The following is a 57,671-nucleotide window of genomic DNA, read 5'->3' as shown; positions in this document are numbered from 1 at the left end:
ACCATTGTCTGCCCAGGCTACCGATGCGCTCGGTAAGCTTTTAAGCGGGGCAAGGTCGACTTGCAAGGCTTTGGCCTTGTTTTCCAGGTAGTCGACTTGGGCCTGCAGGTAGGCCTGCTGGATTGGGGAAGCAAGCGGAACTAGCACTTTCTTGGCCGTGGCCCAGTCACCATCGGCGAGTGCGCTCTCAATGCGTTCCTGGGGCGTTGAACTCGGAGAGATGCTACTTGGAACCGTGATGGAGACAAGGATGAATGCAGATCCCGCTAGAAATCCGGCGGTGACCCCAAGTCGACCAAGAACCTTCAATAACCCATCTTCGGAAAATAGCATTGCAAGCCCACTCACCATAAGCATTGGAAAAACCCCGAAAACCAAGAAGGCCTTGCTGTTAAAAACGCCTGCAAGCTTAACGATCGATGGCTCAAACGGTAGCGATCCGATTCCAGCATCTTCCATAGTATGTGTAGTCTCACCGGTCTCGGCGGGCAGCTTGCTCAATGCCTGCATGATCGGCTCTGGGATGTGGACAGTCTTGAAACTGGCCAGCACATCCGTATTGCCGGACTTTGAAATAACCAGCCAGGCAATCGCACCACCGATAAGACCCATAGCCAGAGAGCCATACCCCGCATAGCTGCTGAAGTAGCTGCGTTGAGCCAGTCGCTTGATTTCTTCGTTCAGCTCGTAGATTTTTTCACTTTCGTTCATGCGTTCACCTATGCGCTTTTGTTGGTCAGTTTGTGCTGCAGGTCAGTTCGCATTGCTAGAATCTTATTCTCGGCGTCCTTGCGGTTCTTGATGCCCTCCTGCTGGATCCGGATCACATCCTCAACCGTGCTGATGAGGGTGGATTGAACCTGTTCCAACGTCGAAATATCGATTACCAGACGCTGGTTGGAACGGGCCGTCTCCACCGAATTCTTACGGAGCAGAGTGGCGTTGCTACGGAGGAATTCGTTAGTGGCGTCGTCAATGCTCTCGGCCAGCTGCACGGCGTTCTGCTGCTCATTCAAACTCAGCGCCAACATGAACTGCCGTTTCCAGGAGGGTACGGTCAGCTCGCGGATGGTATGAAATTTCTCGACCAACATATTGTTGTTGGCCTGAATCATCCGGATCATCGGTAGCGACTGAAGTGCGGAATGCTGTAAGGCCTGCAGATCGCCAATGCGCTTATCCAGATTGGCCAGCGTAGTTTCCATGTCCTGGATTTCTTGCAATTTCGCTGGGGTGATCTCGCCCGCCTGCAGTTCATTGCTGCGTGCTCGCTGACTCTCCAGGTGAACCTTTCCGGCGACGATATGCAGCCCCAACAAGCGATGCTCCTCTTTCACAGATACAAACATCTGTTCCAGCCCGACGACGCGCTCGGCCAGCCCTTTCTGGGAGTCCTCAACCTCATGCAGCAAGGTATCGATTTGATCTTTGGTCGTGCGAAACTGACTGACAAATTTTTCCTTCGTGATTTTCATCCGATCAATGAATCGACCGATGACCGGGATCCGCGAGCGGCGATCGGACAGCGCATTGAGGTTGAGAGACTTCGCCGCGACAACGACCTGGTTAAGCTTGGATCCGGCCCCCTCCAGATCGTCGCTCTGCACTTGGTCTAGCAGACTATCGGCGTAGCGCGCGGTGTGTTCGGCAACGTCGCGGCCAAACTCGGAGACGGCGAGGGGGTTGGCCATATCAAGTTGGCGGGCCAGGGTTTGCACTTCAGGCAGATCGGTCTCGGCCAAGCCGGCCTGTTGAAGCAACTGGATGGTCAGAGCGCCGTTGCCGTGCATGAACATCACTTCGGTCTGTTGCGGTTGCATGCTATTTCTCCAGGTTTTTCAGATTGGTTAGGCTGGCCATCAGTGCTTCGTGAGCCTTGTTGGCGGCCGCAATGATTTCGGGACTGCTCTTGGTGCTGCTGATCAACGCAAGGGTATGCTGTCGCCAGACTGGTACCAGGACGCGAGTGACCTCATGGAAACGATCCAGAAGATCCACCGATTGGGAGCGGGTCAGTTTCAACTGAGTCACACTCATCTCATGGGATGCGAGAAGTGCAGCTATGTTGGCCAACTTCCGGCCGAACCGGTCGCGGACATTTTCAAAGGTGAGCTCCCCTGCCGTCGGCTGCCCTGCGCTCGGGTTCTGTTGGAGATACAGTCGCCCGGCGGCAATCGCGCATCGCAGTTGGATTACCCCCTCCTCATGAGTGCGTAGCATGCCTTCGATTTTGGCTTGCACCGTCTCAACCTGTTTCGCCATGACATCGGCCTCTTCCAATAGACTCTCAAGTTCTTTGCGTGCGTATTGGTAACGCAAGCTACTCTCGACGGACTTCCCGGTGAGGCGTTCCAGCCAGTTCGGCTTACGAGAAATATTACGAGGATCGGCATCCGAGAGCTTGGCGACAATCTCTGCCATTTTAGTGGCCAGCATGGTGACGGGAGACTGCTCAAGCAAGTTCGATAGCTCATCCAGGGACGCGCCGGCCGACTCTTCGGATGCGCCAAACTGAGAGAAAAAACCAGGGAGGTTCAGGTCAATTGTTGCAAGAAGGTTTCCGATCCGGCCGATCTCATGGTCTGTAAAGTCGCCAATGGCAAGTTGTGCCAGGGCTGGTTGTAAGGCGGTCATATGCAAGCCCCTATGAATCACATATTGATATTTTAATTTCGCAATGTTGAATAGTCAACACCTAATCGTCATGGAGCTCGGCCAGAGCATCAATGCACTGGCCAAGATGCGAAAACGAGTATGCCTCTTTAATCTCGTTTAGCTTCTGTCGCGTCTCCGGTTTGATCCAGAGGGGGGGGAGCTGTACAAAACCGGCATCCAGCATGTCTTGACGACGCTTCTGTTGGGACTTGGAGAATTGCGCCCGGCGGCGCTCGGCTTGGGGATCCACGCTAGGCATGCTTTAGTCCTTTTTCATGTTGAACAGGAAGATGATACGCCGCGAATGTTGAATATTCAACAAGGATTGTTTTCACTGGTGAAAACTGGCTTACGCGTCAGCGACGCATGCGGGAGAGGAGACCAGGCGGGTGATGCAGCGATCATCCACCTGGCGTGGTAGACCGGTTACAGAGTCCCGGTGAAGGAGGGGCGAAGCTGAAAGCGATCCGCACAAAGGCGTGTGAACGCGTCTTTTTCGGAAGCCTTGATACGTTTGTACCAACCGCGGGCCTTGTCGAATTTGAAGCCCAGATCCTTCAATTCCGGATTGCGACTAGCAGGGATCTTCTTGCCAACTATCCCAAAATAAATGGATTCAATGTCGTTCTCTGCCAGTGCGATAACCCGGACACTACCGGCCGGTGCGATCTTCAGGATCCACGTCTCTTCCTTGGCCTTCGTCGTTTCGGCGACCTCAAGGATCCAAAGCTTTTCCGTGCTGGAAAAGCGATACCCATGCTCCTTGAGCTGGTCACGGATAGCAAACGCGTTGTCAACTTTGATGAGGAAACCGCTCTTGGGCTGCTGAGTTTCGTAGCGGGGCGCACCCACCTTCTTGGCCATCGCAGCCAGATCACGAGAGTCGATTTGGTCGGTTGTTTCGGCCAAATTGATCACGCTCATCTTGTGGGCAACCTCCAGGAGGTGCTTATACGTGGTGTAAAACTGCTTGTCATGCGCTGTTTTGCCGTAAAAACAACAATCTATATGGTGCGATAGCTCGTGGATCGTGGTCTTGATCAGATGAGCGGTCTTGCGGCTCAGGTTGAAGATGCGGATCTCCCGCGTGAGCAGGTTGTAGTCACCATGCCTGCTGTTGCTTTCAATCGCGTGGATGCTAACACGGAAGGTTCTGATTTCCGCCAATTTCTCAGGATAAGCGGTTTCAGCGATGCTCCGAAGCGTCTTATAGACCTCATGGTTATTTAGGGTTTGCATATTGAACTCCTGTCTAGTTGTTCGATTTCGGTCTTCCAAGAACCGACGTATCCATCGGCACAAAATCCTTGCTTGTTCTCCCCTGGCTCGCCTGGATTGGTTTCCGCCAATCGCGTCGGGCCAGCATTTCCTTGCCTGACTCGAATGCATTCGATCCATCGGCCTTCACATATTCCAGGCGAGCCTTGAAGAACCGTTGATTGCGATCGAGCAGTAAACCTGGAATGGCCGGGTGTTCTAGCTGCTGCCCCGCGTCGTAGACCTCCGCCGGCAGCCCACCCCTCTCCTCAATCTGATCAGGCGTCGGCTCGGTGATACACCGAGCCGACGCGGCTGCCCGCCCATGCGCATCCAGCGCAGGGGCGGGCCCTGGTTGTGCTGGCGTGGGATGAACACGGGAGGTGGGCGGCGGTGCAGCGCCGCCCGGGTCCGCATCGAGCGGCCCCGGGCGGGCCCCCGCGGGCGGGGGCGTGGGTTTTTTGGGTTGGGTTAGGATAGTCCCAGCGGAAGCTGGGGCTTCGCCGGCCGCAGCCTGCGGTAACGCAGGCTGCGGCCCCGCCGCCGGCGGGGCCATCGAGGCCCCGGCGGCGGTGCCCACGAACCGGCTAACCGTTGATGCCGTTCTTTGTTTGGCCGCATCGTCAACTTGGCTGCGCAGCGCACTATGCACGGCTTTTGACTCGTCGACGGCCGGCGCTCCGCCTCGCTTGCTCGCATCGCCTGCCGATACGCTACTTACCACCTTGCTGCTCTTCTCGGTGTAGGACTCACACTCTTCGAGCATCTCCATTAGGAACTCGTAGTAGTAAGTTCTGACCGTACCGATTGCCAATTTCAAGCCGGCTTGCTCGAGTAAGGTTGCAATCTGCCTAAAAGAGAAGCCCCGCTTACGCATCAAATGCAATTTCGGCATCAATGCACGAAATATATCCCTTTGCGAATATTCATCCGGCAGGAGTGCCAGCGCGGCTATTTCAAGGCTGCTCTCAATTGCCTGCTTATCTACCAACCCAAGCCTTTTCAAAGCCTTTTTCATTTCCCCGACATCTGACATGCCTCTTCTCCTGACGTTACAACATCACATCTACTTGCTAGTTCGTACTAAATACACATCAAGAAGCTCCCCAGGATGCTTACGCCGTCGCTGTCGAAAAGTCCGGCAGGGTTACTGTGCGCGTGTTAAACGCGCACAGACTGGTTCACATGATGTTCACTCCTAACAAAATACCATCTGCTTCGCAATTTCTCAAATCAATGTACAACATACTTACAGCAAACATGCTACGATTTCACTAGCACTTTCAAACCAAAATCCGGGACAGGATGCCAGTTGTCCGGACAAAACAAGTTTTGTCCAGCCACCGGGTGGTTTGCTAGGTCGCTTCGCGCCCGTCGCAAGCCCACCCTACTGGTGGATACTCAGGGCTCCGCCCCGAGACCCCGGCATGATGCCGAACAACAGAATGGAAGTCGGTGCACCGGCAGGGAAAAGAACAGAGGCGGCGGGTGTCCGCCGCTCTAATGGCCAATGTTGGCCATTGAACAGAACAGGGTGATATGGCTCGCGGATTCAAGAAGAAGGCGGAGGGTACGACCGCCACCACGAAGAAAGAAATTCGGCTGACGAAAGCCGATCTGGCCGAGATTATGGACAGGGCAGGTAAGGCACAGCTTACCTTCTCAGAATACATGAGACGTTGCGCATTGGGACGCAGGACCGATATGCGCTATGACGTCGACGCCATCAACGCACTCCGGCATGTCGCAGATCTTCTCCGCCTCTTTCACCAAGATCCTCGGGTACATTTGCCTGAGGAAGACGTGCGCGCGGCCTTGATCGAAGTGGTGCAGGCTATCAAGAGGGTTTGACCGATGATCGTCAAGGAAGCCCCCAACCGGCATGACGGCAAGTCCGATTTTGGTGACCTGGCGCGCTACCTCACTGTCCAAATGGACGATGATGTCCGCGAGTTGCCTGGCTTTGGCCAGCTCACCTCGTACGTGACCAATGATAGCGACATCACTGGCGAGGAAAAGTGCGTAGCAGTAAGCCTCAATAAACTGAACAGTATCGAAACGGCAGCCAAGGAGTTCTACTCGGTCGCGGCCAAAAACACTCGTGTTGATAACCCGGTCAAACACTTCATTCTCAGTTGGCCGGAGCACGAGCGGCCATCCTACGAGGATATCTTCGACGCCGGCCGCAAAGTCTTACAAGCGATTCACCTGGATGAGCACCAGTATCTGATGGCGATTCATGCCAATACAGACAACCTTCATTGCCACATCGAGGTGAGCGTCGTCCATCCGGAAACTTATCGCTCGCAGCACCTGCCGTGGCTGCATAAGAACATGCACAAGGCGGCCCGCCATATCGAGATCGAAAAAGGCTGGACACACGACAATGGGCTTTTTGTCGTGCGAGAACTTCCCGACGGCCGCAAATTTGTGGTGCCAAATGAAGGCTACCGTGAAAAATCTGGGCTTGAGCATGACCCTTATGTCGAGAAGCTGGCTCAACTTGAGGCGTGGGCCGATCAGGAAGGGCTACTCAACTACTGCCAGCGCATCGTCGCTTACCAGGTTTCGAAAGCCGTAGAACACGCTACTGATTGGGCTCCGGTTCACGAGAAGTTGGCCGCACACGGGATGCGGTTGAATAAGACCGGCGGTGGCGGCTGGCAGATTGAAGCGATCAGCCAAGAGGGCGAGCTCCTGCAGGTTCCACTTAGCAAGGCAATGCGCAAGTTAAAGCCAGCACAACTGGAAGATAAGCTGGGTCCTTTCCAGCCAAATACCGCCCCCTTGAAGCCGAAAGCTCCTACTGAGGTGGATTCTTCCGAGAGGCCCGCACGTCCTCAGCGCGAACTTAAGCGAGACCCGGCCAAGCGTGAGATGCGTCGCCTTGAGCGAGCGCAGCAGCGTACCGAGTTGATCGATCGATACCAGGCGGAGACTTCCATTCTAAGGGCACAGCACGACATCACCGACGGGGCCATGTCGGCCGTGACGGCGTGGAAGAACAAAGAAATTCAACAGAAGAAGCAGAGCTATGCCAAGCGCCGAGAAGCGCTGCGCAGCAACCGCCTGTTGAGCGAGCAGGAGCGCAAGCTGCGGTACAGCCTGTTGACCATTGAACGGTTGGAGGAGAAGCTGCGCATCGACGCCGAGGCCAACCGTCGACGTGAGCAGATCCGCCTCGGGCGGCCGCACCTGTTGACGTGGCGCGAATGGGTCGAGCGCGAAGCGCGGGCCGGCGACCAGGCCGCCATCAGCGCCTTGCGCGGGATGGTTTATGAAGAAGGCCGGAAAAAACGCCGGCAGCTGCGCGAAGGCGCGGATGAGCTGGAAGCAGGGGAGGGCGTCGAGGATCCTGAAAAGGTGCTGGCGGCCCTGCTGGCGCATGAGCGGGAGGAAAATGCCATCCGGCCGGTGCAGACCAACCTGATAAAGCCGTACCAGGCGGATGTGCTGCTCAGGAACCTCAGCGGCGTCCGCTGGAAAGTCACTAACAACGGCAACGTTCAGTACCAGAACAAAAATGGAGGTCTCCTTTTTGTCGATCGCGGCAACCGGCTCACGTTCGATCGGAAAGTGGTAACAGATGAAGAACTGCGTTTAGCGTTACTCCATTCAAGAGAAAAGTGGGGAAACCGTATCGTGCTCACTGGGGCGGATGCGGTGTTTTTGCAACGCATGGTCAAGGCAGCCACAGAACTTGGCATGGAAGTTGGCAATCCTGAGCTTCAGAGCCTGCAGGCGGTCTACCAGAAGCAGCGTCAGATACCCAAGCGGTTGGTACGGGCGAGCGCACCTTCCGAAAGGAACCGCGTTATCACCAAGAAGCCGACCAAGGCCAAAGCGGTAGATCTTCGTGTACAAATCACTCAGCAAATCCAGGAGACCCTTGCCGGTGCGGCGGTTGCGCCGGCGGCCACCGATGGTGTTTACCAGGGCGAGATTACCCATCACAACGCAGAGTGGATTGCGCAGCGCATTGGCAAGGCCACTTTCGTGCTGCATGCACGGACCAACCTAAAGGGAGAACTTCCGACCGGTTCGGTCGAGATGCGCTATCAGGATGGGAAAGCCGTCACAGCACCATGGCAACCAGCGCAGCAAAGTACCGGCAAGAAATCTGGCAAAGGACGCGGCAAGTAAGCGTTTTCACTGGTGAAAATAGTTTCATAACATTTTGATGTTGCATTGTGCAATCTATATTGCTATCCTGGTCGTGTCCTTAGGCAAGACGGAAACCACTTGCATGGAAACCAATACGTCGCCAAGAACGCGCGGGAGAAGCCATGAAGAAACCAAAGAGTAAGACCAAGCAGCCGTGGGAGATCGAAGACTGGGAACGACACGTTAAGCCGCTTCCCGTGGGTAAGGAAGATATCGAAGAGGCACGTTCTTATCTGGAACAGTTCAACGAAGCTGTGTTGGACGGCGATGTGACTGCATCGCATACAGCTATCAAGGCCTACGACGACCTGGTAATTCGCTTGAATGGCGGGACGCACTTCGGCTCCTACAGCAGCGATCAGCGACCTGGTCCCATCCTACGCAAAGCCTTGGTAGCCAAAGATGGAGAGTATCCGATCTGGGGTCAACCAGGGGTGATGTTTGTACACGTGCTAGGAATGCCAGCGATCGTATCCTACGCTGGCAACTCCACCTCACTTACTGGGCATTTTGAATTCCGCGCCGCGGCTGTCGGGCAAATGTTCATCTCGGAAACCGGCTACCTCTCGCATTTCATCCAGCGCGATCCTGCAAAGTGCTTCCCCGGCAAGACCGTCAAGCAGGCCGTGGAGGCGATGTTGCACGATATTCAGCTCGGCGAGCGTAAGAGGCACCATAAGATCAGCCTGGAGGAAATGAAGTTCAACCACTACTATCAGCAGGACTGGGTGCTACGCGGCTTAGCAGAAATGCGTGATGGATATCCGCGCGCGGGTCAACATGTTCGGCTTAAGACAAATGGTCGGCAACAAGTCGGCCTTGTGGTGGACCTGCCGCATTGCAATGTTCCTCCTGGAAACATCATGGTGGCCCTGCTGACTGGAAAATCGACAGCCCGCAGTGTGCCAGCAATCAGCATTGGAGTAGTGCCAGTCTCTCATGTGATGGTCATGCCAAATGAGGAATTGATCAAGGAGGCTGACCTGGGGTGCTACTTGACGCCGGCGATGGTCGACGCTTTCTTGGCCACACAGGCGATTTTCAGCAGTGAAAATGAACAAATTGTTGGGCAGTAACCAACAATAGTTGGAGGACTTCAAATGCAACATATATTTAATATTTATTAGTCACGTGGGTGCTTACCTTGCGATGCAACCCCCGGGTGAACACCTGACCCATAGATGCGACCTATGAACCAAGGATTGGCTCCCATTGTGACACGCCGGTGGGAATTCCTGCCGATCCGTATGGTTCAACCAAGGTTCGCATATGAGACGAAAAGAGCGGCAGTCCATTCCGGACGACAACCAAATCTCGTTCGATTTTGTATTCAGTCAAACCATCGATACCATTACTCGTCTCAACGATGGGCTGGGTATCGATGACGATCAACCGGTAATCACACAAGGAGTGCAACATGCTGACGGGTCAAACACAACCGCTGGAGATGGCGAAAAAGGTGCTGCTTCCGGAAACTCTGCAGGCGGCGAGCAAAGCCCCCTACAACCAGTTCGGCTGGGCGATTCTGGATCGCTGGGCCTACAACTCGCCGGAGGCGCTGACGGCGTTGGAAACGCAAGGGGAAGTCGTCCTGCTGGGCCGGTTGCTGGAGCAGCAACAGCTGGAGCAGCAGGTGCTGACCACGCAGGAGGCGCTGGAAGCACAAGCAACGGGCGTGCAGAGGCACGAGATCCTGCAGCAGTACCTGATGGAAACCGAACTGCGGTAATCCCCGCCGCTACCAACTACATCATCACCGCGGCCGACCACCTTGGCCAAGGCGGTGCTAAGAGCAAGTACCGCGACAATATCGCGGCCATCAAGCTGATCAAGCAGCTGCAGGCAGAGAACCGCCCAGCTTTGCAGGACGAACAGGCCATTCTGGTGCGTTACGTCGGCTGGGGCGGCCTGCCCCAGGTCTTCGACCACCGCAACAGCGATTGGGCGGGCGAGTTCAAGGAACTCGCCGCCTTGCTGACTACTGAAGAATACGAAGCCGCCCGACGCTCCACCCAAGACGCGCATTACACCTCCGACACGATCATCAAGGGTATCTACGACGGATTGGAACGAATCGGCTTTACCGGTGGCAAGGTGCTGGAACCTGCCGCCGGCATCTGCCATTTTATCGGTCTGCAGCCCGACTCGCTGCGCTCGAAGAACAAGGTCACCGCCATAGAACTCGAACCGCTCACCGCGGCGATCTCGAAAGCGCTCTATCCGAAAGCCACGGTGATCAACCGCGGCTTCCAGGACGTCACTATCCCCAGCGACTACTTCGACGCGGCGATCGGTAACCCGCCGTTCGGCAGCCAATCGGTCTACGATGCCAATCACAAGGACTTGAGCGAACTCTCAATCCATAACTATTTCATCGCCAAGTCGCTTGATAAGGTTCGTCCTGGTGGAGTGGTTGCCGTAGTCGTCAGCAATTTCTTCCTGGACGCGAAAAACCCGATCGCGCGTGAGCGCGTCGCGCAGCAAGCCAACCTGCTGGGCGCGATCCGGTTGCCGAACACCGCATTCAAACAGAACGCGTTGACCGAGGTTACGACCGACATCGTGTTCCTGCAGAAGCGCATCGCAGGACAACAGGTCGATTTGTCCTGGGTCAATACCGGGATCGTGCGCGATCCCGCCAGCCAAGGGGAGATCGAGCTCAATCAGTATTTCATCGGCCATCCAGACATGATGCTGGGCGAGATGGCGCTCGCCGGTACGATGTATCGCGGAGGTCAGGCCGCGCTTATTGCTCCGCCAGAACAGGATCTATCGGACGAGCTTGCCAAGGCGGTCGCCAAGCTGCCGCAGGGCGTTTATGTCGCTCTCGAGTCCGCTCCGTGCATCGACATAGCGCGCCGGGATGAAGCCGTCGAGGTGCCCGACAACACCAAGATCGGTGCTTATTTCGTCACCGCCGGCGGCAAGATTGCCCGTCGCCTTCCAGACATCCTGGACGAGCGCAATTACGAATACGCCGAACTGCGTAACGAGAAAGCCGGCGAACGCATCAAGGGCATGATCGAGGTGCGCTCAGCGCTGCGCCAACTGATGCTGGCCGAGCAGTCCGAGCGGACCGCCGACGCCGAATTGAACCAGTTACGCAGCCAGCTTAATCGAGTCTATGACCGGTTCGTGAAGAAGCACGGCTATATCAGCGCCCAGGTCAATAAGCAGGCTTTTGCAGAGGATCCGGAATACCCTTTACTCCATGCGCTTGAGCGCGATTACGACCGTGGAATCTCTAAGGAGATCGCCAGGAAGACCGGCGTCGAACCGCGTGACTCAAGCGCACAGAAAGCTGCCATCTTCACGCAACGGGTGATGAACCCGCATCGCCAAATCACAAGGGTCGAATCAGCCAAAGACGCCCTCGTTGTTAGCATGAACGAGGTTGGACGGGTTGAGATGGAGCGAATGGTCCGCATGTCCGGCCGGCCGGAGGACGAGCTCGTGCGCGAGCTCGATGGGCTGATCTTTCGTAATCCTAAGGGCACTTGGGAGACCGGAGCCCAGTACCTGTCCGGCAACGTCAAGAAGAAGCTCGCCGAGGCGATCGAGGCAAGCGCCGGCGACGCCAGCTACGAGACCAACGTCCACGCCTTGCGTCGCGTCCAGCCCGCTGCAATCGAACCAGTCGATATCAGTATCCAACTCGGTTCGACGTGGGTCCCAGAACGCTACGTGACAAGCTTTGTCCAGCATCTGCTGGGGGGCGTGCGGACGAACATCTCTTATCAGCCCTCACTCGGCAAATGGGTAGCCAAAATCGGGCCTTCACCCGACAAGACGACGATGCGTGTGACATGGGGAACCGAAGATGTTGCCGCCACCGAGCTGATCGAGAACATCCTGGCTGGACGTGCCACCCGGGTGAAGGAACAGGTCGGCCGCGACGACAACGGCCCGATCATGCGCGTTAACGAGGCCAAGACGGCAGCGGCCAACCAGAAGGCCGACGAAATCAAGCAGGCCTTCCTCGACTGGGTATGGGAAGACAAAGAACGGCGCGAAACGCTGGCGCGCACCTACAACGATCTGTTCAACACCAATGTGCCGCCACGCTACGACGGATCCCACTTGACTCTGCCTGGGTCGTCGGCCGCGATCACCCTTCGGCCGCACCAGAAGGATGCGATCTGGCGTGGCGTGCAGGAAGGCACTGCGCTCTTCGACCACGTCGTCGGTGCCGGCAAAACCATCGTCTGCGTCGGGGCGGTGATGGAGTCGCGACGGATGGGGTTGTTGAAAAAGCCGATGGTCGTTGTGCCAAACCATCTGTTGCTGCAGTGGAAAGATGCTTTCTACGAGCTCTACCCGACCGCTAATATCTTGGTAGCCGAGAAAGGCGACTTTAAGAAGGAAAGTCGGGAGCGGCTGTTTGCAAAGATCGCGACCGGCAGCTGGGACGCCGTGATCGTCGCGCACAGCTCATTCAAGAAAATCGGCATGCCCGACGAGACCCTATCCGAGATCCTGCACGAGCAGATCAACGATTTGACCGATTCTATCATTCGCCTCCGTAGCGAAGGCGGTGACAGAATCACGGTCAAGGAAATGGAGAAGTCACGCGACCGCATGAAGGCCAAACTTGAAAAAGCGGCCGAGACCGGGAAGAAAGACCTGGCGGTGACCTTTGCGGACCTGGGCGTAGACGGGCTATTCGTCGACGAGGCGCATGAGTTCAAGAACCTGTTCATCAACACGACTATGAACCGGGTCTCTGGCCTCGGCAATCTCGCAGGTTCCGACAAGGCCTTCGACCTGTTTGTGAAAGCCCGGTATATCCAGTCCAAGTACGACGGCCGCGGCGTTTTCTTCGCCACCGGCACGCCGATCTCGAACACGATAGCTGAGCTCTATACCGTGCAGCGCTACTTGCAGTACGACGAGCTGAAGCGTCGCGGAATCGTCCATTTCGACGCCTGGGCCAGCACCTTCGGTCAGGTTGTAACTGGCTGGGAACTGGACGCCACCGGCGTCAACTACAAGCTGAACAGTCGGTTTGCCAAGTTCCAGAATGTGCCGGAGCTCATCAGCCTGTACCGCTCGTTCGCGGACGTTATCACCAAGTCGGATTTGGACCGCCAGGCGGCTGAGCAAGGCCGACGTTTCCCTGTGCCTAAGATAAAAGGAGGCAAGCCGATCAACGTGATAGTTGAGCGCTCCCCCTTGCAGGCCGAATACATGGGGATTCAGAGCAAGGCGCTAGACGACCATGGCAACCCGCTGATGCGTGCGGATGGCTCATTCTTCACCAATTGGAACCGTGGCAGCATCATCCAGCGGATGGAGAATTTGCCTAAAGACCCGAGGCTCGACAATCCACTGAAAATCACGAATGACGCGCGTAAAGCCGGTCTGGACTTCCGCTTAATCGAGCCATCAGCACCAGACTTCGAAGGCAGCAAGGTTAACGAAGCAGTCAAACGTATTTACGACATTTGGGATAGTTGGCGCGAGCGCAAGGGAACACAACTCGTGTTTTGCGACCTGAGCACGCCGAAGAACCTCAAGTCGATCGATGCTACCCAGACGGCATCCGTAGACGATGGCGGACCCGAAGCACCGGACGAAAATGATGTATCCATTTCGATGGACGAACTGCTTGCCGGGACGGTGAACTTCAGCGTCTACGACGACTTACGCAACAAGCTCATTGCCCTTGGCGTTCCACCAGAAGAAATACGCTTCATCCACGAGGCCAATACCGACGCGAAAAAACAAAAGCTGTTCGACCAGATAAACCGTGGTGACGTGCGAATAATATTGGGCTCAACCACCAAGATGGGAGCTGGCACCAATGTGCAACGCCGCTTGGTGGCGGAGCATCACCTCGATGCTCCGTGGCGACCGAGTGACCTGGAGCAACGGGAAGGACGCATTTTGCGCCAGGGCAACATGTTCTACGACGAGGACCCGGACGGCTTCGAAGTCGAGATCTACCGCTATGCGACTAAACAGACATATGACTCTCGCATGTGGCAAACCATCGAATACAAAGCTGCCGGCATTGAACAGTTTCGCCGCGGTGACAGCCTGCAACGTGTGATTGAGGATATCGCCAGCGAGGCGGCCAATGCTGCCGAAATGAAAGCGGCGGCGACGGGAAATCCGTTAATTTTCATGCAAGTGCAGATCAATGCCGATTTGAAGAAGGTGGAGGCACTCTACTCCAACTACAAGCGTAACCGGCACAGTCTGGAGGATCGGGTAGGCTGGCTGCAGCGTGCCGACACCCGCGCGGATACCTCGATCAGCAACGCCAGGATGGAGATAGCCATCCGGGAGCGCAATTCCGCTAAGGAAAAGGAGGATGAGATATTTCTGGTGGATGGGAGAGCCTACAAAAAGGACGCACATGATGTGTTACTTGGTGCGTTGCGCGGCTGCATGCTGCAGGCGATCAAACAGCAGAGCACCGCAGTTTTTGACAAGCCGGAGATGATCCCTGTTGGAAAATATCGAGGCTTTGATGTCGCGGTGTACTGCGAGCGCGGGCTGGTGCGTTTCACTATGAATGGCCATCACTTGCACACTCCCGAGAACCTCACCTACAAGGCCGATGACGAGTTCAAGATTTCCGGCTTTTTCAGCCGGATGGATAACTTCCTGGGGCGCCTGGACTTGCGAATTGACGACGCCGAGCGGCAGCGAGAGCAAGACCAACTGGAGCTGGACAAGGCCAAGAAGGAACTACAAAAACCTTTCGCCCAGCTGGCCAAGCTCGAAATGCTGAGGAAGGATGCTGCAGATGTCATGACAGAGCTCAAGAAAATGCAAGCGGATCCGGCCTACGTGTCTGAGTGGAAGCCAGTCAGCCATGCTGATGACACCTTACACCAGGGAGCACTGGCATTGAGCGTAGAGCACACTACGCAGCAAACTGTGATCTCGCCGGAAACGTCCACTGAGCAGGCTCACAATCAAGAAGACATCCCTGCCGATCAACCGTTCCCACAGAGAGATCCGGGCAAGCATGACCTTTTCGGGCAGGAAAAACGGGAGGCCCCTTCGATTACGGTGGATGCCCGTAAACGTGGCGAACAGGCTGTTCATGATTACTTTGCTGCCAGTCACGACCCAGGTCGTGCAGGTGAAATCCTTGGCGGCCGTCAGCACGATAGGCTGTTCGAAATGGGAGATGGAGAAGCGGTACACCAGGTATTGTTGGAGAGGATCCAGTTGGACCCCCTCTTTGCAAAGGTTGTGACAAATTTCCCCTGCGATCGCTATGCGACCATGCGTATGCTTACTAGAGCTCATGAATCGATGGATCGATTCAAAGAAGCGATGGATATTGGTAACGAAATGGAGTTACAACCTCAGTTACCAGATCGGCACTCAGGTCTCTACGTGGGGCGGATTGTTGGTATGACTGACCACTTTGTGGTACAGCAGACCAGTGCAGAGAATTGCGTTATTCATCCTCGGAAGGCTTTCATTGATGTTGAAACTATGAGTCCACAAAGAACAATCCAGATAAAGTACCAACATGGTATTGCGCTAGTGAGAACGGAAAAGCTGGGTGGAGGAATCGCACGGTAGGCACATTACGGATGCTCTACGAAAGACAAAACAGCGCCGTTGGCGCTGTTTTTTTGTGGGTCGTGATTATTCAGTTTTCTTATTTGCTTTAGTTGAGGAGGGACACCAGTTGCTCTCCCCCGATTAGTTCAATTGGTTTGTCATGGGCGAATGCAGTTGCCTGTTTGGTGAATCGTCCCGTGCTGATGATCTTCACGCTGCTGGCTCGGTGAGCATGCATTAGGCCGAACATCTCGCGTACGATTTTTGCGCCGACACTGGTGGTTTGCCATTGCTTGCACTGAACTAAAATCATCTCTTTATCTTTGTGAAGGATAAGGTCTACCCCACCATCGGCTCCGCCCTGGCCGGTCTCGCAAACGGTGTAGCCCTGCCGGCGATAAGCTTCGCCGATGAGTAGTTCGAACTGCTGCCAGCTAAGGTTTTTAATTTTCCATAGGTTTCTATTCCGATCGAAGAGCAAAGCACGCTGGCGTTGTCGACGGTATGCCTGCAGGGCGCAGAGTACAGCAAATAAAACAACACCTAGACCGATCAGGTTAAGCAATCCTGATGCATGTAGGGCTCGGTCGAATGCTTGCGAAATTGCATTGATACGGTACCCAGGGACATGCAGATGCTTGGCTATCACCCCAAAAAAACAAGCACCGCCAAAGGCGATGCTCACACTGACCCACCAGGGTGATTCGACCAGGTAGTGGTAAAGGCTTCGACGATTACGCCGCTTCATATTTTCTCCAGTGAAAGTCAATGGTGGTCCCGATAATCGGGACCACCGCAGAAATCAAAACAGCGCAGCGCAAGCGACTGCTCTGACCGACTCCAGTTCGTTGCGATCAATAACCGGTTTACGGTGAAATTTCATCGAATTTTCAAATTACATTATTAATCCTTGTATGTATTATGCTGCAACGTTTTTACGCTGTGTGGTGCTAGAGATGATGGGCAGGGCAAACTGGTTGACGAACTCTTCCGCCGGCACAGGCCGAGAGAAGAAATAGCCTTGGCAGCTGTCGCAGCCGAGCGCGACCAGCATGCCGATCTGTTCATGTTCTTCGACACCCTCCGCCAGGGTCTGGTGGCCCAGGTTTTTGGCCAAGGCGACGATGGTTTCCACGATGGTGCGATCGTTCTGATCTCGCAGGATGTCCTTCACAAAGCTGCGGTCGACCTTGATCGTGTGTACCGGCAAGCGTTTGAGATAGGCTAGGCAGGAATAACCGGTGCCGAAGTCGTCCACCGAGATCTGGATGCCGGCATTGGCCAGCTCTGCGAGGATCTGTGCGGCCTGGTCTATGTCCTGCATCAGGAACGATTCGGTGATCTCGAGATTCAGCAGATGCGCCGGCAAGCCCGTTTCACTCAGGATGCCGAACACCATGCTTGGCAGACTGAGGTTGAACTGCCGTGCCGACAAGTTCACGCCGACGCTTAGTCCCTTTCCTTCCGGGCCAAGGCCCATGTCGAGCCAGCGTTTACCCTCGCGGCAGGCCTCGCGTAACACCCATTCGCCGATCTGTACGATAAGGCCAGTCTCTTCGGCCACAGGAATAAACATCCCAGGCGGGACGATCCCGCCGTTGTGCTCCCAGCGTAGTAAGGCCTCTGCGCCAATGGTCTTCTGGGTGGTAAGGTCTATTTGCGGCTGGTAATGTAGTACAAAGCCATCGGTCTGCAACGCGCGCTGCAGTCCCTGCTCGATCAGCAGCTTCTGCTGGGCCACTTTGTTAATCTCGTGGCTGTAGAACGAATAGCGATCCCGGCCTGTTTCTTTGGCGTGATACATCGCCACGTCGGCGTGCTTCATCAGCGTCTCTGCATCGCGGCCGTCATCCGGATAAAGGGCGAGGCCAATGCTGGATGCCACACGGAAAGTTCCGCTGGCCAGTTCTACCGGCTTACGGCATGCATCCCGGATCCGCTCGGCGACGATACGCGCGTCATCGGCGCAGCGCAGATCGTAGAGCAAGGCGACGAATTCATCACCGCCCAAACGGGCGATCGTGTCAGAGTCCCGCACACAATTCAACAGTCGGTTGGCGATCTCTTGCAGCACCTGATCCCCGATATTGTGTCCGTGTGTGTCATTTATCTCTTTAAAGTGGTCAAGGTCGATGAACAGCAGGCCGAACAGCTTGTTGTAGCGTGTGCTCATCGAGATCAGTAGGCGTAAGCGGTCCTGCAGCAAATTGCGGTTGGGAAGCCCTGTCAAACTGTCATAGTGCGCGAGCTGAGATATCTCGGCGTTACGGCGCTCGAGTTCGGTGATGTCGCGCATCGCCGCGGTGAAGAGTCGACGCTTGGGAAGCTCGATCATGCCCAGCCGCACTTCCATAGGGAAAACCTCGCCGTTCTTGCGAACCGCCTTGACTTGGCGCGTATGCCACATGGCCGGCAAGGATTTGCCACTGAATGCTTCTGCATGGAGGTTGACCATCTCCACAGGCATAAACTGGGTCATCGGTTGGCCGATGACCTCCTCAGGTTTCCAGCCAAAGACCTCCTTGGACTGGGCGTTGAACTGCAGGATGGTGCCAGTGTCATCTGTGACCAAGATGGCATCCAGCGAATGATCCAGGATTGCCTTGAATTGTAACTCGCCGGACGTGTAGGCATTACGCATTGCCACCATGTCCACGCAGTTCCGAACCTTGGTGAGCAGCAACTCGTTTTGTGTCGGCCGGGTCAGAATGTCCACACCACCGATCTCCAGTGCCTTTACGGCGGCTTCAGAGGCCTCGTAGCTGTTCGAATCCGTGAGGAAGATGATCGGTGTCCAACGGCTGCCAGAGAGCGCTTGGATCCGGTTGGCGATGCGCGAGCTATCCATCCCTTGGATGCTGTAGTCCATCAACACAATGTCGTGTTTCCACGTTTCAAACATTCCGAGGGCTTCCGCTCCACTGTTGCTGGTATCGACGCGCAGGCCTTCGGTAACCAGCAGAGACTGGAGGGACTCGGTTACTTCGGGATGCGAGTCAATTACCAGCACCGCAATGGTATCTTGCATGTTTACTCCTTCAGTAAGTCTCATTGACTCACCCCAGTTGAAAAATGACGCAGGGGGGTTCCCCTGTTCTGTTAAGTCCAGTCTTGACCGGTTCTACATGCCCCCCTCCTGTGGTTGTCCCGTCTGCACCTGGTGACCTGCTAAAAGGGGCGCGATCGGGGAGGATTTCAAAATTGTTTACTAAAAAATGTAATTGTCCATTTCCATCCAGAAACGGCCTGGCCGTGATCTTGACCATTGCGCGGTGGCCGACCGGCGGAAGACCCTCCAGTGTGGCCACCCACTTTTTGTCGAACACCGTCGGTACACGAGCATCATGTGTGAACAGCACGCCCTCTACGCGATCGTTGAAGACAGATTCCGATTTGAACGAGGCGATGACGCGGTCGGCGTAGGAGAGAGACTGGCCAAGGCGGCGCATCACGCCATACAGAGCCGACTCTTTTTTGCTTCTTATATCGAGATTCATAGGCTATCCCGGGGCTTATCGGTTTTATCGTTAGTAGGATCTTCGAACGTGACTTTAACTTCGGCCAACGGAGATTCCCTCGCTGCTTTTAGTAGCGCCTGGCGCGACTGCCGGCGTTCCTCGACACGCGCCGATTGCGTCCAGATTGCCAGCACGGGGCCTGCGGCAGGGTTTGCACCGCGCCCTCGGCGCGGCTGTGGACCGCTCTTCAGGGAGGGAATTACGCCGGCGGCCGCGATCACGCGGTTTACATAACCGTTCTCGAAGCCGCGCACAAAGTTTCCGGAGTTGTAGGCCGAAATGGCCGCTTGCAGTGCTTTTTCGCTACGACCGTACTGTCTGACGGCCTTGTCGTAGAATTCGGTCAGGATCTTGGCCCCGGTTGAAACATTGGTGCACGGATCTAATACCTGTTCGATGCTGAGTCCCAGCCTCGGCAAGTTGCGATCGTTGATTTGCGTCAGCCCTAGACTAACCGTATGACCCTGAGCGATCAAACCGCGTGCAAATGAGGCCGTCTCTTCTTTACTGGAAAAGAAGAACGACCGCACCATACTCTTGCGTACACTCCAGGGAAGATGCTTCGGTCCGGCATCCGCCATCGCATACATATGGCCATTTGACTCTACGTTCACAATCGCGGACATTGTGCTCCACCCGACACTGGGAGCACATTGTTTGATTAGCGAAAGCATGGCCTCATCAGCGAGTGCCGGCAAAGCCAAAAAACTGCAGAATAACCCGGGAATTAACAGTTTCATCAATAATTCCTTTGTCTGGTTTTCACCAGTGAAAACAGACTATCGTTGCCACACAGACGTCATGCCGTGCATATCAACCAGGCTGAAACCCTGATGGAAGATCGCATTCATCGTCTGCGCCGTAGACATCTCCCCAAGGTTGGGTCGATGGATCTCCACGAACAACTGTGTGATGGATGGAGGAACCTGGCATTGGCTAAACAGAGCCATTTCAGCCGATTCAATATCAATAAATAATGTATCAAATTCGGCTGCAATTTGCTCGAAATCTAACAGAGGAACCTGGATCGACTGTTGTGCCTTATAGGTCTTGATCGACAGGCTTGAAGCCCAGAACTCTTCGGATATCCAGAATTCGGCCTGGCCAGATTTGCCGAGATCGGGCGCGATAGCCCCATGAATAAAGTCCAGCTCAACGCCGTTGAGCTTTGCCGTGCACGCGACCTTGCTGGCTAACGCTGGGTTGGCATCCACCACGGTGACCGGGCGATGTGTCTTGTCGGCAATCGCCGCCGCGATGACGCCAATGCCGCCACCAAGCACCAGCGCTGCGTCGCCGGCGCGCACGTGCTTACGCACCAAGTGAATATCGCCATGCTCGTAGGCTCCGCTGGCCAGCAGATAGAAGATGTATGGGGCCATCGAATTGTCTGCACGAACAAAAATACCTTGCGAGACAAGTTTCACACCGTCAGGCCGCTGTTCGAGGAACAGTTCGATCTCGCGCAACAGGATCTGTTCTGGATAAGTTACATCTGGGTACTGAGGGATCAGATCCCAGCGTCGGGAGATATCGCTGGTGCCGCAACCGGCGACACGGGTGAGAAAATCTTGAACTGCACGCTCCCCCATTATCGAGCCCCGCCCACTGCAGCCTGGATTGCGCCATGGGCCTTGCTCACCGCTTCGCTGAGCAACTTCAGCACACGGAAATGTGCATGACGCAGGCCGCGCACGTAGGTCTCGGCAACCGCCCAGTTGCTGTACAGGTTTGGCGTTGTAAACGACCACTCGAACATCATCATTGCGCCGCGCTCAGACTTACGCACGTAGGTGCCGTCCCAGATCCCATCAAACTGGTTATAGCGATCGTTGAGCAGCTCACCCAATTGACTGTTCTGGACTAGCAACCCAATCTTCAACATCTCACCGATCTGGTAGACCGACCATGCGAGTTGGTAAGTAATTTCGTTGTGCACAGGGTAGAAGTAGATCAACAGATTGCCACGGTCGGCGTCGATAATGCGCTTCTCCTGGCAGGCGGGCACGAACAGGGTCTGTTGTCCCAATATGAAATCGATCTCAGTCGGCTCATCGTTGAGCACGCGGATCATCTCTTCGAAAAAGACTTTGCGGTCCTCAATAACCGCTCGTTTGGTATCGGCAAACATTACTCCACTCCTCATTCAAAACGCCTTGATTTCTCGCACCTCTTTGAGGGCGAATTCAGAGATCAGCATGCGCTGCACTAGCTGAGCCTCTTCTGCAGAAAGGGTGACTCTGGTGTCAGGGTCGACCGGTCTAATGGTGCCTTCCACCTTGATCTGTGCCGGCTTCTCCTTCTGGGGAATACGTGTTGCTCCACTTTTGATTGGAGCCGGCAGTTTAGACCACTTGTTGAACTGCTCGATTTCGTCGTACTTGATCTTGCGACCGTAGATTGGCTGCGAACCGACGATAAAAATCACCATGTCCTCGTAGGACATGGTGAGGAACTCCTGCTGCGTCATCAGCGGGCGTTGCGTCTTGTGGCGGGAAATAGAAACGTTGCCACCTGACATGCCCATACGGTTGGCCGAACTAGACTGCTGCTGCTCGGTGATTGTGGTGATACCCGACATTTCTTCCAGGCGCTTGGCCGTCATTTCATCCGATGGAGCATAGGCGATGCGGACATGGCAGCCCGCGACTACGGTTTCATATTGACCATAGTGTTCGGTAAGTTGCTTCAGATCTTGGCAGATCAGCATCATCTTGATGCCGTAACCGGCAACGTATGCCAGCCCGTCTTGGATCACGTCCATCTTGCGCATGGCCGGGAATTCGTCGATCAGCATCAGCAGCCGGTGCTTGAAGGTGCCCTTCATGCGACCGCCTTCGGCTTCCATTTCGGAAGCGTTGCGCCGAACGACCATCGAGAAGAACAGGCGCGTGAGCGGCTGCAGGCGATCTTTGTCGCTCGGCGGAGTCACGTAGTAACAGCTGACTGGCTGATCCATGTTCATGAGATCTTTGACCAGAAAGTTGCTCTTGCTCGTGTTCATCGCGACGATTGGATCCAGAAACAAGCCCAAGGCGCGCTTGGCCGTGGACAGCACTGAGCCGCGTTCCTCTTCCGGCGTGTTCAGCATGGCTTGGGCGGCATTGGCGACCACCGGATGGGTTAGCGTCGGTTCCCCTGATGAGTCAACCCAGCCCATCCGCCCTTCCGGGTCGTGCACGGACGTTTTCATGCGCAGGTACATCTGCTCGGACGGGTTGAACTTGGGATCGCTCAGATAGTTCGCCATTCCGGTCAACGACGCATCGCGCTCGAAATAGATCATGTGCAACGCCAGCGCGGTAAGAAGTTCCCATGCGCGCGAGGCCCAATGATCATCGGAGATACCTTTCCCTTCTGGATCTACCATCATCAGCATGATGTTCTGTGAGTCCGAGACATCATGCAGGGTAAATTTGCGGATTTCGTCGAGAGGGTTCCAGCATGCGCCAGTTCCATTGATGCAAGTCGGTTCAAAGCGCAAGACGGTCTGCCCGGCCGCCTGGCGCATGCTGGAAGTCAGTTGCCAGTTCTCCCCCTTAATATCGTTCACGACCACGCTATGTCGCCACGCGAATAGAGTTGGGATAATCAGGCCGCGGCCTTTACCGGACCGCGTCGGAGCAAAAACCAGAATGTGGGTGTTGCCATCGTCACGCAGATACTCCATTGCTTTGATGGTGGCTGGGTTGGGGTCCCACAGAGGTCGGCCTTCCTTGTCGCGTACCTGTTCCGCGCCGAGCATGCGGGGGATGTAGCGCATTTCGTACGGTGGCAGGTTGGCTGGGGTGATGGACTGCCCTTGCTCGTCAAACATGACCGAACCGATGTAGACCCCATCGACTGCGCGCGTCGAAGAGCCGAGCGTACCCGTTGCATCGATCTCGTCGGTGGTCGCCCAGTGGGCCGAACCGTGCAGTGCCTCCATGCCCTTCTCTTCGCGGAAAAGGAAGAAAGTGGTGGCCAAGCCGATGATGACCGATACCATCGCGCCCAGGAGGGCGATGACCTGCATCTGGGTGACCAGCGAGTGTGCCGCCGGGCGGCCGCTGAATGTCCAGCCCCAGGCCATCCATTCGTACGGGATGTAAGCTTTCCAGCCATGCCCGGAATACACTGCATCGCCCAGGTACGGCGAATAGGCGGTCTTGGCCGCAAAAAACTGAGTGGCGACCGAGGAGGCAATTGTCATGCATAGCAAGAACACAAAAAGCCCGATCAGGCTGTTCTGAAGGGGCGTTCGCTTGTTTTCGAAGGTTTGCAGCTTGGGCTTTTTCGCCATCATGCTCTCCTGTCAGGCGTGGCCGAGCGGGAGCATATCCGCCAGCACGCCGGCGTTGCCCGGTGACGATAGGAAGGTTTTTACGATGTTCTCCATCTTTGGAATCAGTACCGGGTTGCGCCCTGCATGCCGGGACACGAAACGCTCCAAGTCCATTACCAGACTACCTAAGCCAGCATCGTCCTCGACCTGCACCATGAGTATCAGCAGGTCAAGCAACTCGCTGCGCGTGTTGAACAATTGGTGCTGCGCAGTACGCCACGCTTCCACGTTGACCGCCTCATTGGGTATGAACGGATGATTTCCGATAGTTGGTGAAAAGCTAGCCAACTGACGTTGAGACATTTCGCTAGGGCACATAGGCACTTCCAATAATAAAACAATATATATTGCATATTAACATAGTCATTCATTGAAAAGTGAATGCCATGCTTCCTGTTTTCACTGGTGAAAACTTGCAGTGAATAGTCGCCTCAGCCGCCGGCAAGCTTAGTCGGATCATCCGCAAAGGTTCTGGCCGTCTGCAAGGACACCACGCCGCAGCAAACCAGCTCCTGCAAGGATTGATCCAGCGTCTGCATACCGAATTCCTTTCCGGTCTGCAAAAGACCGGCCATCTGCTGAAGCTTGTTCTCGCGAATCAGGTTGCGCACAGCAGAGGTGCCTACCAGAATCTCGTGAGCCGCAACGCGCCCATTCCCTTGTTTGTTCCGCGGCAGGATCTGTGACACGATGGCGCGAAGACTGCCAGCCAACATTGAGCGCACCAATTCTTTTTCACCCGCAGGGAACACATCGATGATGCGGTCCACGGCCTTGGCCGCGCCACTGGTGTGTAACGTACCGAACACCAAGTGCCCCGTCTCTGCAGCTGTCAATGCCAATCTGATCGTCTCTAGATCGCGCAACTCCCCAATCATGATCACGTTGGGGTCTTCGCGTAGCGCGCTTTTCAACGCTCGTGCGAAGCTCGAGGTCTGTGCTCCCAGTTCGCGTTGATTGACGATGCATTTTTTCCTGGGGTGAATGAACTCGATCGGGTCTTCAATCGTGAGGATGTGCCCTGCGCGGGTTTCGTTGATCCAATCCAGCATTGCTGCGCACGTCGTGGATTTGCCTGCACCGGCCGGGCCGGTGACCAGCACCAGTCCACGCGGATACTCTGCGATCTGCCGCAACACTGCCGGCGCTTTGAGCTCTTCCAATGTAGGTACTTGGTTTGGGATATGACGAAACACCGCAGCTTTACCGCGTTGTTGAAAGAATGTATTCGCGCGGAACCGGCCGTGGTTCGTCTCTAGAGCGAAATCGCACTCCTGCGAACGTTCGTAGCTCTTCTGCTGTGTTGGGGACATGCACCCCTCTAGCATTGCCGCCAGGTGTTTATCAAGCAACTCCTCCATGCCGAGGTATCGAATCTCGCCATGCTGACGCAGCATCGGCGGGTATCCCGCAGACAGATGAATATCCGACGCGCGTTCCTGCACGCACAGCTCGAAGAGATCGTTCAGTTCCATGTCCTTGTCTCCAGGTTAGCGGCTGACGCCGCGCGCCGCGGGAGGCATGCTCGCTGCCTGCGTTGCAGACAATGGACGTGCCCCACCCGCCTGGGCAAAATCAAACACTTGACCCTGGCACAGCGCGTCGGCAATTTTGGTCAAAGTTCCCACACTCACCGGCATTTGCAGATTTTTGCGTACCGCCGCAGAAAAACCATCATGCAGAGAAACAGGTTGACCGCTGATCCAGGCATGCACAGCCAAACGTAGTTCGTGCTCGGCCTGGTGACCCGCTGTAGTGCGGAAAAGATCGTCGAGCTCGTCACTCAACAGGCCTCCCTCAATGCGATACTTCTCCCCTGCCCCGTCGACCATAAAGCCTGGCCGCTGCAGCTTCAGCGCTTGGTCCGCGATGAAGCACAGACTGCTTCGATCTGCCAGGTGGCTGCGGCCGGCAGTGTGGATCATCACGTCGGAAGCGCTGAGTACCGACTGAATATGTTTTATCGCTATATTATTCATACTTTCTTGTTTCATGTGTGCTCCTATCGAGTACGTGCCAGTTCGCGGCGAGCCATAGTTTGCGGCGCAACCGGCGCTTGCGTGCTAAGGCGGGCGAAGCCCAGCCCAAGGCTGTTGCCAACAGTTTGTCGGACACGGGCCGGTCCTTCCCGTACTGCTAGATCGTTGAAATCGGTCGGTTGGCCATCAAGTGAAGCAAAATCTGGTGCCGTCATCATGCCGCCGACCAGTTTGGCTGCGTCGGCCGCGGCCCGGAGGCCAGTGTTATGCGAAGACAGTCGGGTCGAGCGTTCGTATCGACCGTCGTTACCTCGCTTTTGCAGTTCAGCGCGCACCTCGACCACTACATCCGTCTTGATCTCCATTTCCAACCGGTAACGGCCAAGCGTGTGTTCATGCCATTGACCATCTGCCTTGAGCCCTTGCAGGCTGATGTCACGGGTTGCTGTCAGGCTGGTGGCGACCTTGACTTTGCTCGGGTCGGTAGGATCGAACCCGGCAACCTCCCCCAAGCGCTGGATCACTTTATCTACAAAGAATTGGTCGTTGTCGGCGCAGAAAAGCTTGGGTTGATTGGCTGGAAGTACCTTGCAAACAGACTTGGCTACCTCGGCCAGATTGCCCGAGTCGAAGCCGATCACGACCGGCAGGCCAGTCGCTTCATGGAGACTCGCACCAGTGGCATATCCTTCAGCAAACAAGATCGCGACCGCCTTCGATAACTCGGACATATTGTTTGCGCCAACCAGGTGGAATGCGCCTTTCTTTCTGGCGTCGCGTACAAACAGCTTTGGCGTATTTTTGTTGCTGGAGATCGCCTGCAGGGTCCAGATTTTGCCGTTCACGTCCTGGCCCGGGATGATGAACCAGTCTTCGTCACTACGGCGGAAATGCTCAAGGTTCAACAGCTTGCCAATGTCCACCTCTTTGCCGGAGGCAAAGCGAACCCCATAGGCTCCCACATCTTTCCGGTCCATGTAGTCATGAACCCCGGTGGATTTCAGCTGATTAAACGCCACTTCGCATGCGTCAGCGATCTGTGACTGCTGGGCGGCAACCTCTCGATCTCGCAGCAATGCCTGCTCACGGGATTGAGCCTCCAATGCAGCCATCTGTTCCGGGGTCAGCTGGACTCCGTCATAACGCCACGGTCCCTCGACTCCATTTTTGAAGTTCTTGATATACCCGCTAGGGATGCCTGCCATGTTAAGAACATACCCACCATTTTTGGCGTTGCCGCGAGAAGTCTCTGTTGGCACATAGTGCCATTTGCCATCGTTTATCGGGCTCTCTCTCACAACCAGACCGTAGCTCCGCATCTCGTTTTCAAATGCGATCAGCACATCTGCTGGATTAATGCCGGCCGCTATAAGCGTAGAGTTATCAACTATCCATTGTTTGAGAGCCCCAACATCTTTGCCAGGTGGCAGGTACCATACCTTTTGATCTTTATCCCAGCGTGCGCCCAGGGCTTTGGCACGTTTGATTTCATCAAAGGGCACAGCAAGGAACGTTCGGCCAAGTTCACGCTCTGCGGGCTCATTGCTTCGTTTTTCAGAGGGGGGCGCTGCGGGGGCTGGTGCTGTGGCACGGTTGGTTTGGGTGTTGCCTCGGTCGAGTTGGGCGGTCTTGGCGGCCACGGCCTGGGTAAAAACCACCCAGTCATTGTCATCCATCACCAGTTGGCGATTCAGAAAGCCTTCGTCGACGCTGACGCAATACGTCTGTAACTCCGATAGGGATCGGACTTGGCGAAGACCTGCCAGCACCCCTTTAAAAGCGCTAGCGACAGGGTTCTTTGCCTGGCTGACCTCGACGCTGATCGAGGCCTTTTGCCCATCCCGAAGCTGCAGGACCGTTTCCGCAACCTGCTTGAACTGTCTCCGTTCTTGCCTTCGAGCTGGGGAATCGATGGCCGTGAAGTCGTCTGCTTCACTAAGATCAACCGATCCATTGTGGAACAATGAGCCTTCAGCGCTCTTGCCGTCGGCGCTGATCTGAATATAGTGCGAAACAGGCTGAGGTTGTCCTTTCGCCTCGGCCAGCTCGAGCGTGGCGGGTTTACCATTCAATCGGAAGGAGACCTTTGAGCGATAGACACCCTGGCGGTCAGTCTTCCCTGTGGCACTGATCCGTTCAACCTCAATCTCCTCCGGGCGCTGTTGCAATGTCGTGGTAAATGGCGCTACTGCCTGCCGTTGCAGCTTGGGTTGTTCTCGCTCAAGTTGGATCTCGTTCGCCATCGACATGATGTGGTTGCATATCTGCTCAGCATCTCTGGCGGCTCGGAATATCTCGTTCTGGTCCTCCTGGAGCGCTTGTATCCAGGAGCCGGTATACGCAGCATGCTGGCCAGGCTCATGTGGGATTCCAAGGTTGAACGAAAGGAAGAAGCTGGCAAGCTCGGCTCGTAGCTCTTCCCGAGCATAAGTAGGGCTCTTGAAAGAGTCCCCGAATTCCCGATTCAGTCGGGACGGATGACCTGTAGCGTGACCAAGTTCATGTAAGGCCACTGCATAGTAGCGTGTCGCGTCTGCAAACGACGTTTGCGGGGGGAGGTGAATTTCATCCGCCGCCATATGGTAAAACGCGCGATCGGCCTGATCGTGGATGATAGACACCTTGGACCTGGCCAAGATCGCCTCAGCCATCTCGATAGGCTGCCAGTTGCGCTCTGGTAGCTTCAAGGCCGGCATGCCTTCGATCTGGGCTGCATTGAAGACGGTAAAAATGTGGGACCGCGGCTCTTTGAGCGGAACCTTCACTTTGACCAACTTCCCATCGGCATTAGTCTGCACTTGCTCTTCGGTTAGCTCCCAGAACTGAAGCTGAGTACCTTTGGAATCGATGACTTTCCAGCCGCTATCGACAGCTTGGTTGAATGTTACGAAGCGGGGGTCTTCCCAGCCTTCAGTCATCATCTTGATCTGCAGCCACAGTGCGTTTATGCCGCGATAACTGCGTCCGCCGGCAGTGACCGGATTGAACGGCAACGTGGGGGCCGGGGCATTCCCATTCCAGGGTTTTACCCAGGGGGCTTTGTTTTTTTGCAGCAGATCAATAATCTGCGCGGTGAGTTCTGCGCGATAGTCGCGCTGATTGGAAACAGCCATGCTCTACTCTCCCAATTGCGGATATCTGGTTATCCAATCAACCTAAGTGGGCGAATATCCGCTCTCACCACACCGCCGATGGCGAATTCGGCGAAGGTTAGTTCGCTCGCGCCCTGCAGCAGCGGTACGGCCGCGCTAGGCAATTTAGCCATACGGATAGCCAGCGGCTCTCCGTCATTTTCCAGCGCCAACGAGCGATTCCTGCCGTCGTATACGATGGTGTCGGCCGCGAACACGCCGCTGTTCTCGGGAACCGCGATAAAAATGCCCTGCTCCGAGTGGAAAACTTCGTAGGAAAGCATCTCTCCCGCCATGGCAAATCCTTTTCACCAGTGAAAATTAGATATGAATCACAAAATAATAACATATATGTTTAATTTAAAGAGTGCGGCGCAGATTCCTGTGGCCATTGTTCGCAACCTAGCGCATTGCAATGGTTCCAAATCCACATTCCAGCACTGTTGGAAGGAAGTCCCTGTTGGATTTTGACCAAAAAAAGGGGCTTGCGCCCCTTCGTAGCGACGGTGCAACCGTCTAATGTGCCAAGCTGCGCGTTTGTGCCTGGGGCTTGTCCTTCTTGAGCGCTTTCCCGTCACGGAACTGCGTTTTCAAGACCTCGCCAGGTTTCACTTTTAGCCCATCCAGTTTGTCTTTCTGGAGCGCAGTGGCCGTGCCGGCGCGACCGTCCACCATCACTATCACATGATGATCGGTCTCGCCGATGACGGTTCCGGCGTATGCTCCATCCTTTTCGTTGGCTGCGACGTATCCTTTGCCGTTGGCCAGGATAATGTCTTTAGCATCCTCAAGCGACGACTCGACAGCAGGCCCGATCGAATCTGCTTTCTGCCGCTGCACCAGCTGTTCCAAGTCCTTCAGGTCTTTCTCGTTGGGATCATAACCAATCACCTCGATACCGGAGGCTTGGGCATGCAGCCAGGCTTCCCTTCGGAAGCGCTCGTTACCTTGTACCTCGATGGCGCTCCAGCCCTTCTCCTTGGCCAACTCAACCCCGGCCTTGAAGGTGTCCATCTGTTTGTCGTTGAAGCGGATCTGATCGCCGTCGTCGAACAGTGCAACTCGCTCTTCGCCAATACGCCGATATTCTCCTTTTTCGTTGCCCAAGAACTGCCCACCATGCAACCGTTTCGGCGGCTCTTTCTTCTTCGGCTCATCTTGGGTCTTTTGTTGCGGTGAGGCATTCTTGATGACCAGGTCTTCATCTTGTGCTGCCGCAGCCTTGGTTGGCGTGCCGTTCGCAACTGGGCTGGATTGGGTTGCTGTTTGCCGCTGTTGGCGCGGCACGGCCGGTCGGATTGAACCTTCACCCAATTGAACCTGGGCGGCTGCGTCTTGGACGTTTGACTTCACCTCTTCAGACTTTTCCACCAGGGCTGCCTGCTCGACCACCGACTGTGCCGTTTGAGCTTGTGTATCGGCGCTCAACTCGCCTTTGTTGGCAACGCTGTTGCGCAGATCCGCCGGAGTCTCTTTCCAGCGATCGCGCATTTCCGGATTGGCGCCATTCTGAAGCAGGATCGCCGCCATCTTCTGACTCCGGGCCTCGGCATAATGCAGCGGCGTGCGACGGTTGGCATCGATCGCATTGATGTTGGCTCCGCGCTTGATAAGCAGTTCGGCAACCTCGGGATTGTCGTTAAAAACCGCGTAGTGCAGCGGCGTACCCTTTTGCACGGATCCGATCGGAGAAGCGTTGCTGACCACATTTACCTTTGCGCCGGCGTCAAGCAAGAGCTCGGCCATGATGGCGGACGGAGCCACGTGCAACAGGCTCACGTTGCTTTTCCAGTTTACATCGGCCCCTTTCTCTACCAGGTACTTGGCAAACTCGAGGTCGTCGCCCTTGACGGCAAACAGCAAAGGGGGAAATCCGCCAATTGCAGTGTCCTTGATGTTCGGGTCAATGCCGTGCAGCTCCATATGCTTGCGCGCCGTGGCGAAATCGCCAGAGTGGAGCATTTCAAACAAATCTTTTTGGGCAGTGCTCATCTTAATTACCTTATACAAAGAATTATGAGGAGAACCAGCGGCTGCCAGCCCTCTCATTGGTGAAAACTAGCGCGACATTCCCGTCGAGCGCTCCTGCACCTGGCTGCGGTCCACTACGGTTGCCTTGCCCTTTGCGTAGCGGATCGTGACCGTCTGGCCGACTTCCGGCACGTCCGCTAACTTAGAGGCATCATGCGCCCTCATGAAATCGCGGCCGGCGGCCTGCAACACAAAACGATCAGTCACGGCAACAATCTTGCCGGACTGAAATTCTCCGTCCTTGCCCTGCGGGTATTGCACCTTAGCCCCGGTCAGCTTTTGCTCGGCGATCTGTTCGATCTCGTTGCGAGCCGATTTCTCTTCGCGGAGTTCGCGCCGCGCGGCATGCAAGGTGCGTTTGAAGTCATCCAGTGCTCCATCCTTATCGAGTGCTTCGCGAGAAACCAGGTAAGCGCCCTGCTCCCGCTGGAACTTCACGGCATCATCACCATACTTGTTCAGTCGGTAGAGGATAGTCGCCGCCTTCAGGCTGTAATCCATCTTCACCACCATGCCTTCAGCTGCTTCGGATACCGTGATGCCGTCTACCTGCTTGCCGAGCGTAGCTTGGAAACGCTCGTTGGCCAGGCTGGCGAATTTGGTTTGAGCTTGTTCAGGAGTGAGCAGCTGAGCCTTGCCATTGCTGTCATATGACACTGCAACTTTGTCGCCCTTGAACACTGGCTCTGGCAAGTCTGCTGCCCGATGGATGACCACGGTCGCCGCGTCTTTATCGTGCTCGGCTAACTGCGCCACATAATGCGCGTTGGCCGCTACGATTGGACCGACATATATCCACTCCGGACGATGAAACCCCGTTACCCGCAGCGCGGTTTCCTGAGTAATCCCTTGCAGTTGTCCTTCCTTGGCCAAAGTTTTAACTTCCTCGTCGATTGCTGCTTTCGCACTGGCTACTTGACCAAGCACTTGGTCAGCCATTTGCAACGCAGTTTCGAGTGCAGCGCGGCTTTCGTAGGGAACAAACCAGGCCTTTGCTTCCTGGCCAAAGCGCGCCGCCGGCACCGCACGCATTGCTTTGACGATGTCCGGGTTATAGGGCAGGTTGACGATGTATAACGGTGTTTCTCTGTCCGGACCAACGCTGACACCTTTATCTGCCTGCAGGTTCGCCCCAAGTGCTGCGGACAATGGGCTAGTTTCCTCAATTTGCACATAATGTTGTACTACCGCTTTTTTGACCGATGCAATAGCTTCCGGTGATAACTTGTTTTCTTCTGCGAAAACCTGGAACTCGGTCAGCGTGTTGAAGGGCAGTTCCTTGCCTTTCGCCGCAACCGTAAACGGCTGTTCGCCAGCGAACGACACATCCACTTTGCCTCCTTTGCGACTTGCCATGATACATCCTCCATAAAATAAGTGATTGATACCACTGCAAGAGGCCTGCTAGGCAGGCCGCTAATCAACGGGACAGACCTCCCCGTGAATTCACGTTGGCTCGTTCCTGAACTTGCGCCGGCCGGCGCAAGTCTTGGCCATAGCGGATATCCATCGTCGAGCCCAGCGTAGGAACCCGCTCCAATTTGGCCGATTCATGAATGACCAGTTGATCGCGGCCGACGTTTTGCACCACGTGCATATCGCTCTTTGAAACGATCTCACCGACATACTGCCTGTTAGGCTCGGCAATGCTGATAATTCCGCCTTCGCCACAACGCTCGCGTGCCTGTTGGACGGCTAGGGTATAACTCACGTCGAGCGCTTTTTCCAATGCCTGGTGCCCTGTACTTTGCAGTTTGCCGGCACGCAAGAGTTCCTGCTCGACTTCTAGGACTTTTTTGGTTGACCTAGAGACTTGCTGCGGGAACGTGCCGACGGATTCCGCCGCCTCACCAGGACGCTTACCCTCTACCAGGACAAGTTTGGCGGCTTCAATTTGTTTGTCAGACAGCCGTGTATGTTTAACGACCTCGTTAAAGGTATGTTCGTTCATCATCTGTTTAGATCCTGTTGGCCCTAACCTACAGGGCATGAGCTGCTCACAGACGGCGATGGTTCACACCTACAGAGTTTTCGATCTCTTCGCGCCGCTCGGCAGAATTCCATTCTATCCAAACACGGCAAAATTTATCATTAAACTGATAAAAAAATGCTAAAACGCCGGCTTGAATTTTTACTGGTGAAAATTCTGGCCGGCGGTCTTCATGGCTTGTGTGCTGCTAATGCGTCCCCCACTACATGTCGAGCAAGGCTTCGGCAGCCCGCTCACTGATGATCTGGAACCAGGGCAAGGCTGTGCCAAGCGTAAAAGCTTGGCAACGCATCTCCTCTGGGACTTCAGACGGATCCAGTTCGACGGCACGAAGATCATCGTTAGTGAACTGTGTCTTTGCCTCACATACCGAAGCGTTGACCGATACCGGGGGAACATAACCTTGCAGCACCACCATGAGTAAACTCCTAATGAAAACGCCCAATGTGCTTGTACTATCAACCTAAATTATCAGTAAGTCAACAGCAATTTAGCACTTTATCAACAGTTGAAACTAAGCTGACTGTTTCTCGTTCGGGAACAGGGTCAGGTTATAGGTTGACTTGACATCATTGTTATTGATGATCTGGATCAAGCCGTTGTACTTCGGTCGGAGCAGCTCTATCTTCTTGCGTTCGATCTTCAAATTCTTGGCCGAGGCATCCCATTTGGTCGGATCGATATAGAGGATGACCTTGGCTCCTAAGTTAGAGATGAAGTCTTCGCTGAAATGTGCCGGTGACTGAGAGGCCGCCCACAGGCCTAGGCCAAACTTACGAGCCTCCTTGGCAATCTTATTGAGGATGTTGTTCTCGTCATCGTCAAAGTACATGTCGGCCTCATCGACGCCAGCAATGTCGCGGACATACGGTTGTTCGCCTCGTTGTCGCGCATCGTCAAACATTTGTGACAGCTTAAAATGCACAAACAATTTGGCTTCGTCAGACTCCAAGGCGCTAATGTCGTAGCGCCAAACACGCGCTGCCGGATCATGCGGTGGCGGCGTATTGCGGAAGATCCCGATCGAGTTCAGGTTCGACAAGCGTTCGAAGACACTTGTCATCACATCCATGCTGCGATAATGGATCACCTCGTCTAATTCACGCCCGTTTTCTGCGGTATGAAGGTAGGCTTTATAGGACGCGAGGGCTTTCTCCCGAGCATCGTCCAGGCGCTTACCCAGTTTTTCGAGCTCGTCGTCCCGACTTTCCTTGTTAAGTTTGATGGCTAAACGATGGACGGCCGCAGCCACTCGATTCACTTCGGCCAGGTGCCCCATTGCCGCAGCGTTAGTGCCCAGAAATATCGCCTTCATCTTGCGTTCGGCAAAGGCGACTGCATCGGACAGCGTCGGGCTCGACTTGAATAGGACTTTGGGATCCCACATCAGTAGATCGCCGGCATACTGCTCCCGTTCGACCCACCAGGCCCGCAGGTCTGCATCCCAGCGGGCTCCGAGCTCCTTAACCCGCTCGCGTTGGGAATAGGGTACATCCAGGAAGATTCGGTTATCTTTGCCGTACATCTTGGCGGCAATTTCAGCCGGATCATCAGGTAGCCAGGTCCGGTAATCATCTTTGTTGTAGCCACGGGAGGCGTATAACTCCTCCAGCAAACGACGCATCAAGGCTTCCTGCAGTGGTCCCAGCTTGTGCGTCGCTGTGCGATTGACCCCCGCCAAGAATTTTTGAATCGCACGGCGTACACCTCCAAAGTGAGGGTCAGGATTTACCTCAAGCGGATTGAAACCGTAGGGGGAGGATTCCGAGAAGCGAACCGCGGACTCTCCGGGAATGCGAAGGTCGCCATGGCGATCGAAGATGTGGAAGCGAACGGGGGTTTGAGATGTACGGCTGGCGGCATGAACCGCACGTCTCAGCTGGTGAGACTTGCCGGAACCACTTTTCCCACAGAACGCCATGTGCGGATTCACAACGTGGAGGGCGTCCCAAATGACTGGAACAATTTTTCCTCCTTCATTGTTGTAGTTCCATTGCATACAGCCAAACTGAATTTGCATTTAATACCCCAAAACAGCCGTTCCCATCACTCTTCGGCTGTGTCCGGTGAGTAACCCTGCCACATTCTCAAGTAGCAACACGGGACAGACTTATTGAACACGTCTTCTTTGGGACGAAGCCCATTTCTTTGCTTATAGAAAACTGAATGCTATGCCAGCTTTAAAGCGATAGCATTGCCTTAGTGTGACAATTTTGCACAGAGGCGGCGCAGAATGCAATTGTTAAAGCATGCATTTGCAATTTATACGCACACTATGCACAAATTATGCGTTTTGTGCAACATGACTAAGTGAATTATAGTGCACAGTTAACAACTTATATGCATACACTTACAAGTGAGCGTGTCGACGGAGGCGTGCTGCGCTGAAAGTAGTGCATAATTTGCCTATCAACTGCGATTGTTGATAGCATTCTTTGCTAACCATATGCACTGACTAACGCCATGATAGATGACTTCAAAACGCAGTTTCTGAGCCGGCTTACCCAGATGATGGATCTTCGTGGTGTGACCGAGCGAGAGCGGAGCGGGTGGCTGAGGGATCTACTTGGCATCGACACGTCGAGCGCCGGCCGGAAGATGAAAGGCTTCATCGCCTTTAACCTAGAAGAAGTTTCCAAGGTTGCTAAGGCGTTAAACTGCACTTCCGATTATCTGCTCGCGCTCAGCGAAGAGTCGATCTCTGGTGAACAGCATCTACCAGGCATAGCTTTTCAGGGATTGGGATTGCAAACGACCTTGGTGTGCGACCGCCTCCCCGATAATGAAGTGACTGTCATGCCGGCAAGAATGGTAGGCGCGCCTGAAAACAGCGAATACATTGCATGGATCTCTCGCGAGCCAAACTGGCAGCCTACACTCATTGCCGCCTGGCAAGACCCGGCTCAGTTTGTCTGGTGGATAGGTCCGGTCCAGGATATCCCCGCCGATACCCCTCGACATTGCGTTTATGCGTATTTAGCGCTGGGTCCTGGAATCGGTCCTTACCGTATCGCCGTACTTGATGATCGAGCCGAAACGGCGGAGCTCATGCAGAGTTATCTGGAACAGGCCGGCTACATCGCCGACACGTTCACCCGTACTGAGGCGCTGCGCAACGTGCTTGTGCAGCGCCGTTACGATGCCTTCGTACTCGACTGGTCAATGGGCCGCGGAGAAACAACTGAAGCGCTTATGCAAGAAATACGCCGACGTAATGGCTCCGCAATTCCTATCATCCTGATGACTGGCGAAGCCAGCGAAGCGGATACCGAGCGTGCGATTGAGCTGCTGGGCGTCCGCTATTTCCAAAAGACTGTCAGAACTCCGCCATTTCGGCTTGTTGTAGCTCAGCTAAAGAAGGATCTGCGCGAGCTTTCATGATTGGAGGCTGTGCTAGCGAACAACCTGATCTGTTGGGCCTGTTTGAGCGGCTGGCGTAAGGTGCGCGTAATGCCTGCGGAGGTGAGGGGCTGCTACCCTGGTCTTTTGGGCGAGGAACTAAGTAGAAAATCCCTAACCCAATAAGATGGCATTTTTCCCAATCCAACTGCAGGGGAATGGCATGCAGCATACGACAGAGGAAGGGCAGCGCCTCGTTGCCGACTGGCTGGCCAAAACGGCTGGCAGACCGATCCTGGCCATCTATCCCGTGGCGACGGACGCCTCCGTCACCGCGTGGGGTGGGCAGGTGCTAGCGACATCGCCCATCGTGTTGGGCGCTCACCGCATCGCGCTGGTGGGCGACACCGTGCGTTACGCCGACGGCACCGAGGCCACCATCATCAGTGGCGCCGGCGTCGCCGGCATCGTGGATAACCGCTCCATCGCCCTCGTCGGCAGCGAGCTCAACAATGGCGATCGCATCGCCGGTCCGCACCATGATGATGCCACCATCACGCAGTATGCCGATGAGCCGCCCATTGAGGGCCTGCTGGATCCGGCCTATGTTTCGGCCTCTGGGTCCGGAGTCTGACATGGGCAAGCCGATTATTCGCGAGGGGGACCCAACGTCGCATGGTGGCACCGTGCTGGAGGCCTTCCCCACGCTGACCGTGTTCGGCAAGCGCGCGGCCGGCATTGGCCACCAGGGGTTTTGCCCTAAGTGCAAAACCACTTTCACCATCGTCGCTGGCGCCAGAACTTACACCTTCATGGGCAAAAACGTTGCCGTCGAGGGCATGCAGACTTCCTGCGGCGCGGTGTTGATCGCGACCCAAGGGCAGGCCACGGTCGGGGACGAGCCGGGCGCGCACAGTGTCCAATCTGCACTGGCTGGCGCGCCGACCGCCGCCCTGGCCGCTGCCGGCGTTGACGGGGAAGAAGTGATTGAGCACTGGTACAGCCTGGAAGACGAGGCAGGTAATCCCGTAGATGGCTATCGCTACGACCTGTACCAGGGCGAAGATCGGCTGGCGCATAAAGGAACCTTTGCCGGCGGGAAATCGACCGTGATCCCCGGTGGCGAGTCCGAGTATGTGATGTGGTTGGAGCGCGATTCCGCCATCAGAGAGACGGAGCCATCATGACGACAGTGACGGCAAAAGCGCCGAAAGCCATAGCGGCGGAAACCCGCCTCCTTGCCGCCATGGCGTATGGTGAGGCCTCCACGGCAGATGATGCCGATGAGATTTACGCCCTGGCCAGCGTGCTGAAACGACAGCGTGATGCGAGAGGCTACGCCACCATGGCCGCGTTTGCCGCCGGCGAGCCCTCATTCTCGTTTGTTGTTGGCGACGGCAACAAGCGCTATCAAAAATTCAAGAAGGCGTCGGACGCGGACGTGCGTGCCGACGCGGGCATGAATACGGCCATCGCCGCGGCTGAGAACGCGCTCGCGAACGGACCGGATAAATCGAACGGTGCATGGTTCTGGGATGGCGCGGACATCAAGTCCAACTACAAGAAGCATTTCAAGGTCCGCCAAGGCATACGCTTCACCGAGGTGGCTCACAACATCTACGACATCAACGAGTCCAGCAAGCTCGTGATCAAGTACAAAATCACGAAAAAGAAGGTCAACGGGAAGGTCCTAGAGCACAAAGAGGAGCTGTATCGCTATGATCATGTCTATGAGTCCACCGCGGCCTACGGCGGCACGATCTTCTGGCAACAGGCTCCCGACTACCTGAAATTCACTAGGGCAAAGGAATACAAATGAGATGGCTCAGCGTGCTTTTTGCCCTCGCCCCAACGATGGCCTTCGCCCTGCCCTCTGATGCCGTTGTGAAGAGCTGCCTGGAGAACCAGGCTCAGCCGGGCGTTACCGTAACGGACATTCCGACTCACGAGATCAATCAGGAAGACGCGTTCCGCCCCGGCTACACCGCCGAGTACCTCCAGTTCAACGGAGTCCGGGTCGGTGTGGCAAGGTCGAAGCACGGCGCGGCCATCCTCTACCGCGAGAAGCTCTACCCTGTCGCCAAGGCCGCGGTCTTGAAGGGTGCCAAGGCCGCTCAGCCGGAGGAGATCCATGTCGAGTTGGCATCCTGGGCCTGGCTGCACGCAGATGGACGTCAGTATCTGTGTGTCGCCGACAATTTCGACGGTATCGGTCGCAGCGGATCGTTTCAGAAAATCCGGTATGGTTACCTGCTTGAGGCTCGAAGCGGCGGGAAGTTGTTTTACACAAACGGCGTGGTGGGCGATTAAGAGGAGTTATGGAGAAGACGTCCACCATCAGGAGGCGAACGCCGATCTCCGATTTAGGGTGTCCTGTTACATGCTATATGTACAACTTTTGGCTTCATCCTGGTCATGCCCCTAGCTGGATCAAATTTTCAACAAGGACTCGGTTTCTAAAAGGCTTGGTCAGCTTTGCCGTCAGCATTGAACAGCGCCCATCTAAGAAGTTGTCTTTGTTGGCACTAATGCCGATTACCGGAACTGCCTTGTTCTCCGAGTTGCCCATCCTTAGCCGGTCTAACATCTCTAAGCCGTTCTGATCGGGTAGTTTGATATCCAAAACGATTGCATCATAGTGCGCATCTTTCAGCTTGCCCATAGCACCCTCGCCGGTGCGGCTCGTATCGCAATTGAACCCATAGTATTGGAGCACGTCGACCAGCATCTCGCGCAGGTTATCATCATCTTCCACGATCAAAAGTCGTTGCCCTTCCCCTGTGTGCGGGGATGACTCGCGCAACGCGCGGGTATCATCGTCAACAATAGTCACCGGCATCTTGGCGATAAACATGGACCCCTTGCCCACATCGCTCGCCGCCAGCTCGACACTTCCCTCCATCAGCGCGATCAGCCGGCGCACGATCGAGAGTCCCATTCCTGCTCCACCTCTACCGGCGGCACTACCTTGAATAAACGGGTCGAACAAGGTTTCGCGCTCATTAGCGGGTATGCCAACGCCAGTATCCGACACCGTGACAACCAACTTAGCCGGTGTTCCCAGCTCCTGATCCAGTTTGATCTGGATCTTTCCTTCGTCCGTATAGCGCACGGCATTGGAAACCAGGTTGTTGATTACTTGGCGCACCCTCGTCATGTCCGCATAGACCATGCTGCTCACCATGGCCGTAGCCTCTACCGATAACGCAATTCCCTTAGCCTTTGTTGCGCGCTCGTACTCACCTGCCACGTTCACGACCAATTGGCGTGGGTCAAACACGGAGGGGCGGAGCACCAGCTTGCCGGCATCCAGGCGCTCCATATCCAAAAGGTCCTGCATCAGTCTCCCTAAATACTCTGCTGCCGACCGGATATTCGACAAAGTACGTATCGCGCGCGGTGTGGTCACAGTATCCGATAGAAGATCTACGCCCCCCTGGATGGTGGACAATGGCGTCAAAATTTCGTGGCTGACTGTCGACAACAAGGTAGATCGCGCCAGCGCTGTCTGCTCGGCCTCGTCACGGGATTGTCTAGCTGCCAGAATAGCCTCGTTCTGTAGTTCGATTGTTTCTTGCCGGCGGCGTGCCCTCACCAATTCCCTGGCCAAGAAAACGACCAACGCAAGCCATACCCCAACCAAGCTCGCGAGCGCCATATTGCGCAGCCGTAAAGTCTGTTCGATCGAAAGATCGCGCAACGTCACTTCCACTTCGTGAGACGCCTTGGCTAGTTTGGAACCGATTGGCAACAATTGTTGAAGCTCAGCCCTTAACACCTTCATTGCGGTGGGATCGTGTTCGCCTTTTGGAAATTGCGCATGGATCTTTGCCATGATAGTGGCGGTCTGTTCGAGTAGCCCGGAAAATTCAGGCCTATCGCTGACTTTGGAAGGGATGGTATTGGTGAGGACGAGAAATTTAGACTGCAGAACATCGTAGGCCTCCTGAAAATCAGACCAGCTTTCTTCGCCCAAGGTGTAAGCACCGGCTTCGCCGTAGATGCGTTGAATAGCATAGCGGTACTGGGAAGCCGCCCAGTAATAGCCCTCTCCCGGGCCGGCCGCTTGTTCCAGCGCCTGCTTCGAAAACACACTATCCTTGGCGTGGAAGAATCCGGCTGCGGGTAAAATTAGGGCGACAACGACAAAAATCAGCCACGTCCGCCATTCACCTTTTTTGAGCAATGATTGCATCATCGTACCACGAGTCGTTTGATTTGCCAGACCAGCTTTGCGTCGGATTTGACCGTCTGCAATTCTGGGTATTTGCTCACCGGATACATGATCCATAATGGGCCATAATTGCGGCGTTCCAACCGTTTTCCGTTCATCGAATGAGCCATAATCGCCCGGTATTTGGCGATATCGTCGAGTGGAATTGTGACTTCGTAATCATCATAGGTGATCGCATCGACCTTGGTGCCGTGAGCCCCCACAGTATTCAGAATCTCAGTGATCTCCGGCCCGCTAAATGTAGAGGTTGGGGTCCAGGTAGTTTTCGTCACGATTGAGTGTTGTTTCAACTTGAGCAACTGCTCTTCGGTAAAGCGGTACTCGCTAGACTTTGCATCGTTGAAGACACGGATTTTCCCTTGAACGACCAAGATCGTGGCTTGCGGGTCTGCGATGGCCAACGTTGCCGCTAGCATCAATACCGTCCCTACGAGCAGGCGAGAATATCGAAACATAAGTTTCCTTCCTTGTTTTTATAACATACGTTGCCAACATCCGGTTAATCCCTCCGAATCAACCAGCTTGAAACCTTGATCCCATAGCCGATTCATCACAGCAGCCTCAGCCCGTCCACCAATCAGCGGACGATGGATCTCAACGAAAAGGGTTTTCACCGTTTTAGGTAGTAGTAGCATCTCCAGCAGACCGACTTCGGCTCCCTCGATGTCCAGGAACACAACGTCGTAGGGAGCTGTCAACACCGTCTCGAGGTCCACAATCGGAACTTCGACCGTTGAGGTTTTCCGCCAAGTATCCTCGCGCAACGAGGAGGCCCAAAACTCCTCCGAGATATGGAACGGCGCGAGCCCAGAAATGCAGCCAGGTTGCACCACACCATGAATGATATCGAAAGCTACGCCGTTAAGCTCGGCTGTGTCATTCAGGCGTTCGAGGAGCAGAGGATTGGCCTCAATGATCGTTGGGGCTAGCGCGCTTTTTTGGGCGATCTCCGCTGCGATCACACCAATACCTCCTCCGATTACTAGTGTCCGCTCGCCAGGTCGCACGTAGTCTGCAATCAGACGAATATCGCCATGCTCGTAAGCATCGCATAACAACAGATAGGTAATCCAAGTCGGGATGTCTGGGCCGAGCCGGACACGGATCCCACTTGATTCGATGATGAGCGACGAGTGTCGCATCGAATCCAGCTCTTGAAAAAACGCGCGCTCCTGGTCATTGGGTTCAGGAAATATAGGGTCAAGGGCCCAGCGCTCACGGATCTTCTGCTGGAGCCCGAAATGACGGCATTTCTTTACCATCTTGGCATAGGCAGGAGATGGGGTCTTTGTCTTCAATTTGCCTCGTGATTGCCAGCACATGTCTTACACGCTTTGTATCTACTAAAAGGAAAGACGTGATAAGCGAGTTATCACGTCTTGACCGTTACCCATGGTAAGGGTTGTTGTCTCTGAGTTGTTTCAAAGTCCGGCAGCACCTGGTGCCGGACCCACATCACGCGTGCTCTGCCCGAGTCAGGCGATCGGCGACCTCGATGAGTTTCAGCGGAAGCACCGCTTGAGGAAGATCGGTGGCATCTGCTACGCCGAGTTCCTTCAGAATCAGGCGTAGCAGCGCATCGTCGAACCGCACATCAACTGGAAGCTTTTCGGTTTTCGCGCCAAGGTCAAACATTTCGGTGCGAAGCTTGCTCTGCAGGGTCACCAGCTGCTGTAACGAAATCCGCGCGGCTACGGTTTGAGTCGCAGCCGCCGGCATCTGGTTCATCGTACTCACCCTGCTGTGGCCAGAGAAATCGCTAACCGGGTTGTCACCCTGGTAAGACGGCTGGCTTTGCTTGGCCGTGGTCTTGTCCAGTAGATTGGCAGGGGTATCCCGCAGCGCGGTTAACTGATCCGCAGGCGGAACATAGCCATCGTCATCTTCCTTCCCGTTAATCGGAGCGCTGCTTTCGTCCAGGAGTGCAGCAATGGCACTCGATTTGGCTGCGTCGCGATCTGTCCCGGTGTGGTCGGCATCACCTTTGGCATGCTCATTCGCATCGGCTGCTGCCGAGGCATTGGCCGCGGCCACTTCCGCCTCACGACGTTTTTCATTACGCGCCCGGGCCTCCAGCGCTTTCAACTGCGGAGACGTCAGTTCCACATTGTTTTCTTTGCACATCTGCATCGCTTCGTCCTGCAGGTGCTGCGGAAGCTGGACTAGAGCATACAACATCCAAGCCTTGGAAACGTAGCCGGGATCTACCCACTTCACCCGCAGGATAGGATCCGCAAAGGACAGATAACGTGTGACCCAAGCGGGCTGCTTCTTGAACGCTTTAGCCAGATCTTGTTTCTGGACTTCTCCGCTCTTGACCAATTCGTGAATGAACCGGGCCTGGTCATGCTCGTTCAGGTCTTGGCGTTGGATATTCTCAGCCAGCTGATAGAGCTTGCGGGCAGTGCCGCTAATCAGATCGTTACGGATCTTCGCCAGAATTTCCGTCTCGCCATTGAGCAGATTTGCACGCGTCCGTCGCTCGCCGACAACGACTTCATAGAAACCGTCCGGCATCTCGCAGACGGTGATCGGATGAATCAGGCCTTGCTGTTTAATATCATCCGCCAACTCCTGCAGTCCCTGCATGACGTCATCGGCCACTTCACCGTCGATCGTGTGAAAGTCTTGGCGTGGTTGGTTCGGATCAAAGCGGACCTTATCCAGCGGAATCGGACGGAGCAATTCACCCCGGGCCGCATTGGCGGTTTTAGCAGCAACGGCCATCTTGTCAAGAGCGCTTTTCATAAATATGTGTCCTTAAAATCAGAGGGTCTCTAAGCTTTTCGATGAGCCGTTTAGCAGACAATTGTGGAGCAGAACCCGTGCCAAAGTTCGCGAAGACGTTTATCCGCCCCTCGGAACTTCCAGACAGGTTGGGGGTTTTCTTGCTGGCGCGAATCGGTCACGGCCACACGGTCGGTCAACTCACTGACGACCGCGTTGCCGTACATCTTCTCGACAGCCTTTACCACCTCTCGATGCGATTTGGAGGCCTTTTTGACGCGGTTGAGCACAGCCATCCAGCGAAGACCAGGATTAAGCGGCCGCGCGAGGTCAATTGCGGCAATCACATCCTGGAGGCCGGCGAGGGAACTGAGCTCCGGTTCGAGCGGAATTACCACTTGGTCTGACCAGTACAGCGGGGCCATATGGCGCACGCCAATTGCCGGCGGAGTGTCGACAATTACTCGGTCGTATGGTAGCTGCCGAATCCGTTGTCGGAGTGTGGCAGAATAGGCTAGCTCTTCGACTTCTCTCACGTTATCGATCCGATCGATGCCTTTATGGCCATGCACCAGGTCGATGCCATGCGCGGTCTTGGTTGGGTTAATGCCGTTAAATTCGGGCAAGAACAGCTCATCTGAGCCATTGATAAAGATGCGATTGATGCCGATGTCACCTGTCAGGATCTGACTTGCATTCCCCTGAGTGTCGAGATCAATGACTAGTGTGCGCAGGTTTTCTTCGACAGAACGCTTTGCCAAGTTAAAAACCAGTGTGGTTTTCCCTACTCCACCTTTCTGGTTGATTACCGTGGTAATTTTCATGCCTCACCCCTAATTGCGTTGAACCTAGAACGAGTTTTTGTCATTGGCCTGCAGGTACCGCCCAGCACCACGCAAACCACCAGTCAGTTGTTTGGTATTACCTGCGGTTGCCCCGTACTGCCATCCTTCAACCCTGGATGTTTCTCTAGCCATACCCGCATAACGTCTTGTGCAGTGACCGCAAGACCGCCATTAGTACTCAGCGTCGCGTTGGCCGCCAACTCATGGAAGCGTCGTAACAGCGAGTCAGAGAGCCGTAGCGTGATACCTGTCGTTGCCTCCTTCCCCTGGTTGACTCTAAGCCTGTCAACAACCTCAGCGACAGATCCAGAATAGCGTTGCAACCAGTCCCTCATAATGTCCTGAGGCGTGACGAATACCTTTCCGCCTGTGCTCAGGGTAACAGTGGCAGCCATTTCGTGAAACCGGCGCAACATCACATCCGGCAGCCGCAATGTGATACCGGTTGTCGGCTCTTTCTTCCGCGCCATCTTTGGGCCTCCTGTCAATATGATTTCATAATACCATGACGGCGCGATTTTGCAATATATATTGCTATAATTTTTACTGGTGAAAATAGGAAGCAAAAGGCCCCGCTTTTAGCGGGGCCCGGGTGTCGGTTAAACTCACTTCTGGGGCGGGAAAATATACTTACACCACCAGAAGATCGCGGTGTAGCAGAAGGTGGACATCGAGACCTCCAGTTCATCGCACTTCTGGGCGATCTCTTGCTTGAGATCTGGGGACATCTGCATATTGAACGTCTTCCACCCCGTCTGCGCCGGCGCATCTCGGCCGGCATTGGTCTGTGCGGACCTTGGCGTGCGCCAACTCAGTGGTGGCTCAGCCGCCCAGGGCTGACTCAGCAGAAATTTACGGAGCATGTCGTCGTTCATGCGAACAAGGGTCCCATATCGGAGCATGGCCAAACCTTTTAGGTAGACGATGATCTGAGCGGGGCAGCGCGTTTGCACGAATTCAGCTTCTGTTGTCATGGCCGGTCTTCTTTATCAATGTTCCTGATCAATTGCAGAAAACATTCTGTTGCATTAAAGCATAAAGAATTTTAGGCTAGACTGCAAAGTATATTTTTAGTCTTACCATGCTGGCCAGCCCATCCAAACCGTATTTTTGGCCACCAGTGGTCTCCCGACTTAGCAAACAACTGGTTGCGCGCGGTGCAATTTTGGTGTGCCACGCACTCCCCCAGAGTAGAACCACAACCGATAATTTCACTGTGTACGTGGTAGACGTGGTGTTTCGAAATATGCCAGCTTAGATGCCAGGGGCACCCTAGCCCCCTGGCATCCCTCTTTTGTTACCGCTTCCAGGCCTGCGGAAACACGATGTTCTGAGTCACCATTATGTTGAAACGCTGACCAGGCTGGGTAGTAATTGTCGGTTGCACCTGCAGGTAGCGTTGAATCATCTGGCTACCCGCCTGTCCGAGCTGCTGCCCCAGCGCCGCTATCAGAGTGGAAGCCGGCGTTGGGTTATTGCTGTTGTTACTGGAATTGGAATTATTGCTCTGCTGCGGCTGAGAAAGTTGCGCGCCGGCGGTGATTACCGACATAAACACAGCAGCCCGGAACATCGGCCATAGATGGTTGTCTACATCGCCAGTCAGCCCCGCAAACCCGGCTTGATCAGTACCGGGCATACCGCGCAGGAACAGCTCAGTCCCATCCGGGAAGATCACCCTGTTCCACACGACCAACACTCTGGACTGGCCAAAAGCGATTTGCGAATCGTAGGTCCCGACCAACTTGGAACCACTGGGAATCAGCAAATAGCGGCCGGACCGCGAGTCGTATACATTCTCGCGCACTTGAGCTAGCAACTGCCCGGGCAGATCCGAATTCATACCGCCCACCATGATGGCAGGGATCAACCAACCCGCTTTAATCTCATAGGCCGAGATGGGCTTGCGCACGGTCTCTGGCAGATAGCCTCTAATCACCTCATCCTGGGCTTGTTTCAAGAACTGTTCCTTACGGATCTGCTTATTCTGGTCGTCGCCGGCAGCCGCTTGCACTTGATTGACTGGCATCGCACCACCTCCGGCCACCGGTGCAACGGCGGCCGCTGCGCGAGTCTCATCGCCTCGCGGATCCGCAGCATCGCGAGCGCCACCAGGATTAGATGAAAGCGGCGACTCCATCGCGCCTCGCAACATATCCAGGCGTCGTGTCTTGGCCAACTGCCGTTGCTGTTCTTCCCAGCTCGGCCCGGTTTGACCGCTCGCTCCGCCAGGTGTGAGGTTGTTGCCCATCCCAGGAACACCGCCAGCGGGTCCTTGTCCCTGGCCGGCCACAGATTGCCCTGCAGGAGCAGATGCCGTGGCTCTCGCTCCCGGGTCACCCAACGGATCCGAAGCATCTGGCACTGGGTTGCTTGCAGATGGCACCCCATTCGGGTTCTTATCGACTTTTTCTGGCGTAGTGGCCTCAACAGGCCCATTATTTTCTTGCTTCGGCTGCTGCCCCTGGGCCGGTGGGCTGTTGTCGATATTCATGATGGAGGCCGCAATGATGCCAACGATCAGCATGCCAATGGCGATGCCGCCGTTTTTGACCTTGGGACTGAGTTGTTTGAAATTACCGGGCTTCCCTTTCAGGGAACCTGATATAGCACCTGCCGATCGTTGAGGCGCAGCATCGAAACTGGTCCCTTGCGCTGGCGCTGCATCGATTAGCGGTGTTTGTACATTTTGTTCACTCATAATCGATCCTTACCACCACCACTTTTTGGTCTTATTCCAGACAATGGAAACCTTGGAAGACTCACCCTGCGGACCCAAGACGATCTGTGCTCGATCAAATAACTTGTCGACGACAAAGTAGCCGCCCTTGACCGGGCGGAAGTTAACCATCTGCATATCCCCCTTTTCGTCCAACAAATACAGGCTCGGAGCCTCGGTCTTTGTCATCAACTGCGGGAACTGAACCCAGACTCGGGTGCCGTCGTTGAACACGCGCACGGGAGTAATTCGCGGGTCGGATCCGGTGATCTTGTAGTCAAAATCCAAGTTATCGACAGTCATTGATGGAAATTCAGCGATGGTACGGTCGTCATCTTCCTTTTTCTTCGCCGCGGCCACCACCTCTTCCTCTTCCCAGCGGTCGACCAGCTTGTTTGGGTAGTAGAAACCGACCCGGTTCATATATGCGCCCCCCTCAGTTTGAGGAGAGATGAGCTCAATGTGGTAAGTGCGTCGGTTGGTGAAGATAATGACGTTGGATTTAATGCCGTTTAATTTCGGCTTGAAGATTACATGGGTTACAACTTTGTCCTGATTTTCATCGATCATCGACTTACCCTTGTCGATGTCCCAGAGCTTGGTGTCGCCACGCACGTCCCCCATGACTTTTTCACCAGGCTCCAACTCAACATCGCAGGCGCGCAACGTGCCGCAAACGAGTTTTGGCATGTATTCGCCAAACGGGAAAATTAGCTTCCCGTCATCGGACATAATGGGCTTGATTTTCCCGGTTTGCTGCCATTGCTTGACTTGGTCCAGAATCGCAGCGTCCAAGGTCTGAAATTTTTTCGTAGTCGCGGCCACGCCCAAGCTACTAAGCAAGCTGGTCGCAAGACCGACGATCAACACAAACTTGCGCATAACACCTCTCCTGATTCCTAATCGCGTAAATTTCAGAGCTGCTTGGTCCAACTGCAGGTCGTGACATAAAACCCATACGGGTTAATGCGGATTGTCTTTTCATCCGCCGGCGGGGTCATCTTGGTCTCGATATTTGCTTTGTAACGTGCCAGTGGCCCCCAGGCTTCACCCTTGAGGGTGTATGCCTGTTCTTCCCATTCCACCTGCCAGGACTTGTTGGAAAGCTTGAGCGCTGTTTTGACGGTTGCCGTGACAGTCATGCTCTGGTTGAGGGTGAATGGATCTTTTTTCGCAAATTCATCAATAATATATTTACGACATGCCGAGTCATTCGGCAGTTTGGCCCACATGCGACCTTGCGATTTCTTCATCGCAGCGTTGTCACCAATGATGGTACGTCCGTCCTCGAAGAAATCGATCACTTCACGGTACATTGCGCGCTGCGGATCGATCTTGGCCTCCTCCCCGTCGACCGCGCGTACCGCAAGGGCACGCCCGAGTTTATCGACTTCCACAATGTACGGGATGATCTTGGACTGGGACCCGATATAGGCAATCCCCACGACCGAAAGGCATGTAATGCCGGCCATAATCATAAATGCGCGTTGCCAGTTCTGAACCTGCATAGCCAGGCGCAGCATCCTGTCATCCCAAGCCTGCTGTGCCGCAGCCCAAGGAGTTGCGGCCGCGGGCAAGGAAGCATCCCCAGCTCCGTCGGTTGTTCTTTTTTCTTTCTTGCTGAAGAATCCCATACTCACCCCATTTTCACTGGTGAAAATAAATCATATGTTGAAATGTTGAATAACAATGTTATCGCCAATATGAGAATCAGGCAATAACCTATTCAACATGATTCATTGGAATATTGACACTTCCCGTTCCGCCATCATCAGGCATAAAGCCTTTCGCGCTTTGGAAGCGATCCTCCATCCGCTGATGGAACGGGCGTTCCGTCGTCCCGTTGCTTGCTGAATTTGATTGGGAAGAACTCGGTGCCACAGCCGCCGAGCTAGCATCACCGGTCGGAGAACTCTTGGCAGAAGACGAACCCATACCTGCTGAAGAGGGTGTGAAAGTAGAACCAGTAGAGGAACTCGGCGCAGCACTAGCACTCGATGCTTGAGCAGCCGGGGAGCCACCTGAATTTGGAGCCCCCGTCGAAGCTCCCGCCTCAGCAATAGGACCAGTGGCGTCACTGCCACCCGCGGCCCCTGCAGTGGGATCGACAGGCACCATACCCCCGCCAAGGCTACCAAGCAGCTGTTGCGCTGCCCTCGCTCCAGATGTCTGGTCAACCTTGGCACCCAGCGACTCCTTCACACCTCCACCGAAGCTGTTGACGATTTCGCGTGCCATGGCCGCACCGGCATGGCCGAATGCTGCCGCACCGGCGGCGGCACCACGCAAGCCAGACTCTTGTGCAACTTGGAACCCCGCCCCAACGGCGCGCGCCGCCCCAAAACCACTGGCACCGGCGCCGACCGCAGCTCCTCCTGCTGCCATTGCCCCCCCCAGCGCAGCGGCCCCACCAGCAGCAACGCCCATTGCGGTACCAAACGCATCATTGCCACTTAGTGCGGATGCACCAGTTAGCATCCCACTAGCGATTGATCCTACTTTCAGGGAAAGGAAGGCATAAATGAATGCAGACCCCAATGCGGTCAAGCAAGATTCGATGAGGTTGTCTTGGTCGATGGTAATTCCGCTACCTATCCCTTTGCCCACACCAACGATTAGGTAGATCATCATGAGCTTGACGCCTACCCCGAATGCGTACTGAAGGTATTTGGAAGTAAATTCTGTTGTCCAGCGTGAGCCGCCTAGGCCCAGCATGATTGTCCCCGCACCAATCACCAGGTAACTCTCGACCAGGGTGATCAAGAGCTGACCCGCAACGATGAGGAAACAAAAGAAGATCAAAATAGCGCACGGAACGATGGCTAACCCAACGGAGATTGACTCCATCACTCCCAGGTCTTTCATCGTACCGTAGATAGTCATGGCCGTTTCCATGCCATCCACCAAGATACCATCGGGTGTCGCAGAAGACCCTCCAACTGTCGTCCCAATCTGAGAAAGTGAGTCGATAATTGCCGGTACCCAGGTATCGGAAAATTTCAGCAACCCATAGAAGAACCCAATACTAAATACTTTCTTGATTAGAGAAACGGTGATTGACTTAAATTCGTCAGCTTTGTCCAGAACGATGAGGATGCCGTGCCATGCCATGTCTACCGATACGAGTAGCCAGAACAAACGTTCGGCGTAAGCCTTGATCTGCGTGTGCCAAGAACTCTTGAAGGGTTTGTAAAGGTTATTGATGTTGTCTAGCGTGCCGGCCAATGCCGGATGAGCATAGAATAAGAACAATACAAGTAACACCGCCGCGGCCAACAATGTCTGCGAGGTGCCAGCCCTTCGCATGTCAAGGCAAGCCAACCGCGTGTTAGAGCGAATCAACGTCAGTGATCGCATTAAGATACTCCCGGTTTACTACTGGCCCTGCCCATCCGCCGCCGCACCTTTGTGCCGAAGCTTGCTGGTCGTGTTGGATTTCCCCAGCGCTTTGCCCCACGGATTCGCGCCTTCTTCAGACTTGATCACCGGGGGGATTTTCGGTGGTTCCGCATTGGGTACTTCCTTTTTCTCACATGCAGTCAAGCCAATCGTCAAGAGCAGTGTTGCAACGAGTAGAGCCTTGTTCATAGTTCCCCCTTACTTCGTGAGAGTCCCCGATTTCGTTTTACGGAGATTGAAAATAGTGTCGTTGGCAGACCGCGTAGCGGCTTTTTGATCGGTCTCGCCGGCGAGATACGCGTTATGGGCCTGCATTTGTGCTGCTTGTAGCTGCCGCAACTGGCGCATTTGCTGGACCATTTCCACCCCTATGGCATTTCCGACTTGGGTCGCTTGCATCTGCCCTTGGGCTGATTGTCCCATCGTGCGCAACTGGTCGATCATTGCACCCTCGCTGGCCACCTGGTCGACCGTTAGTCCTGCAGCCCCAAGCGCCCCCAGGATGGAGTCACGCGTGGTGTTGTTCCAGCGAATGAAGTCCCCGAGCATATCATTGCTTCGGGCGTAGCCCTTATAGGTGTTCTTGAATTGCTGCTCCATTCCAGAAAGCTGGTAGCCAATCGCCTGCCCTTTCTGCACGACATCGCGCAGCTTTTGCAAAGACTGCATGGTTTGAGACCATGGTGTGTTCGGATTCGTCAGTGCCTGCTGCAACTGGACTTGGACCATTTTAACTTGCTGGGAGGTCTGTGTAATCAGCTCAACGTTGTTCAGAATTTGGGTAACTTCAGTCGAGCCACCCGTCCCCCCGACGGAACCCGCTAGTGCGGAAATCGGTAGCCCGATAGACAGTACGAGCAACACAGATGCTTTACTGTGCAGTTTTTTCATTTTGGTAGTCCTCTCTGTTTACAGGTTCAGCCTGGGCAGCTTCGTCGGGACTCACCGCGTCCTCGACGAATGCCCCCATGTCGTTTGCCTCAACGGCGGTAAATTTTTCTTCCATGATTAAGCCTCACTTTCCATGATCGGGAGGGCTGCAATCGAGGTACGGAATCACCATCGATTTGACGTACTTCTGGTTGTCCATCAGATCTTTCTGGATCAGCGACAACTTGAACCTATCATCGCTATCGTATTCGGGGTTCCATTTGCCTTGAGCGACCCGCTCCGGCCGGAGTTGGTTGAGTGCGTCACGTCGCGTCTTAACCATCCCCTGAGCTTTTGGCGTCAACACGCCGTAGCCTAAATAGATAGTCCAGCCTTGGAAAGCCGCGGAGGTATACGACGGTGTTCCCGGCAAGTAACGCGTCAGCGGATAACTTGACGGCAATCCCGCATCGTATCGTGCGGCCGGCTGATACAGCCCTCCTTGATACGCATCCCAGCCACCCTGCAGATTCAGGAAGTATGCCGTGCGCTGATCCGGACTATGCATGCCGACGAACACCAGACCCGGCTGACCAGGTTCATTCACTGCAACGGCATCCTGGATCACGGGCCGGAAATCCGGTGAACACGCCAGGCGCCCAGCCGCGCTGACCACCTGTCCAACGGATAGCATGAAGAAAAACATCAATATACGTTTCATTTTCACTCCTACAGTAATAACAGGTGTGCGCCAATTATTGCATAACGTATGTTATTTTTCATTCCATAACTCTTTGGCGCATGCCCGACCTACATAAAACAGTGTACCCACAAACAAACCAATGCCCGTGAAGGCAATCTTCAGAGCAAAGCTAAGCATGGGCCCAAGCAGTTTTCCAAACATGAAGAGCAACGCGAAAATAGCAGCGAATACCATGATTGCCTCCCTTTGTGCGGTGATACTAATATCATAACACTATGCACAATGGAGGCAAGCACTATTTTCACCAGTGAAAAAGTCTCACGCCACTAGCAGTTCAGCATTATACGTCGTCTGATTAGCAGCAAAACCGTCAAAAACGCGAAGCATCTCCTCACTGACCCCATGCTCCTTCATCCAGACACGGATCCAGCCCTTGCCATGTTCTTTGATCAGAGCCCTGGCCTGCTCCGTGTTTTCAATGCCGGCGGTGGCAACCAAAGACAATGCGACAGGACCAAGTCCTAAGTCGAACAAGCGGCGACCATAGGCTGACATGTAGTAATACTGCCGCTTGGGAACGGCCATCGCTAGCAGTTGAATCTGCCGCTTATTGAGGCCAAGGTTCCGGTAAAGATCGATGAAGTTCTCGCCTGCGGCTTCTTTGTTGGGCAGCAAGATTTTCGTCATGCACGCCGAGTAAATCGTATCTCTGATTGGCGAATTGTGGACGTCCGAAATTTCCTGCGTCGCAAACACCACATGTGCGTTTGCCTTGCGCAACACCTTCAGCCACTCGCGCAGTTTCTCCTGGAACATCGGGTGCTCGAGCATCAGCCAGGCCTCGTCAAGCACCACCATGACCGGCGAGCCATCAAGTTGCCGCTCGATGCAGCGGAATAGATACATCAGCACGGGTACGATGTGCTCGTCGCCCTGCTCCATCAGTTCCTCCATTTCGAACACGGTGAAATGGGACCTGCTCAACGTATCCTCGTCGGCATTCAGAATACCGCCAGCGCCACCGCCGAACGTATAAAACTCCAGCGCCTGGCGCACTTCTTTCACCTGGACCTGACCAACGAAATGGGTCAGCGTGCGGTATTTCTTCGGTTGCTTAGCCAGCACTTGCAGGGCGCGCCGTAGTTCTTGGCGAATCGTTTGGGTAATTGTGACCTTCTGCAGAACGAGCATCGTCATCAGATAGGACTCTGCCCACGCGCGCTCGCTCAGTTTGTCGACATTGGCCAGCGGGCAGAACCCTAACTTGCTGTTCTCGCCAAGGATGTCATAGTGCTTGCCGCCGCAGGCTTGGTTGAGCACGAACGCAGAATAGCCCTTGTCGAATGCGACCACTCGAGCACGTGGGTAACGGAAATGCTGAGCCATCAGGAATGCCAGTAGCGCGCTTTTGCCGGTGCCCGTCGGACCCAGGATCAACGTGTGACCAACATCTCCGACATGAAGAGAACCCCGAAACGGCGTACTGCCCGTACTGGCCGCATAGAACAGCGGGGGAACCTTAACATCTGCCCGCGGGTACATGTCACGGATGAATGAGCACGGGTTCTCTTCCAAACCCTGCCAGACTGCAGTGGTTGGGAACAGATCGGCCAGATTGAGAGTGTGCAACAAAGGGCGGCGTAGGTTTTCGTAACCATGCCCGGGTAAGGAACCGAGAAAGGCCTCAACCGCGTTGATGTCTTCTTCACGCACCACGAAGCTTTTCTGGCGCAAGGCCTTTACAACCATGTCACCAGCGGCTTCAAGGAACTCAGGATCCTCATGGTAAAGTACGACGCAGGAAGTGTAGTAGCCAAACTTCACTAGGTCGCTGTTACATTCGGCCATGGCCATTTCTGCATCGGCCGACATCGCGGCTGCGTCCTGGTTAACCGCTCCCGTGGTCTTATTGGTGAATTGGTCCATGAAACCACGCACCGCCTGTCGCCATTTCTTGCGCTGCTTGTCCATGATGGACAAGGCTTCTTGCTTGTCCACATAAATAAAGCGCGTGCTCCAGCGGTACTCGACAGGGATGGTGTTCATGATATGAAGGATCCCCGAGTGGGTCCCTTCCGGCAGGCCTTCAAGACTGATCACCTTGATGAACTTCTTACCCACCCGCGGCATAACGCCGCCGTAGAAATCTTGGCTACCAATGATGCTGTCCAGCCCGAATGGGGCGCGGTGCTTCGGCACGATTACCGGCTGACGGATCCCGGTGGCACACCAGTGCATGAAGCCGACTTGCGGATCAAGCATGACTTGACTATTGGTCGGCAAATTGTGCATCAACACCGGCTCAAGCCGGACCATCGACTCCATTTCTATTTTCAGCTCGGCGACGATATCGTCCACAGTACGCTTGAAATACTCCAGTTGCTGCATCGCCACTGGCCCCGCTCGGCTTTTGAGATCCTCACTTTGCTCGAACAGGTAATTCTTTGCCTTGGCTTCCAAAAGCAATGGCGGGAGATAAGTAAACGTAAAGACGCATTGTCCCTCGAAGTGACGCCCCTCTTGATGGTACTGCCGACGTCTCTCTTCATCGAGGAGGCGTGTCACTGGGTCGGGAAAGTGCCCAGGGTCGGCATACCCGGAGCTTTCCAACCGGAACGCATTGCAATGGATCATCCAGCCCGCGCCCAAGCGTTGCAGAGCCGAATTCAGCCGCTGCGATACTGCCTCCATTTCCTCAAACGAACTGGACTCGTTGTCCTTCCCCCGAAATTGGAAGGACATCATCAACTCGCCGCCTTTGCCGATGACCACGCCCTTATCGATGATGGCGCAGAATCGCAGCAGATCAGCGTATCCGTTTAGCGTGTCCTGAAACTCTTTGGTGAACAGCATTTTTCTCACCAGTGAAAATAGCCGGCAACTGCCGGCCAGGTGTTAACGGAAATCCCTCACCTGAGGAATGATCGACCGGATCCGCCCACGAGCAGGGTAGTATGCCCGGTACCGGAAATGACGCTGCAAGATCCGCGACAGCTGTGGGTCGGTTTCACCCATCCGTTTCACGACGAACAGCAGCGCCACGGTTATCGCTAAGCCGACAGGAATGCCGTACAAGGGACCGAAGCCCCCCGTGCAGGCAAAACCGACCCCGACCCCGATTAGGAAGGAGCTCAGGATTAACTCGCGCTCGCCTCCCATGATGGTCTGACGACGCAGCAGCGACCGGTGGATCGGTCGGATGGGCAAGCCATCCATCAGCAGCTCACTGCACTGGGGTTAATCATGCGGACGATCGCCGCGCCGCCAATCAGAATGGAAATTGCCATCACGACTGAGAGCAGCGTTTTGGTCATGCCGGTCAGCTCCTCGCCCCATACCATCTTGGCCCCAGCACCGAAGAAGGCGGCAATCGCGATCGCAAATGCAGCCTTCCCAGTGAGAGCATTCGCGATGGTGCACAACGGGCCATCCCATGGCATCGAGCCGGCAAACGCCGCGGAGGCATAGAGGCACAGCAGAATGGCCATCTGAGCTTTGGCGATGCTGTTCATATTGGTCTTCATTTCGAAATGATCTCCATCAAATAACACTGTTTAATGCATAAACTAAAGGTGAATTTTAGCGAGCTGGGGGGCGAAGCTGTCTGGACACTTTTAGGTGGTCGCGCCCTCCTTTGCTTTCCTCGCCTTCACACGGTCACGCAGACCATTCAGATTGGTCAGGAAGAGAATCATGAAGCCGATGGCCGCAGCCCCGGAAATCAGGAATTCATTACCGATGTGATAGACAACCTCTGGGCGACATATGAACTGTTCCATATTTATGTTTCCTTAATAACGAATGGTGAATTGGAACTTGCGTGTAACTTCGTCGTACCCGTTGACCTCGATCATCTCACGCAGCTTGCGGCCGGTTGGGGTCCTCTCGATATAGAGGATCACGTTCACCGCTTCTGCGATGAGCGCTCGCTGCGGTAGATTGGAAACTTCCTGGATGAGCTGGTCGATCCGGAGCAAGCCGGCTTCACCTCCGTTCGCATGGACTGTCGCGCATCCACCCGGGTGTCCGGTATTCCATGCTTTTAACAGCGTTAAAGCTGCGCCGTCACGCACTTCGCCGACGCAGATTCGGTCTGGCCTCAAGCGCATCGTGGCCTTCAATAGCATTTGCATCGGCACGGTGTCCGTTGCCCGCAGCAGCACCTTATTCGAAATGGAGCACTGCAACTCGCGGGTATCTTCGATGATCAGCATGCGATCATCAGGTGTAAGCTCGGCAATTGCGTGCAGAACCGCATTGACGAGCGTAGTCTTACCCGATCCCGTCCCGCCGACCACCAGGATATTTTGACGTTTTCTCACCGCGTCACGGATGTAGTCCGCCTGGGCAAGTGTCATAACACCCTGCTTCACATAATCGTTCAGCGTGAAGATCAGCGAGGCCTTTTTACGGATAGCAAAGATCGGCCGCTCCACTACTGGGGGGATGAGAGCTTCGAAGCGGGAACCATCCAACGGCAACTCACCCTCGAGAATGGGATTCTCGACGGTGACGGTGTCGGAAAGCATGGTGGCCACGTTATTGATCAGAGAAGCCGCTTGCGATGGGAGCATCTTAATGACTTCACCATCTCTATCACATAAAGGAGCCATCCCCTCCCCCAGGCGGTCGACCCAGACAATACTGTCGTCGTTTAGCATCACCTCAACAACCTTCGGATCCAGCATCGCCTCCATGATGTCTGGCCCGAAAGCATAGCGAATTGCATCGAGCAAACGTTCTTGGTTGACCCGCTCAGCCGCGGACAAACCGGAAAAATCTTGGTCTGCGCTCATTCTTCTTGCTCCTTGGAAATGTGGCGTCGGATAAAGCTACTCACCGTTGCAACAGTCGTCTGGACGTTGTTCGCCTGCAAAAAAGCACAGATTTGACTGAGCGAGTACTCCTTCTCACGCAAGGTCTTAATGTCTTCGAGGAAGGGCATCAATCTCGAGCGCCGCCCTTTGCCTGCGATGGGCGTAGATTTTATAAAATCGTCAACAGATATTTTGTTCATGGCGACCTGCCATAGAAGTCAGATTTACGAAATTGCACATCGGCGCTGAAAACTCCCAACTGATCGCCCCTTGTTTTCACCAGTGAAAACGGAGAGGTTCTCCCTTTGATCGATACCACGGTAAAACATTCTGTGATAATTGTGCAACTTATGTTGAACTTTAGCAAGAGCCGCTGCATAATCTGCGCATATATCAATGAACTATTTACAAACCAGATCATAGGGAGGTACGAATGCCAGCATGGACGTTCAAACGCCTCACGATTGCCGCTTGCCTCTTGGGCGCGATCGGACAGGCCCAGGCCTCGTACAGCGTGGTTGACGATGAGCCCCCGGCTGCGGGAGTCCGCCGTGGGGACTCCGTCAACAACCATGCCGTACCATTCGCTAGCGGTAGCGCCCGTCTTGGCCCGCTGGGGCGTAAGGCCATACAAGAAACCTTGCAAGTCATTTCCTCATCAGACCAAATCATCATCACCGGTCGGCCAGACGCCCGTTACAACACTGCACTCGCAAATCAACGTGCAAATACCATCCGCAGTCTTTTATTGCAGCGCGGGATCAGTGCGCCCAGGATCCGCATTCAGAACGACGCCAGCGAAAACAGCGCCAAGGCCGGCGTCTACCTGAGCCTCATACAAATTTTTCCGTCTTCCGCCGGTACCCCGGTTGCAAGATCCAGCCCCACCACCAACATGGCAGTTCCGACAGTTCCCCGATCACCAGCAGCGCCTGGCAGCGGCGCACAGGCGGGGCTGGCCAACAGCGATGTACGCCTCTTGATCGTCAACAAACTCCTAGACATTAATGCCAACGGCAAGATCGACCCGCAAACGGCGATCACCATTATGAAGGAGTTCACCCAACCGGTAGCCAGCACGCAGCCATCTCCGCCTAACATCGAAGCTGGGGCCAGCACTCCCTTACCACCTCCTGCCGCGCCGGCAGCTGTGCAAGAGGCGCTAGCACAGTTGCCAAAGCCCGCCGCAGTGGCTCCAGCAGCGCCGCCTGCCGCTGCAGAAATCATCAGCGCGGCAGCGCTGCCGGCCACAGTCGTAACCGTAGCGTCAGATTTCTCCGCTCCGCCGGAAACCGCGCCGAAACCCAAGTGGGTGCTGGACCCGACCAAGACACTCAAGGACAACCTGGAGGTTTGGGCCAAAGACGCTGGTTACCGCCTGAACTGGAAGGCGTCCAACTACATCAAGGTCAACACCGCACGCACTTACGAGAAGGACT

The 57,671-nt window shown here is 54.9% G+C and carries 56 protein-coding genes (2 of these 56 running past the window's edge); 11 read left to right on the top strand and 45 right to left on the bottom strand.

Translation table 11 applies throughout. The features are described from left to right. From LQR33_RS09270 to LQR33_RS09245, 6 genes are all read right to left on the bottom strand, one after another. Positions 1-711, bottom strand: partial view of a hypothetical protein gene (locus tag LQR33_RS09270; RefSeq protein WP_231468626.1) — the 5' portion only. 588 nt of this gene lie to the left of the window's left edge; only the first 711 of its 1,299 coding nucleotides appear in the window; its start codon is at positions 709-711; its stop codon lies off the left edge, out of view. Between the two features lie 8 nt (positions 712-719). Next, entirely contained in the window at positions 720-1,820 is a 1,101-nt protein-coding gene (locus tag LQR33_RS09265) for a toxic anion resistance protein (RefSeq protein WP_269326233.1), read from the bottom strand. Position 1,821: 1 nt separating this feature from the next. Further along, on the bottom strand, positions 1,822-2,634 hold the full coding sequence (locus tag LQR33_RS09260) for a protein KlaA (protein ID WP_231468624.1): 813 nt from the start codon (positions 2,632-2,634) through the stop codon (positions 1,822-1,824). Between the two features lie 61 nt (positions 2,635-2,695). Next, complete coding sequence (locus LQR33_RS09255; protein WP_231468622.1) at positions 2,696-2,914, bottom strand: hypothetical protein; 219 nt, start codon at positions 2,912-2,914, stop codon at positions 2,696-2,698. A 167-nt stretch (positions 2,915-3,081) separates the two neighbouring features. Continuing rightward, positions 3,082-3,894, bottom strand: a complete 813-nt coding sequence (locus tag LQR33_RS09250) for a hypothetical protein (RefSeq protein WP_231468620.1) — start codon at positions 3,892-3,894, stop codon at positions 3,082-3,084. A gap of 13 nt (positions 3,895-3,907) precedes the next feature. Beyond that, entirely contained in the window at positions 3,908-4,948 is a 1,041-nt protein-coding gene (locus LQR33_RS09245) for a hypothetical protein (RefSeq protein WP_231468618.1), read from the bottom strand. A gap of 503 nt (positions 4,949-5,451) precedes the next feature. Between LQR33_RS09245 and LQR33_RS09240 the strand changes: the two genes are divergently transcribed. From LQR33_RS09240 to LQR33_RS09220, 5 genes are all read left to right on the top strand, one after another. Continuing rightward, positions 5,452-5,763: a plasmid mobilization protein gene (locus tag LQR33_RS09240; protein WP_231468616.1), complete on the top strand. Its 312-nt coding sequence runs from the start codon at positions 5,452-5,454 to the stop codon at positions 5,761-5,763. Between the two features lie 3 nt (positions 5,764-5,766). After that, on the top strand, positions 5,767-8,055 hold the full coding sequence (traI, locus tag LQR33_RS09235) for a TraI/MobA(P) family conjugative relaxase (RefSeq protein WP_231468614.1): 2,289 nt from the start codon (positions 5,767-5,769) through the stop codon (positions 8,053-8,055). Positions 8,056-8,198: 143 nt separating this feature from the next. After that, positions 8,199-9,152 (top strand): hypothetical protein, encoded by a 954-nt coding sequence (locus LQR33_RS09230; RefSeq protein ID WP_231468612.1) that lies wholly within the window; start codon positions 8,199-8,201, stop codon positions 9,150-9,152. Positions 9,153-9,493: 341 nt separating this feature from the next. Continuing rightward, entirely contained in the window at positions 9,494-9,805 is a 312-nt protein-coding gene (locus LQR33_RS09225; protein WP_231468611.1) for a hypothetical protein, read from the top strand. A gap of 131 nt (positions 9,806-9,936) precedes the next feature. Next, entirely contained in the window at positions 9,937-15,624 is a 5,688-nt protein-coding gene (locus LQR33_RS09220; protein ID WP_231468609.1) for a KfrB domain-containing protein, read from the top strand. Between the two features lie 88 nt (positions 15,625-15,712). On the opposite strand, the gene LQR33_RS09215 is transcribed toward LQR33_RS09220, so the two are convergent. From LQR33_RS09215 to LQR33_RS09135, 17 genes are all read right to left on the bottom strand, one after another. Then, positions 15,713-16,354, bottom strand: a complete 642-nt coding sequence (locus LQR33_RS09215; RefSeq protein ID WP_231468608.1) for a restriction endonuclease — start codon at positions 16,352-16,354, stop codon at positions 15,713-15,715. Positions 16,355-16,525: 171 nt separating this feature from the next. Beyond that, a complete protein-coding gene (locus LQR33_RS09210) occupies positions 16,526-18,634 on the bottom strand; it encodes an EAL domain-containing protein (protein ID WP_231468606.1) in 2,109 nt (702 codons plus the stop codon). Between the two features lie 28 nt (positions 18,635-18,662). Further along, the gene (locus tag LQR33_RS09205) at positions 18,663-19,103 is read right to left on the bottom strand and encodes a hypothetical protein (protein WP_231468604.1); all 441 of its coding nucleotides are present in this window, start codon (positions 19,101-19,103) and stop codon (positions 18,663-18,665) included. Continuing rightward, positions 19,100-19,864 (bottom strand): lytic transglycosylase domain-containing protein, encoded by a 765-nt coding sequence (locus LQR33_RS09200; protein ID WP_231468602.1) that lies wholly within the window; start codon positions 19,862-19,864, stop codon positions 19,100-19,102. The genes LQR33_RS09205 and LQR33_RS09200 overlap by 4 nt, the downstream gene beginning before the upstream one ends. Positions 19,865-19,903: 39 nt before the next feature. Then, positions 19,904-20,716, bottom strand: coding sequence for a hypothetical protein (locus LQR33_RS09195; RefSeq protein ID WP_231468600.1), 813 nt, complete (start codon positions 20,714-20,716; stop codon positions 19,904-19,906). Then, entirely contained in the window at positions 20,716-21,255 is a 540-nt protein-coding gene (locus tag LQR33_RS09190; protein WP_231468598.1) for a hypothetical protein, read from the bottom strand. Before LQR33_RS09190 ends, LQR33_RS09195 begins: the two co-directional genes overlap by 1 nt. Before the next feature lie 15 nt (positions 21,256-21,270). Beyond that, the gene (locus LQR33_RS09185) at positions 21,271-23,409 is read right to left on the bottom strand and encodes a type IV secretory system conjugative DNA transfer family protein (protein WP_231468596.1); all 2,139 of its coding nucleotides are present in this window, start codon (positions 23,407-23,409) and stop codon (positions 21,271-21,273) included. A gap of 9 nt (positions 23,410-23,418) precedes the next feature. Continuing rightward, positions 23,419-23,766: a hypothetical protein gene (locus tag LQR33_RS09180; protein WP_231468595.1), complete on the bottom strand. Its 348-nt coding sequence runs from the start codon at positions 23,764-23,766 to the stop codon at positions 23,419-23,421. Positions 23,767-23,879: 113 nt separating this feature from the next. Then, entirely contained in the window at positions 23,880-24,923 is a 1,044-nt protein-coding gene (locus tag LQR33_RS09175; protein ID WP_231468593.1) for a type IV pilus twitching motility protein PilT, read from the bottom strand. 15 nt (positions 24,924-24,938) lie between these two features. Next, positions 24,939-25,442: a hypothetical protein gene (locus LQR33_RS09170; RefSeq protein WP_231468591.1), complete on the bottom strand. Its 504-nt coding sequence runs from the start codon at positions 25,440-25,442 to the stop codon at positions 24,939-24,941. Between the two features lie 8 nt (positions 25,443-25,450). Next, the gene (locus LQR33_RS09165; protein ID WP_231468589.1) at positions 25,451-28,540 is read right to left on the bottom strand and encodes a zincin-like metallopeptidase domain-containing protein; all 3,090 of its coding nucleotides are present in this window, start codon (positions 28,538-28,540) and stop codon (positions 25,451-25,453) included. Positions 28,541-28,569: 29 nt separating this feature from the next. Beyond that, a complete protein-coding gene (locus tag LQR33_RS09160; protein WP_231468587.1) occupies positions 28,570-28,854 on the bottom strand; it encodes a hypothetical protein in 285 nt (94 codons plus the stop codon). A 220-nt stretch (positions 28,855-29,074) separates the two neighbouring features. Further along, positions 29,075-30,550: an ankyrin repeat domain-containing protein gene (locus LQR33_RS09155; RefSeq protein WP_231468585.1), complete on the bottom strand. Its 1,476-nt coding sequence runs from the start codon at positions 30,548-30,550 to the stop codon at positions 29,075-29,077. Positions 30,551-30,616: 66 nt separating this feature from the next. Next, a complete protein-coding gene (locus tag LQR33_RS09150) occupies positions 30,617-31,945 on the bottom strand; it encodes a KfrB domain-containing protein (protein WP_231468583.1) in 1,329 nt (442 codons plus the stop codon). A gap of 64 nt (positions 31,946-32,009) precedes the next feature. Continuing rightward, complete coding sequence (locus LQR33_RS09145) at positions 32,010-32,543, bottom strand: KfrB domain-containing protein (RefSeq protein WP_231468581.1); 534 nt, start codon at positions 32,541-32,543, stop codon at positions 32,010-32,012. Positions 32,544-32,781: 238 nt separating this feature from the next. Then, the gene (locus tag LQR33_RS09140; RefSeq protein WP_231468579.1) at positions 32,782-32,997 is read right to left on the bottom strand and encodes a hypothetical protein; all 216 of its coding nucleotides are present in this window, start codon (positions 32,995-32,997) and stop codon (positions 32,782-32,784) included. Between the two features lie 96 nt (positions 32,998-33,093). Then, complete coding sequence (locus tag LQR33_RS09135) at positions 33,094-34,599, bottom strand: DUF5710 domain-containing protein (protein ID WP_231468577.1); 1,506 nt, start codon at positions 34,597-34,599, stop codon at positions 33,094-33,096. Positions 34,600-35,042: 443 nt separating this feature from the next. On the opposite strand from LQR33_RS09135, the gene LQR33_RS09130 reads away from it, so the two are divergent. The 5 genes from LQR33_RS09130 (at position 35,043) to LQR33_RS09110 (ending at position 38,228) form a co-directional block, all read left to right on the top strand. Further along, positions 35,043-35,960: a response regulator gene (locus LQR33_RS09130; protein ID WP_231468575.1), complete on the top strand. Its 918-nt coding sequence runs from the start codon at positions 35,043-35,045 to the stop codon at positions 35,958-35,960. A gap of 181 nt (positions 35,961-36,141) precedes the next feature. Beyond that, the gene (locus LQR33_RS09125; protein WP_231468573.1) at positions 36,142-36,552 is read left to right on the top strand and encodes a PAAR domain-containing protein; all 411 of its coding nucleotides are present in this window, start codon (positions 36,142-36,144) and stop codon (positions 36,550-36,552) included. Between the two features lies 1 nt (position 36,553). Then, a complete protein-coding gene (locus LQR33_RS09120; protein WP_231468571.1) occupies positions 36,554-37,105 on the top strand; it encodes a PAAR domain-containing protein in 552 nt (183 codons plus the stop codon). Beyond that, positions 37,102-37,737: a hypothetical protein gene (locus LQR33_RS09115; RefSeq protein WP_231468569.1), complete on the top strand. Its 636-nt coding sequence runs from the start codon at positions 37,102-37,104 to the stop codon at positions 37,735-37,737. Before LQR33_RS09120 ends, LQR33_RS09115 begins: the two co-directional genes overlap by 4 nt. Beyond that, positions 37,734-38,228 (top strand): hypothetical protein, encoded by a 495-nt coding sequence (locus LQR33_RS09110; RefSeq protein WP_231468567.1) that lies wholly within the window; start codon positions 37,734-37,736, stop codon positions 38,226-38,228. Before LQR33_RS09115 ends, LQR33_RS09110 begins: the two co-directional genes overlap by 4 nt. Before the next feature lie 103 nt (positions 38,229-38,331). Here LQR33_RS09110 and LQR33_RS09105 read toward each other — a convergent pair whose 3' ends face one another. The 22 genes from LQR33_RS09105 to LQR33_RS09005 form a co-directional block, all read right to left on the bottom strand. Further along, positions 38,332-40,116 carry an ATP-binding response regulator gene (locus tag LQR33_RS09105; protein ID WP_231468565.1) on the bottom strand — a complete coding sequence of 595 codons (1,785 nt, stop codon included), beginning with the start codon at positions 40,114-40,116 and terminating at the stop codon, positions 38,332-38,334. Then, positions 40,113-40,607: a putative pterin-binding protein gene (locus tag LQR33_RS09100; protein ID WP_231468563.1), complete on the bottom strand. Its 495-nt coding sequence runs from the start codon at positions 40,605-40,607 to the stop codon at positions 40,113-40,115. Before LQR33_RS09100 ends, LQR33_RS09105 begins: the two co-directional genes overlap by 4 nt. Positions 40,608-40,625: 18 nt before the next feature. Beyond that, positions 40,626-41,450 carry an FkbM family methyltransferase gene (locus LQR33_RS09095; RefSeq protein WP_231468561.1) on the bottom strand — a complete coding sequence of 275 codons (825 nt, stop codon included), beginning with the start codon at positions 41,448-41,450 and terminating at the stop codon, positions 40,626-40,628. Positions 41,451-41,607: 157 nt separating this feature from the next. Then, the gene (locus LQR33_RS09090; RefSeq protein ID WP_231468559.1) at positions 41,608-42,900 is read right to left on the bottom strand and encodes a ParB/RepB/Spo0J family partition protein; all 1,293 of its coding nucleotides are present in this window, start codon (positions 42,898-42,900) and stop codon (positions 41,608-41,610) included. Positions 42,901-42,950: 50 nt separating this feature from the next. Further along, positions 42,951-43,703, bottom strand: a complete 753-nt coding sequence (locus LQR33_RS09085; protein ID WP_231468557.1) for a ParA family protein — start codon at positions 43,701-43,703, stop codon at positions 42,951-42,953. An 83-nt stretch (positions 43,704-43,786) separates the two neighbouring features. Continuing rightward, entirely contained in the window at positions 43,787-44,194 is a 408-nt protein-coding gene (locus tag LQR33_RS09080; RefSeq protein WP_231468555.1) for a hypothetical protein, read from the bottom strand. A 135-nt stretch (positions 44,195-44,329) separates the two neighbouring features. After that, a complete protein-coding gene (locus LQR33_RS09075) occupies positions 44,330-44,698 on the bottom strand; it encodes a hypothetical protein (protein ID WP_231468553.1) in 369 nt (122 codons plus the stop codon). 323 nt (positions 44,699-45,021) lie between these two features. Further along, the gene (locus LQR33_RS09070; RefSeq protein WP_231468551.1) at positions 45,022-46,425 is read right to left on the bottom strand and encodes a TraB/TrbI/VirB10 family type IV secretion system protein; all 1,404 of its coding nucleotides are present in this window, start codon (positions 46,423-46,425) and stop codon (positions 45,022-45,024) included. Positions 46,426-46,434: 9 nt separating this feature from the next. Continuing rightward, positions 46,435-47,325: a TrbG/VirB9 family P-type conjugative transfer protein gene (locus tag LQR33_RS09065; protein WP_231468549.1), complete on the bottom strand. Its 891-nt coding sequence runs from the start codon at positions 47,323-47,325 to the stop codon at positions 46,435-46,437. Positions 47,326-47,357: 32 nt separating this feature from the next. Further along, positions 47,358-48,077 carry a VirB8/TrbF family protein gene (locus LQR33_RS09060; RefSeq protein WP_231468547.1) on the bottom strand — a complete coding sequence of 240 codons (720 nt, stop codon included), beginning with the start codon at positions 48,075-48,077 and terminating at the stop codon, positions 47,358-47,360. 88 nt (positions 48,078-48,165) lie between these two features. Then, positions 48,166-49,800, bottom strand: coding sequence for a P-type conjugative transfer protein TrbL (gene trbL / locus LQR33_RS09055; protein WP_231468545.1), 1,635 nt, complete (start codon positions 49,798-49,800; stop codon positions 48,166-48,168). 18 nt (positions 49,801-49,818) lie between these two features. Then, complete coding sequence (locus LQR33_RS09050; RefSeq protein WP_231468543.1) at positions 49,819-50,031, bottom strand: hypothetical protein; 213 nt, start codon at positions 50,029-50,031, stop codon at positions 49,819-49,821. A 9-nt stretch (positions 50,032-50,040) separates the two neighbouring features. After that, complete coding sequence (gene trbJ / locus LQR33_RS09045; RefSeq protein ID WP_231468541.1) at positions 50,041-50,733, bottom strand: P-type conjugative transfer protein TrbJ; 693 nt, start codon at positions 50,731-50,733, stop codon at positions 50,041-50,043. Beyond that, positions 50,714-50,848, bottom strand: a complete 135-nt coding sequence (locus tag LQR33_RS24210) for a hypothetical protein (RefSeq protein WP_269326232.1) — start codon at positions 50,846-50,848, stop codon at positions 50,714-50,716. Before LQR33_RS24210 ends, trbJ begins: the two co-directional genes overlap by 20 nt. 9 nt (positions 50,849-50,857) lie before the next feature. Beyond that, positions 50,858-51,433 carry a hypothetical protein gene (locus LQR33_RS09040; RefSeq protein ID WP_231468539.1) on the bottom strand — a complete coding sequence of 192 codons (576 nt, stop codon included), beginning with the start codon at positions 51,431-51,433 and terminating at the stop codon, positions 50,858-50,860. Positions 51,434-51,484: 51 nt separating this feature from the next. Then, complete coding sequence (locus LQR33_RS09035; RefSeq protein WP_231468537.1) at positions 51,485-51,649, bottom strand: hypothetical protein; 165 nt, start codon at positions 51,647-51,649, stop codon at positions 51,485-51,487. Between the two features lie 84 nt (positions 51,650-51,733). Continuing rightward, positions 51,734-54,268: a VirB4 family type IV secretion/conjugal transfer ATPase gene (locus LQR33_RS09030; protein WP_231468535.1), complete on the bottom strand. Its 2,535-nt coding sequence runs from the start codon at positions 54,266-54,268 to the stop codon at positions 51,734-51,736. Between the two features lie 42 nt (positions 54,269-54,310). Next, positions 54,311-54,631 (bottom strand): VirB3 family type IV secretion system protein, encoded by a 321-nt coding sequence (locus LQR33_RS09025; protein ID WP_231468533.1) that lies wholly within the window; start codon positions 54,629-54,631, stop codon positions 54,311-54,313. Beyond that, positions 54,631-54,939, bottom strand: a complete 309-nt coding sequence (locus LQR33_RS09020; RefSeq protein WP_231468530.1) for a TrbC/VirB2 family protein — start codon at positions 54,937-54,939, stop codon at positions 54,631-54,633. Before LQR33_RS09020 ends, LQR33_RS09025 begins: the two co-directional genes overlap by 1 nt. A gap of 90 nt (positions 54,940-55,029) precedes the next feature. Beyond that, on the bottom strand, positions 55,030-55,194 hold the full coding sequence (locus tag LQR33_RS09015; RefSeq protein ID WP_231468528.1) for a hypothetical protein: 165 nt from the start codon (positions 55,192-55,194) through the stop codon (positions 55,030-55,032). 12 nt (positions 55,195-55,206) lie between these two features. Beyond that, positions 55,207-56,211, bottom strand: a complete 1,005-nt coding sequence (gene trbB, locus LQR33_RS09010; RefSeq protein ID WP_231468526.1) for a P-type conjugative transfer ATPase TrbB — start codon at positions 56,209-56,211, stop codon at positions 55,207-55,209. Next, a complete protein-coding gene (locus LQR33_RS09005; RefSeq protein WP_231468524.1) occupies positions 56,208-56,432 on the bottom strand; it encodes a hypothetical protein in 225 nt (74 codons plus the stop codon). The genes trbB and LQR33_RS09005 overlap by 4 nt, the downstream gene beginning before the upstream one ends. 233 nt (positions 56,433-56,665) lie before the next feature. Between LQR33_RS09005 and LQR33_RS09000 the strand changes: the two genes are divergently transcribed. After that, positions 56,666-57,671: the 5' portion of an OmpA family protein gene (locus LQR33_RS09000; protein WP_269326231.1), read on the top strand. Its footprint extends 107 nt past the window's final position; the window shows 1,006 of its 1,113 coding nt (coding positions 1-1,006); it begins with the start codon at positions 56,666-56,668; its stop codon lies beyond the right edge, outside the window.

Origin of the sequence: Chromobacterium piscinae (assembly GCF_021129175.1) — a bacterium.
Lineage (GTDB): Bacteria > Pseudomonadota > Gammaproteobacteria > Burkholderiales > Chromobacteriaceae > Chromobacterium > Chromobacterium piscinae.
The sequence above is the reverse complement of the archived record's forward strand: the minus strand, read 5'-3'. Positions and strand labels throughout refer to the sequence as shown.

Excerpts from the sequence above, each read along its gene's own strand:
- LQR33_RS09075 (WP_231468553.1), bottom strand. The coding sequence starts at position 44,698 with ATGACAACAGAAGCTGAATTCGTGCAAACGCGCTGCCCCGCTCAGATC.
- LQR33_RS09200 (WP_231468602.1), bottom strand. The coding sequence starts at position 19,864 with ATGAAACTGTTAATTCCCGGGTTATTCTGCAGTTTTTTGGCTTTGCCG.
- LQR33_RS09065 (WP_231468549.1), bottom strand. The coding sequence starts at position 47,325 with ATGCGCAAGTTTGTGTTGATCGTCGGTCTTGCGACCAGCTTGCTTAGT.
- LQR33_RS09035 (WP_231468537.1), bottom strand. The coding sequence starts at position 51,649 with ATGGTATTCGCTGCTATTTTCGCGTTGCTCTTCATGTTTGGAAAACTG.
- LQR33_RS09155 (WP_231468585.1), bottom strand. The coding sequence starts at position 30,550 with ATGAGCACTGCCCAAAAAGATTTGTTTGAAATGCTCCACTCTGGCGAT.
- LQR33_RS09170 (WP_231468591.1), bottom strand. The coding sequence starts at position 25,442 with ATGAAACAAGAAAGTATGAATAATATAGCGATAAAACATATTCAGTCG.
- trbB (WP_231468526.1), bottom strand. The coding sequence starts at position 56,211 with ATGAGCGCAGACCAAGATTTTTCCGGTTTGTCCGCGGCTGAGCGGGTC.
- LQR33_RS09255 (WP_231468622.1), bottom strand. The coding sequence starts at position 2,914 with ATGCCTAGCGTGGATCCCCAAGCCGAGCGCCGCCGGGCGCAATTCTCC.
- LQR33_RS09090 (WP_231468559.1), bottom strand. The coding sequence starts at position 42,900 with ATGAAAAGCGCTCTTGACAAGATGGCCGTTGCTGCTAAAACCGCCAAT.
- LQR33_RS09040 (WP_231468539.1), bottom strand. The coding sequence starts at position 51,433 with ATGAAACGTATATTGATGTTTTTCTTCATGCTATCCGTTGGACAGGTG.
- LQR33_RS09245 (WP_231468618.1), bottom strand. The coding sequence starts at position 4,948 with ATGTCAGATGTCGGGGAAATGAAAAAGGCTTTGAAAAGGCTTGGGTTG.
- LQR33_RS09015 (WP_231468528.1), bottom strand. The coding sequence starts at position 55,194 with ATGGAACAGTTCATATGTCGCCCAGAGGTTGTCTATCACATCGGTAAT.
- LQR33_RS09115 (WP_231468569.1), top strand. The coding sequence starts at position 37,102 with ATGACGACAGTGACGGCAAAAGCGCCGAAAGCCATAGCGGCGGAAACC.
- LQR33_RS09265 (WP_269326233.1), bottom strand. The coding sequence starts at position 1,820 with ATGCAACCGCAACAGACCGAAGTGATGTTCATGCACGGCAACGGCGCT.
- LQR33_RS09105 (WP_231468565.1), bottom strand. The coding sequence starts at position 40,116 with ATGATGCAATCATTGCTCAAAAAAGGTGAATGGCGGACGTGGCTGATT.
- LQR33_RS09145 (WP_231468581.1), bottom strand. The coding sequence starts at position 32,543 with ATGATGAACGAACATACCTTTAACGAGGTCGTTAAACATACACGGCTG.
- trbJ (WP_231468541.1), bottom strand. The coding sequence starts at position 50,733 with ATGAAAAAACTGCACAGTAAAGCATCTGTGTTGCTCGTACTGTCTATC.
- LQR33_RS09125 (WP_231468573.1), top strand. The coding sequence starts at position 36,142 with ATGCAGCATACGACAGAGGAAGGGCAGCGCCTCGTTGCCGACTGGCTG.
- LQR33_RS09165 (WP_231468589.1), bottom strand. The coding sequence starts at position 28,540 with ATGGCTGTTTCCAATCAGCGCGACTATCGCGCAGAACTCACCGCGCAG.
- LQR33_RS09195 (WP_231468600.1), bottom strand. The coding sequence starts at position 20,716 with ATGGGGGAGCGTGCAGTTCAAGATTTTCTCACCCGTGTCGCCGGTTGC.
- LQR33_RS09205 (WP_231468604.1), bottom strand. The coding sequence starts at position 19,103 with ATGAATCTCGATATAAGAAGCAAAAAAGAGTCGGCTCTGTATGGCGTG.
- LQR33_RS09100 (WP_231468563.1), bottom strand. The coding sequence starts at position 40,607 with ATGTTTCGATATTCTCGCCTGCTCGTAGGGACGGTATTGATGCTAGCG.
- LQR33_RS09130 (WP_231468575.1), top strand. The coding sequence starts at position 35,043 with ATGATAGATGACTTCAAAACGCAGTTTCTGAGCCGGCTTACCCAGATG.
- trbL (WP_231468545.1), bottom strand. The coding sequence starts at position 49,800 with ATGCGATCACTGACGTTGATTCGCTCTAACACGCGGTTGGCTTGCCTT.
- LQR33_RS24210 (WP_269326232.1), bottom strand. The coding sequence starts at position 50,848 with ATGGAAGAAAAATTTACCGCCGTTGAGGCAAACGACATGGGGGCATTC.
- traI (WP_231468614.1), top strand. The coding sequence starts at position 5,767 with ATGATCGTCAAGGAAGCCCCCAACCGGCATGACGGCAAGTCCGATTTT.
- LQR33_RS09185 (WP_231468596.1), bottom strand. The coding sequence starts at position 23,409 with ATGATGGCGAAAAAGCCCAAGCTGCAAACCTTCGAAAACAAGCGAACG.
- LQR33_RS09005 (WP_231468524.1), bottom strand. The coding sequence starts at position 56,432 with ATGAACAAAATATCTGTTGACGATTTTATAAAATCTACGCCCATCGCA.
- LQR33_RS09250 (WP_231468620.1), bottom strand. The coding sequence starts at position 3,894 with ATGCAAACCCTAAATAACCATGAGGTCTATAAGACGCTTCGGAGCATC.
- LQR33_RS09140 (WP_231468579.1), bottom strand. The coding sequence starts at position 32,997 with ATGGTGGTGCTGCAAGGTTATGTTCCCCCGGTATCGGTCAACGCTTCG.
- LQR33_RS09110 (WP_231468567.1), top strand. The coding sequence starts at position 37,734 with ATGAGATGGCTCAGCGTGCTTTTTGCCCTCGCCCCAACGATGGCCTTC.
- LQR33_RS09060 (WP_231468547.1), bottom strand. The coding sequence starts at position 48,077 with ATGGGATTCTTCAGCAAGAAAGAAAAAAGAACAACCGACGGAGCTGGG.
- LQR33_RS09070 (WP_231468551.1), bottom strand. The coding sequence starts at position 46,425 with ATGAGTGAACAAAATGTACAAACACCGCTAATCGATGCAGCGCCAGCG.
- LQR33_RS09080 (WP_231468555.1), bottom strand. The coding sequence starts at position 44,194 with ATGGCGCGGAAGAAAGAGCCGACAACCGGTATCACATTGCGGCTGCCG.
- LQR33_RS09175 (WP_231468593.1), bottom strand. The coding sequence starts at position 24,923 with ATGGAACTGAACGATCTCTTCGAGCTGTGCGTGCAGGAACGCGCGTCG.
- LQR33_RS09215 (WP_231468608.1), bottom strand. The coding sequence starts at position 16,354 with ATGAAGCGGCGTAATCGTCGAAGCCTTTACCACTACCTGGTCGAATCA.
- LQR33_RS09160 (WP_231468587.1), bottom strand. The coding sequence starts at position 28,854 with ATGGCGGGAGAGATGCTTTCCTACGAAGTTTTCCACTCGGAGCAGGGC.
- LQR33_RS09085 (WP_231468557.1), bottom strand. The coding sequence starts at position 43,703 with ATGAAAATTACCACGGTAATCAACCAGAAAGGTGGAGTAGGGAAAACC.
- LQR33_RS09150 (WP_231468583.1), bottom strand. The coding sequence starts at position 31,945 with ATGGCAAGTCGCAAAGGAGGCAAAGTGGATGTGTCGTTCGCTGGCGAA.
- LQR33_RS09120 (WP_231468571.1), top strand. The coding sequence starts at position 36,554 with ATGGGCAAGCCGATTATTCGCGAGGGGGACCCAACGTCGCATGGTGGC.
- LQR33_RS09210 (WP_231468606.1), bottom strand. The coding sequence starts at position 18,634 with ATGCAAGATACCATTGCGGTGCTGGTAATTGACTCGCATCCCGAAGTA.
- LQR33_RS09230 (WP_231468612.1), top strand. The coding sequence starts at position 8,199 with ATGAAGAAACCAAAGAGTAAGACCAAGCAGCCGTGGGAGATCGAAGAC.
- LQR33_RS09260 (WP_231468624.1), bottom strand. The coding sequence starts at position 2,634 with ATGACCGCCTTACAACCAGCCCTGGCACAACTTGCCATTGGCGACTTT.
- LQR33_RS09050 (WP_231468543.1), bottom strand. The coding sequence starts at position 50,031 with ATGAACAAGGCTCTACTCGTTGCAACACTGCTCTTGACGATTGGCTTG.
- LQR33_RS09020 (WP_231468530.1), bottom strand. The coding sequence starts at position 54,939 with ATGAAGACCAATATGAACAGCATCGCCAAAGCTCAGATGGCCATTCTG.
- LQR33_RS09240 (WP_231468616.1), top strand. The coding sequence starts at position 5,452 with ATGGCTCGCGGATTCAAGAAGAAGGCGGAGGGTACGACCGCCACCACG.
- LQR33_RS09025 (WP_231468533.1), bottom strand. The coding sequence starts at position 54,631 with ATGGATGGCTTGCCCATCCGACCGATCCACCGGTCGCTGCTGCGTCGT.
- LQR33_RS09190 (WP_231468598.1), bottom strand. The coding sequence starts at position 21,255 with ATGTTTGCCGATACCAAACGAGCGGTTATTGAGGACCGCAAAGTCTTT.
- LQR33_RS09225 (WP_231468611.1), top strand. The coding sequence starts at position 9,494 with ATGCTGACGGGTCAAACACAACCGCTGGAGATGGCGAAAAAGGTGCTG.
- LQR33_RS09135 (WP_231468577.1), bottom strand. The coding sequence starts at position 34,599 with ATGCAAATTCAGTTTGGCTGTATGCAATGGAACTACAACAATGAAGGA.
- LQR33_RS09180 (WP_231468595.1), bottom strand. The coding sequence starts at position 23,766 with ATGTGCCCTAGCGAAATGTCTCAACGTCAGTTGGCTAGCTTTTCACCA.
- LQR33_RS09030 (WP_231468535.1), bottom strand. The coding sequence starts at position 54,268 with ATGCTGTTCACCAAAGAGTTTCAGGACACGCTAAACGGATACGCTGAT.